The sequence below is a fragment of the Hyphomonas sp. CY54-11-8 genome, assembly GCF_000682735.1.
Lineage (GTDB): Bacteria > Pseudomonadota > Alphaproteobacteria > Caulobacterales > Hyphomonadaceae > Hyphomonas.
Map to the genome: position 1 here is coordinate 327,634 of NZ_AWFD01000012.1, position 43,685 is coordinate 371,318.

The 43,685-nt window shown below is 62.5% G+C and carries 42 protein-coding genes, 1 tRNA gene and 2 pseudogenes (1 of these 45 running past the window's edge); 30 read left to right on the forward strand and 15 right to left on the reverse strand.

What is annotated here, in order from left to right:
• The 3 genes in view from HY17_RS10160 to HY17_RS20620 are tightly spaced (at most 60 nt apart) and all read left to right on the forward strand, a layout consistent with a single transcriptional unit that may run on beyond the window.
• Positions 1 to 241, forward strand: the 3' portion of a protein-coding gene (locus tag HY17_RS10160) for a VOC family protein (RefSeq protein ID WP_034766286.1). Its footprint begins 158 nt before the window's first position; the window shows 241 of its 399 coding nt (coding positions 159-399); its start codon lies off the left edge, out of view; the stop codon is at positions 239 to 241.
• Positions 242 to 301: 60 nt separating this feature from the next.
• Positions 302 to 574 carry a hypothetical protein gene (locus tag HY17_RS10165; protein WP_139068953.1) on the forward strand — a complete coding sequence of 91 codons (273 nt, stop codon included), beginning with the start codon at positions 302 to 304 and terminating at the stop codon, positions 572 to 574.
• 39 nt (positions 575 to 613) lie between these two features.
• Complete coding sequence (locus tag HY17_RS20620; protein ID WP_255342763.1) at positions 614 to 742, forward strand: hypothetical protein; 129 nt, start codon at positions 614 to 616, stop codon at positions 740 to 742.
• A gap of 261 nt (positions 743 to 1,003) precedes the next feature.
• Here HY17_RS20620 and HY17_RS10170 read toward each other — a convergent pair whose 3' ends face one another.
• Positions 1,004 to 1,594 carry a cytochrome c family protein gene (locus HY17_RS10170; RefSeq protein WP_034766410.1) on the reverse strand — a complete coding sequence of 197 codons (591 nt, stop codon included), beginning with the start codon at positions 1,592 to 1,594 and terminating at the stop codon, positions 1,004 to 1,006.
• Between the two features lie 279 nt (positions 1,595 to 1,873).
• Between HY17_RS10170 and mutL the strand changes: the two genes are divergently transcribed.
• Positions 1,874 to 3,754 (forward strand): DNA mismatch repair endonuclease MutL, encoded by a 1,881-nt coding sequence (gene mutL, locus HY17_RS10175; protein WP_034766288.1) that lies wholly within the window; start codon positions 1,874 to 1,876, stop codon positions 3,752 to 3,754.
• A 3-nt stretch (positions 3,755 to 3,757) separates the two neighbouring features.
• Positions 3,758 to 4,429: an HAD family phosphatase gene (locus HY17_RS10180; protein WP_034766289.1), complete on the forward strand. Its 672-nt coding sequence runs from the start codon at positions 3,758 to 3,760 to the stop codon at positions 4,427 to 4,429.
• On the opposite strand, the gene HY17_RS10185 is transcribed toward HY17_RS10180, so the two are convergent.
• Complete coding sequence (locus HY17_RS10185; RefSeq protein ID WP_139068910.1) at positions 4,426 to 4,833, reverse strand: hypothetical protein; 408 nt, start codon at positions 4,831 to 4,833, stop codon at positions 4,426 to 4,428. The genes HY17_RS10180 and HY17_RS10185 overlap by 4 nt on opposite strands.
• On the opposite strand from HY17_RS10185, the gene HY17_RS10190 reads away from it, so the two are divergent.
• On the forward strand, positions 4,832 to 5,977 hold the full coding sequence (locus HY17_RS10190; protein ID WP_034766292.1) for an alpha-hydroxy acid oxidase: 1,146 nt from the start codon (positions 4,832 to 4,834) through the stop codon (positions 5,975 to 5,977). The genes HY17_RS10185 and HY17_RS10190 overlap by 2 nt on opposite strands.
• The gene (locus tag HY17_RS19420; RefSeq protein WP_051599911.1) at positions 5,977 to 7,191 is read left to right on the forward strand and encodes a serine hydrolase; all 1,215 of its coding nucleotides are present in this window, start codon (positions 5,977 to 5,979) and stop codon (positions 7,189 to 7,191) included. The genes HY17_RS10190 and HY17_RS19420 overlap by 1 nt, the downstream gene beginning before the upstream one ends.
• Here HY17_RS19420 and HY17_RS10200 read toward each other — a convergent pair.
• Genes HY17_RS10200 through HY17_RS10220 form a run of 5 tightly spaced genes read right to left on the reverse strand, consistent with a single transcriptional unit; the run spans position 7,181 to position 12,149 of the window.
• Entirely contained in the window at positions 7,181 to 8,587 is a 1,407-nt protein-coding gene (locus HY17_RS10200; RefSeq protein ID WP_034766294.1) for an FAD-binding oxidoreductase, read from the reverse strand. The two genes, HY17_RS19420 and HY17_RS10200, sit on opposite strands and share 11 nt — an antisense overlap.
• The gene (locus HY17_RS10205) at positions 8,584 to 9,219 is read right to left on the reverse strand and encodes an FMN-binding negative transcriptional regulator (RefSeq protein WP_051599914.1); all 636 of its coding nucleotides are present in this window, start codon (positions 9,217 to 9,219) and stop codon (positions 8,584 to 8,586) included. Before HY17_RS10205 ends, HY17_RS10200 begins: the two co-directional genes overlap by 4 nt.
• A 9-nt stretch (positions 9,220 to 9,228) precedes the next feature.
• Positions 9,229 to 10,167: an L-threonylcarbamoyladenylate synthase gene (locus HY17_RS10210; protein WP_034766296.1), complete on the reverse strand. Its 939-nt coding sequence runs from the start codon at positions 10,165 to 10,167 to the stop codon at positions 9,229 to 9,231.
• A gap of 48 nt (positions 10,168 to 10,215) precedes the next feature.
• Positions 10,216 to 11,412, reverse strand: coding sequence for a cytochrome b/b6 domain-containing protein (locus HY17_RS10215; RefSeq protein ID WP_034766297.1), 1,197 nt, complete (start codon positions 11,410 to 11,412; stop codon positions 10,216 to 10,218).
• 11 nt (positions 11,413 to 11,423) lie between these two features.
• A complete protein-coding gene (locus HY17_RS10220; protein WP_034766298.1) occupies positions 11,424 to 12,149 on the reverse strand; it encodes a YceI family protein in 726 nt (241 codons plus the stop codon).
• A 119-nt stretch (positions 12,150 to 12,268) separates the two neighbouring features.
• Here HY17_RS10220 and HY17_RS10225 point away from each other — a divergent pair, with 119 nt between their 5' ends.
• On the forward strand, positions 12,269 to 14,038 hold the full coding sequence (locus HY17_RS10225; RefSeq protein ID WP_034766299.1) for an acyl-CoA dehydrogenase: 1,770 nt from the start codon (positions 12,269 to 12,271) through the stop codon (positions 14,036 to 14,038).
• A 21-nt stretch (positions 14,039 to 14,059) separates the two neighbouring features.
• Here HY17_RS10225 and HY17_RS10230 read toward each other — a convergent pair whose 3' ends face one another.
• Positions 14,060 to 15,589: a cryptochrome/photolyase family protein gene (locus HY17_RS10230; RefSeq protein ID WP_034766300.1), complete on the reverse strand. Its 1,530-nt coding sequence runs from the start codon at positions 15,587 to 15,589 to the stop codon at positions 14,060 to 14,062.
• Between the two features lie 115 nt (positions 15,590 to 15,704).
• Between HY17_RS10230 and HY17_RS10235 the strand changes: the two genes are divergently transcribed.
• Positions 15,705 to 16,244, forward strand: a complete 540-nt coding sequence (locus HY17_RS10235; protein ID WP_034766301.1) for a DUF3833 family protein — start codon at positions 15,705 to 15,707, stop codon at positions 16,242 to 16,244.
• 68 nt (positions 16,245 to 16,312) lie between these two features.
• Here the strand turns inward: HY17_RS10235 and HY17_RS10240 are convergent, their stop codons facing one another.
• Both HY17_RS10240 and HY17_RS10245 read right to left on the reverse strand, forming a co-directional pair.
• Complete coding sequence (locus HY17_RS10240) at positions 16,313 to 16,522, reverse strand: cold-shock protein (protein WP_034766302.1); 210 nt, start codon at positions 16,520 to 16,522, stop codon at positions 16,313 to 16,315.
• Positions 16,523 to 16,745: 223 nt separating this feature from the next.
• Complete coding sequence (locus HY17_RS10245; protein ID WP_034766303.1) at positions 16,746 to 17,918, reverse strand: MFS transporter; 1,173 nt, start codon at positions 17,916 to 17,918, stop codon at positions 16,746 to 16,748.
• Positions 17,919 to 18,141: 223 nt separating this feature from the next.
• On the opposite strand from HY17_RS10245, the pseudogene HY17_RS10250 reads away from it, so the two are divergent.
• The 13 genes and pseudogenes from HY17_RS10250 to HY17_RS10310 all read left to right on the forward strand — a co-directional run.
• Positions 18,142 to 18,897, forward strand: a pseudogene (locus HY17_RS10250) (pseudouridine synthase); the annotation flags it as partial.
• Between the two features lie 313 nt (positions 18,898 to 19,210).
• Positions 19,211 to 20,320: an MBL fold metallo-hydrolase gene (locus tag HY17_RS10255; RefSeq protein ID WP_233348741.1), complete on the forward strand. Its 1,110-nt coding sequence runs from the start codon at positions 19,211 to 19,213 to the stop codon at positions 20,318 to 20,320.
• A 70-nt stretch (positions 20,321 to 20,390) separates the two neighbouring features.
• Positions 20,391 to 21,272 (forward strand): signal peptidase I, encoded by an 882-nt coding sequence (lepB, locus tag HY17_RS10260; RefSeq protein ID WP_233348743.1) that lies wholly within the window; start codon positions 20,391 to 20,393, stop codon positions 21,270 to 21,272.
• A 105-nt stretch (positions 21,273 to 21,377) separates the two neighbouring features.
• On the forward strand, positions 21,378 to 21,980 hold the full coding sequence (locus HY17_RS10265) for a histidine phosphatase family protein (RefSeq protein ID WP_233348745.1): 603 nt from the start codon (positions 21,378 to 21,380) through the stop codon (positions 21,978 to 21,980).
• Positions 21,981 to 22,064: 84 nt separating this feature from the next.
• Positions 22,065 to 22,310, forward strand: coding sequence for an exodeoxyribonuclease VII small subunit (locus tag HY17_RS10270; RefSeq protein WP_034766306.1), 246 nt, complete (start codon positions 22,065 to 22,067; stop codon positions 22,308 to 22,310).
• 7 nt (positions 22,311 to 22,317) lie between these two features.
• A complete protein-coding gene (locus HY17_RS10275) occupies positions 22,318 to 23,214 on the forward strand; it encodes a polyprenyl synthetase family protein (protein WP_034766307.1) in 897 nt (298 codons plus the stop codon).
• 39 nt (positions 23,215 to 23,253) lie between these two features.
• Positions 23,254 to 25,176: a 1-deoxy-D-xylulose-5-phosphate synthase gene (gene dxs / locus HY17_RS10280; RefSeq protein WP_034766308.1), complete on the forward strand. Its 1,923-nt coding sequence runs from the start codon at positions 23,254 to 23,256 to the stop codon at positions 25,174 to 25,176.
• Between the two features lie 81 nt (positions 25,177 to 25,257).
• Positions 25,258 to 25,899, forward strand: a complete 642-nt coding sequence (locus HY17_RS10285; protein WP_034766309.1) for a hypothetical protein — start codon at positions 25,258 to 25,260, stop codon at positions 25,897 to 25,899.
• A 98-nt stretch (positions 25,900 to 25,997) separates the two neighbouring features.
• Complete coding sequence (locus tag HY17_RS10290; RefSeq protein WP_034766310.1) at positions 25,998 to 26,648, forward strand: hypothetical protein; 651 nt, start codon at positions 25,998 to 26,000, stop codon at positions 26,646 to 26,648.
• 176 nt (positions 26,649 to 26,824) lie between these two features.
• Positions 26,825 to 28,576 carry a class I adenylate-forming enzyme family protein gene (locus HY17_RS10295; protein ID WP_034766311.1) on the forward strand — a complete coding sequence of 584 codons (1,752 nt, stop codon included), beginning with the start codon at positions 26,825 to 26,827 and terminating at the stop codon, positions 28,574 to 28,576.
• Between the two features lie 4 nt (positions 28,577 to 28,580).
• A complete protein-coding gene (locus tag HY17_RS10300; RefSeq protein ID WP_034766312.1) occupies positions 28,581 to 29,597 on the forward strand; it encodes an aldo/keto reductase in 1,017 nt (338 codons plus the stop codon).
• Positions 29,590 to 30,240: a DUF938 domain-containing protein gene (locus tag HY17_RS10305; RefSeq protein WP_034766313.1), complete on the forward strand. Its 651-nt coding sequence runs from the start codon at positions 29,590 to 29,592 to the stop codon at positions 30,238 to 30,240. The genes HY17_RS10300 and HY17_RS10305 overlap by 8 nt, the downstream gene beginning before the upstream one ends.
• Before the next feature lie 48 nt (positions 30,241 to 30,288).
• Positions 30,289 to 30,930 (forward strand): hypothetical protein, encoded by a 642-nt coding sequence (locus HY17_RS10310; protein WP_051599916.1) that lies wholly within the window; start codon positions 30,289 to 30,291, stop codon positions 30,928 to 30,930.
• Here HY17_RS10310 and metG read toward each other — a convergent pair.
• Both metG and HY17_RS10320 read right to left on the reverse strand, forming a co-directional pair.
• Entirely contained in the window at positions 30,927 to 32,663 is a 1,737-nt protein-coding gene (metG, locus tag HY17_RS10315) for a methionine--tRNA ligase (protein ID WP_034766314.1), read from the reverse strand. The genes HY17_RS10310 and metG overlap by 4 nt on opposite strands.
• A gap of 252 nt (positions 32,664 to 32,915) precedes the next feature.
• Positions 32,916 to 33,395 carry a hypothetical protein gene (locus tag HY17_RS10320; protein ID WP_155843593.1) on the reverse strand — a complete coding sequence of 160 codons (480 nt, stop codon included), beginning with the start codon at positions 33,393 to 33,395 and terminating at the stop codon, positions 32,916 to 32,918.
• A 369-nt stretch (positions 33,396 to 33,764) separates the two neighbouring features.
• Between HY17_RS10320 and HY17_RS10325 the strand changes: the two genes are divergently transcribed.
• Positions 33,765 to 33,840, forward strand: a tRNA-Thr gene (locus HY17_RS10325).
• 14 nt (positions 33,841 to 33,854) lie between these two features.
• Here HY17_RS10325 and HY17_RS10330 read toward each other — a convergent pair.
• From HY17_RS10330 to trbL, 3 genes and pseudogenes are all read right to left on the reverse strand, one after another.
• Positions 33,855 to 34,982 (reverse strand): tyrosine-type recombinase/integrase, encoded by a 1,128-nt coding sequence (locus HY17_RS10330; RefSeq protein ID WP_081813086.1) that lies wholly within the window; start codon positions 34,980 to 34,982, stop codon positions 33,855 to 33,857.
• Between the two features lie 62 nt (positions 34,983 to 35,044).
• Positions 35,045 to 35,212: pseudogene (locus tag HY17_RS20700) on the reverse strand (helix-turn-helix domain-containing protein); the annotation flags it as partial.
• Between the two features lie 18 nt (positions 35,213 to 35,230).
• On the reverse strand, positions 35,231 to 36,016 hold the full coding sequence (gene trbL / locus HY17_RS10335; RefSeq protein ID WP_197020263.1) for a P-type conjugative transfer protein TrbL: 786 nt from the start codon (positions 36,014 to 36,016) through the stop codon (positions 35,231 to 35,233).
• Here trbL and HY17_RS10340 point away from each other — a divergent pair.
• The 7 genes from HY17_RS10340 to HY17_RS10370 form a co-directional block, all read left to right on the forward strand.
• Entirely contained in the window at positions 35,959 to 38,649 is a 2,691-nt protein-coding gene (locus HY17_RS10340) for a FecR domain-containing protein (RefSeq protein ID WP_051599920.1), read from the forward strand. The genes trbL and HY17_RS10340 overlap by 58 nt on opposite strands.
• A 232-nt stretch (positions 38,650 to 38,881) precedes the next feature.
• Positions 38,882 to 40,696 (forward strand): P-loop NTPase fold protein, encoded by a 1,815-nt coding sequence (locus HY17_RS10345; RefSeq protein ID WP_034766318.1) that lies wholly within the window; start codon positions 38,882 to 38,884, stop codon positions 40,694 to 40,696.
• A gap of 41 nt (positions 40,697 to 40,737) precedes the next feature.
• Entirely contained in the window at positions 40,738 to 41,151 is a 414-nt protein-coding gene (locus HY17_RS10350; protein WP_034766319.1) for a PIN domain-containing protein, read from the forward strand.
• A 15-nt stretch (positions 41,152 to 41,166) separates the two neighbouring features.
• Complete coding sequence (locus HY17_RS10355; RefSeq protein WP_034766321.1) at positions 41,167 to 41,397, forward strand: toxin-antitoxin system HicB family antitoxin; 231 nt, start codon at positions 41,167 to 41,169, stop codon at positions 41,395 to 41,397.
• A 173-nt stretch (positions 41,398 to 41,570) separates the two neighbouring features.
• Positions 41,571 to 42,569, forward strand: a complete 999-nt coding sequence (locus HY17_RS10360; RefSeq protein ID WP_034766322.1) for an AAA family ATPase — start codon at positions 41,571 to 41,573, stop codon at positions 42,567 to 42,569.
• Between the two features lie 12 nt (positions 42,570 to 42,581).
• Complete coding sequence (locus HY17_RS10365) at positions 42,582 to 42,908, forward strand: hypothetical protein (protein ID WP_034766323.1); 327 nt, start codon at positions 42,582 to 42,584, stop codon at positions 42,906 to 42,908.
• Positions 42,909 to 43,100: 192 nt separating this feature from the next.
• On the forward strand, positions 43,101 to 43,685 hold a 585-nt coding region (locus HY17_RS10370; RefSeq protein WP_034766324.1), incomplete at its 3' end, for an STN domain-containing protein.

The window sequence follows — 43,685 nt, forward strand, 5'->3', positions numbered from 1 at the left end:
GTATCATCTGGAGTTCACCGTCGCGCATGGGCACGTCGCGGGCCGGGCGCCGACCGAAGACAATCTGCTCGTTTTTTACCTGCCGGAGCGCAACCGCTTCGACGCGGTCTACCGCCGCCTGCGGGCCACCGGGTTTCATCCCGTGCCTGCTTTCAATGCCTATTGGGACGACAAGGGCGTGACCTTTGAAGATCCGGACGGATATCGCATCGTCCTGCAGAACGCTTCCTGGGATCTGTAGCGCGTCAACCCTCAGGAGATTCTGCTGGGCGCGCCCCTCAATCCCAGCGAGTTCTGTCTCATGCGGGGATTGAGGGGAATATGTCTGAGCGCGCTCGCCATTGCCGGTTCGGCGGAAGCCGGCCCTTGGACGCAGTTGCAGGGCGATATCTATGCGCGCGCCAACGTCTCGGCCGAACGGCTGGACGGCGAGGATGGCTGGCGCGGCGATCTCTATGGCGAATATGGCCTCGGCGGCGGCTGGATGGTCAACGGCAAGGCGGAAAGCGTGCGCTATGACGGCGGGACGCAGGACAGCGATGCCTATCGTATCTCTGCGCGGCGCCAGCTCTAGTCGAACGACAAGGGCTGGGCGATCGGCGCGGAAGGCGCGGTGCTGCACGGCACGACGCTGGTGGGCGTGTTCGGTTGTGAAAGGCTGGGCGGCGAGGCGCGCATCTCGGCCGGACGCAGCGGCGTCTACAAGGATCGCAATTACTATGTCTTCGCCGATGCCGTCTGAATCCATCAGGAAGGCGGTTGCGACCGTCAGCGCTTTGAATTCGGCTACGGCACCGACCTGGGCGGAAACGTCTTCACAACGGAGCAGCTCTGGCCGGAGTATGGCAGCCAGTCAGCGGACTCGATCAAGACCGAGACCCAGATCGGCTACCACTTCCCTGCTGCGGATGTGTCGATAGGGTACAGGGGAGAGTTCAGCGGCGAGTCCGACGAGCAGGCGGTCCTGCTCGCCGTAACCGTGCGCCGTTGAACACTTGAAGGCTTACTCGCCCGTGTAGCCTGTTTCGGTCATCAGGTAGGCGATAACGGCTGTGCGGTCTTCCGGCTTGCGGACACCGGCGAAGGTCATCCGGTTGCCTTTCAGGAAGGTCTGCGGATTTTCCAGCCAGTGATCGACCTTGTCAGGCGTCCAGATGAAGTCTGCATCCTGCAGGGCCTGCGAGTACGCAAAGCCTTCGGATGTGCCGGCTTCGCGGCCGAACAGGCCGTAAAGGTTCGGACCAACCAGCGCACCAGCGCCCTCGGCGGTCGTGTGGCAGGACTGGCAGAGTTTGAACGTGCGGCGGCCGCGCGCATAATCGGCCGTGTTGTACGGCGCAGGCAGGCTTGCAAATTCCAGCGAGCCTTCGCTGGCGGCGGCTTCCTCTGCCGGAGCAGCGGTCGGTTCAGCCGTAGCTTCAGGTGCCGGGGGTTCCGCTTCCGGAGCGGCCTCAGGGGCGGCTTCCGGTGCAGGCGTGGCGGCCGGTGTTTCGGCAGCTGGCGCGGCAGGCGTGGAACTTTCGCCGGAGCCTCCACAGGCAGCGGTCATGCCGGCAAGAACAATAAGTGAAGCGGAAACGAGAGAAAGTCGCATAGAATCAAGGCCCCGGACTGAGTTTTCGTATGCATACTGGTCTTTCTCGCCGGACAATGCAAACACACACAACAGGGGGGTGAATTGAGTGAAAAAGCTTTTGAAAACAGTGTGTAACAACAGTTGAGAGGTATGCTGGAAGGTGGGTTTCCGGCCGAAAAACCTGCAACATCGCACTGATTTCATACAGTTTTTGGCTTATTGCCGCAGGTCTGGGCAGGGCGTTGGGCCTGCCGCGGGCCGGGGGACAAAACTGGCCCGGCGCGATAAGCTGAACACATGGCTGATTCCGTTCGTCCCCGTCCCCAGATCCGCAAATTGCCGCCCGATGTCGTGAACCGGATCGCGGCCGGCGAGGTCGTCGAACGCCCGGCCGCGGCGGTGAAGGAACTTGCCGAGAATGCGCTCGACGCGGGCGCCACACGGATCGCCATCGCCATCGAGGCGGGCGGCCTGAAGCGGATCACGATCGAGGATGACGGTTGCGGCATGAGCGCGGATGATCTCCTGCTCGCGCTCGACCGGCACGCCACGTCGAAACTGACGCCCGGCAATGATGGCCGGGTGGACCTGCTCAACATCCACACGATGGGCTTCCGCGGTGAGGCGCTGCCGTCCATTGCCTCGGTCAGCCGCACGACGATCACGTCGCGCGCGGCAGGCGAAGAGGCCGCCGAAGTCTTCATCGAGGCGGGCCGTATCGAAGGCCCCCGGCCCGCCGCGTTTACCGGGCGCGGCGAGACCGGCACGCGGATCGAAGTGCGGGACCTGTTCCACGCCACGCCTGCGCGCCTAAAATTCATGAAGGGTGAACGGTCTGAAAGCATGGCGGTGACCGATGTCGTCAAACGCCTAGCCATGGCCAATCCGCATGTCTCTTTCAGCCTGGAGAACAATGGCCGCAACGTTCTGCGCTATGCGGCGGAGGCCGAGGGCGAAGCCGGACGCCTTGCCCGTCTCGGTGCCATCATGGGGCGGGATTTCCGCGACAACGCCGTGCCGATCGAAGCAGAGCGCGAAGGCGTGACGCTGAAGGGATTTGCCGGCCTGCCGACGCTGAACCGCGGCAATGCGCAGATGCAGTTCCTGTTCGTCAACGGACGCCCCGTGAAGGACCGGATGCTGAACGGCGTGATCCGCGCGGCCTATCAGGATTTCCTGGCGCGTGACCGGCATCCGCTGGCGGCGCTGTTCGTGGAGCTGGACCCCGAATATGTCGACGTCAACGTGCATCCGGCGAAGACGGAAGTCCGCTTCCGCGATGCCGGGAATGTGCGTGGCCTGATGATCGGCGCGCTGCGGCACTCGCTGGCCGACGCCGGGCACAGGGCGTCGACCACGGTGGCAGGCTTTGCGCTGGGCAAGGTGCGTCCGGAAGGCGCGCCGACCGGGGCGCTGTTTGCCTCGCGCCCGGCGTATAATCCCGCCAGCATTTCACCTGTCCGGCCACCCGCGGCCTATGAGCCCGCGCCGCCACCTGGAGGATGGGCCGAGTCCGCCGAGTCTTACGCGCCAGAGGCCTATAAGCGCGACGTGGCACCAAGCGCCCGCGTGGAACCGGAAGCGCCGGTTACGGATGACTTCCCGCTCGGCGTTGCCCGCGCGCAGTTGCATGAAACCTATGTCATCGCCCAGACACGTGACGGCATCGTCATCGTCGACCAGCACGCCGCGCATGAGCGCCTCGTCTATGAGGACATGAAGCGCCAGATGGCGGCAGGCGGCGTGAAGCGCCAGGCGCTGCTGATCCCGGATATCGTCGAGCTGACGGAAGACGAAGCGGCCCGCGTGGTGGAGCGCGCCGATGAACTGGCAGAGCTGGGCCTCGAGATCGAACCCTTCGGATCCGGCGCGGTCTGCGTGCGCGCCACCCCCGCCTTGTTCGGGGAGATGGATGCCGCGGGCCTCATCCGCGACCTTGCCGACGACTTCGCCGAATATGATGCAGGTCTCGCCCTGAAGGAACGGTTCGAGGAAGTCATGGGCAATATGGCTTGCCGCGGCTCCGTCCGCTCCGGCCGCCGTCTCAATGGCGAGGAAATGAACGCATTGCTGCGCCAGATGGAGGCGACGCCCCATTCCGGCCAGTGCAATCATGGCCGGCCGACCTATGTGGAACTGAAACTCGCCGACATCGAAAAACTGTTCGGACGCCGCTGACCAATGGCAGAGTTCGACGCGCTGATTTTCGACTGCGACGGCGTGTTGGTCGATTCCGAAGTTATTGCGATAGCCTGCGAACGCGAGACCCTGGCTGGCTGGGGCCTGCACTATGGGTTCGAGGAATTCGTCCATCGCTTCGTCGGTCTGCATAACCGGGATTTCCACATCGCGCTGAGCGCGGATGCAAACGCGGCGGGTGTCACCCTGCCGGAAGGTTTCGGCACCCAGCTGCACGCCAATAACTGGAAGAGATACGAGACGGATCTGAAGGCCATTTCCGGCGTGCTGGATGTGGTCGCCGCCTTTCCGGGCCTGCGGGCAGTGGCGTCTTCCTCGGAAGCGGACAAGCTGGTGCGCAAGCTGGAACTGACCGGCCTGCACGAGACGTTCGCCCCGCACGTTTATTCGTCAGATCTCGTCGCAAACGGGAAGCCTGCGCCGGATCTGTTCCTGCTTGCCGCCGAGAAGATCGGCGCCCGGCCGGAAACCTGCCTCGTTATCGAAGACAGCGTTAACGGTGTGACGGCCGCGCGGGCGGCGGGCATGACGGCCTGGGGCTTCACCGGTGGCGGCCATGCTGATGCAGGGCTTGCCGGACGGCTGACCGACGCCGGGGCGCACGGCGTGTTCGCCTCTCACCTTGAGATCGCCAGTCGGCTGACGCGCGCCTAATTCCCGGTTTCCACCACGGAATAGATTTCCGGCGTGCAGGTGCCTTCAGTGATGCGTTCGCGCTGCAGGGTCAGCGTATCGCCGACTTCGGGCAGCGTGCCCAGATACTCGGCTGTCACCCAGAACTCCCCCTCTTCGCCCATCAATAGGGCGCCGTCCTCGTCGACTTCCGTGACGGTGCCTTCGACGATGGAGGTTTCATAACTGCACGGGCCGCCTGCGATCGGGCCGGGGCCGACCAGGTCGCAGGCGGCGAGGCCGGGCAGGATGGCGATGAGGGCGAGGCCGGTGATGAGTCGCATGGAACTGTCTCCTTCCATTTCACGGTAGCCATTGCGGGCAGGCTGGCAAGGCATGGCTTTGGAATTGCCGGTGCCCGCAAAGAGGATTACAGTTCCCGGCATGAGCAGGGCATCCAGGGCAATCAATATCGACGATCTGCGCACGCTGGCGAAGAAGCGCCTGCCGCGCATGGTGTTTGACTATATCGACGGCGGCGCGGAAGACGAGATCACGCTGCGCCGGTCGGTTGATCGGTATGCCGATTATGAATGGCAGTGGAATTCGCTGGTCGATGTCACAAAGCTCGACCTGTCCACGACGCTGTTCGGCCAGAAGAATCCGATGCCGTTCTTCATTTCGCCGACGGCAGCGTCCCGTCTGTTCTATCCGAAGGAAGGTGAACTGGCCGTCGCCCGCGCGGCGCAGAAGGCAGGCATCGCCTATTCCGCCTCCACGCTCGCCAGCCAGACGCTGGAAGATATTGCCGCTGCCGCGCCGGACGTGCCGAAGATCATCCAGATCTATGTCTGGAAAGACCGGGGCGTGGTGAAGGAGTTCCTGGCCCGGGCAAAAGCGGCCGGCTTTGTCGGCTGTGTGCTGACGGTGGATGCGGCTGTGGCCGGTTACCGTGAACGTGACCCGCGCAACGGCTTTTCAATTCCGCCGAAGGTCAATTCCAAGACCGCGACACAGGCGCTGGCAAAGCCTGGCTATCTCTGGGATATCGTGACCGGATCGAAGATCGGTCCGGCAAACTTCGCGCAGCAGGCAGGCGGCGGCGATGTGATGGGGACGATCAACAATCTGTTCGACCGCAGCATGGCCTGGAAGGACGCCGAATGGATGGCCAATGAATGGGGCGGCCCGTTCGCGGTGAAAGGCATCGCTACCGCGGAAGATGCCGTGCGCGCAGTGGAACATGGCGCGAGCGCCGTCTGGCTGTCCAATCATGGCGGGCGCCAGATCGACACGTCCGTGCCGGTGATCGACCTTATCCCAGAGGTTCGCGAGGCGATTGATCCGAAGATTGAACTGATCGCCGATGGCGGCGTGCGCCGGGGCAGTCATGCGCTCAAGCTGATCGCGCGCGGCGCCACCAGCGTGGCCATCGGACGGGCCTATCTCTACGGGCTGGCGGCCGGCGGCGAAGCGGGCGTTGCCCGGGCGATCCAGATTCTGAAGGACGATGTGGAGCGCGGCCTCGGCCTGCTGGGCGTGCCGCGCCTCGCCGATCTTGACGAAACACTTTTGAGATTGCGCCGCTGATGGATCGCCGGAATTTTATCGCCCTCGGCCTGTCCATGCTGGGCGCTTGCGGACGCGCGTCCGGAACAGGAATCGAGGAAGGCATTCCACCCGAAGAAGCCATCGACAGCATCGTCGCGCACGGCATCGCGCCAGCGGCGGGACTCGTCGTTCGCAAGGGAGGCAAGACTGTGTTCGCCCATGGGGCGGGCATTGCGAACGGCCGCCACCTCTTCCGGTCGGATACGAAGATGCGGGTGGCTTCCGTCTCCAAACTGGCAGTCGCGCTGACGGCGCACCGCCTTGCAGAGCGTGGCGAGATCGACCTCGACGCGCCGCTGTCAGACTGGTTTGGCGATGCGATGCGCCATCCGGGCTTTCCGGATGTGGAGATCCCGCTTCGGCACCTGATGAGCCATACGTCCGGCCTGCAGGATCCGGAGGTCTATTGGTATACAGAGACCGGACGAATCGAGGACCTGTTTACGCCGAACATCTGGTTGCCTGGTCCGCCCGGCGGATATTTCACCTATTGCAATTTTGGTTGGAGTATTCTCGCGACAGTGTTGGAGCGGGAGGTTGGCGAACGGTTCGACCTGCTGGCCGACCGTATCACGCTGGGCCCGCTGGGCATCACGGCTGGTTTCAACTGGTCCGGCGTGCCGGAGGAAGAGCGCCGCGCCGGTGCAACGCTCAGCCGAAAGATCGATGACAAATGGACGGTCCAGACGGATGGTCCGGACATGCTGAATGGGATGGGGCCGGCGGTGACGATGCCGCAGGGTCTGGTACTTGAGGACTATGAAGTCGGTACGAACGGAACACTGTTCAGCCCGCAAGGTGGCCTGCGCGCGAGCCTTGAGGAACTCTGCCCGCTTGTCCGCACCATCGCCGTGGATGAGGTCGCCACGCGTCCAGCCTGGGTATTCGATCCGGCTGTGCAGAACGGCGATACTGACGATGGTTATTTCACCGTCTATGGCGAGGGGCCGCAGATTCATCCGGCTTCGGATTCTCCGGTACCCGGCGTGAAGCTGATCGGGCATCACGGCGAGGCCTACGGGCTCTATTCAGGGGCCTGGCATGCACCGGAACTGGACGCCGAGATTGCCTATGCCATCACCGGCATGCCCGCGCCGGAAGACACGGAGGTACCAATTTCGTCAATTCACCGCACCATAAATGCGTGGGACGCACCAGCCGTAAAGGCCGCCGGGGACCTGCTCAGACGCTGACGACGCGATTGGGGTTCATGATGCCCTTCGGGTCCAGCGCCTTCTTGATGGCGCGCATCGTGTCGGTGGCGGCCTGTGGGCGCAGCTTTGCCAGTTCGTCCCGCTTCAGGCGGCCAACGCCATGTTCGGCAGAGATCGACCCGTCGAACTCCATCACCGTATCATAGATAATGCGGGTCAGCGCGTTGAAATTTTCCTTCAGGCCGGTTTTCCCCGGCGCTTCGATCACGGAGTAATGCAGGTTCCCGTCGCCGACATGGCCGAAGATGACGAAGTCCGCTTTCGGCAGCTTGTCGACGATGCGGGCATTGCAGGTTTCCATGAAGGCCGGGATCTTGCTGACCGGCACGGAAATGTCCTGGTTCAGCGAATTGCCATAGGCGCGTTTGGACAGCGGGATTGTCTCACGCACCATCCACATGGCCTTTGCCTGCGCGAGGCTTTCGGCCATGGCGGCGTCCTGGATCAGACCTTTCTCGAAGGCGGTTTCCAGCGCCGTCTCCAGCGTCTTGCGGGCCATGGCTTCATCCGAGAAGGACACTTCCATCAGCACCCGCCAGGCGAGGTTCGAAGGCAGTGGATCGCGCGTGCCTTCGATATCGGCCAGCACCATCTCGACCGCATTGGCCGGGATCATCTCGAAACTGGTGACCGTGTCGCCCGCCATTTCGCGCACATGGGCGAGCAGCGCGATCACGTCCTGCGTGGAGTCGACGGTGACCCATGCGGTGGCGCGCTGCACCTTCGGGAACAGTTTCAGCGTCGCTGCGGTGACGAGGCCCAGCGTGCCTTCAGCTCCGGCGAACAAATGTTTCAGGTCGTAGCCCGTATTGTTCTTGCGCAAGCCCGAAAGCCCGTCCCAGATCTCGCCGGACGGCAGCACGACTTCCATGCCCAGCAAGAGATCGCGCATCATGCCGTAGCGCAGCACGGCGACGCCGCCCGCATTTGTGGAGATCAGGCCGCCAATCGTGGCGGTGCCTTCGGAACCGAGCGACAGCGGGAACAGCCGGTTCACCTCTTCGGCTGCCTGCTGCGCCGTGACCAGCGGGGCGCCGGCTTCGACCACCATCGAATTGTTGAACACGTCCACGCTGCGCACCTTGTTCATGCGGCGCATGGAGACGCAGATCTCGCCATGCGGCACGCCCGCATCGACAAGGCCCGTATTGCCGCCCTGCGGACAGATCGCGACGCCATGCTGGCTGCACAGTTTCACCAGCGCAGCGGCTTCTTCCGTACTGGAGGGCTTGGCGACGATGGGCGTTTCGCCCTGCAGCACGCCGCGCCAGGCCTGCGCGTGTTCGGAGAGGACATCCGGATCTTCGCTCCAGCCTTGCGGTCCGAGCATGTCCTTGAGGGCGGCGAGGAAGTCTGGGGAGAGCGTCTGGGTCATGACTCCAGTTTACGCATTTCCGCGGCGAGCGCGAAGCCGCTTTCTGTCGCGTCCAGCGCCTCGATCACGCCGGCGCGGGCGCTGGCCGGTTTGTCCTGGTTCAGCTTGGCAATGCCTTCGAAGCGTTCCAGGCGGATTTCGAACGCCACCAGGCCGCGATACAGCGCCTCCAGCCGGGCGGGCTTCATCTTGGCCGTCTTCCAGATTGGTTTCGGTGCGAGGCCTGCTTCGAAATGGTCGGAGAGGTCGTCGATCAGCTGGCGCATCGCGTCATCGTCCAGCCGGGTGACCGGGCCAGCAGCTTCTACAGAGATATAGTTCCAAGTCGGCACCTGGTCGTCGATGCCGTACCAGTCCGGGGAGACATAGGCGTGTGCGCCGGTGAAGACGGCCAGAACCGGGCTACCCGCAAGCAGGGCCTTGGTGACCGGATTGGCGACGGACAGGTGAAAGCGCAGTTTAAGGGGCTCCCCTTCCCCGGAGGGGAGGCCCTCTGAATAGGGAAGAATGGGGGCGTGCGCCACAATGGGCTGGCCATCGCTCACCGCACTGATCACCGCGAACGGATGCTCGAGAATGCGCTGGCGCAGGATGGCAGGGTCTGTGACATGGAAACGGCGGGCAGGGTGCATGGCCTTATCCTAATCCCGGTGGGCCGCGCGGGCGAGGCGGTCATTGATTGCTTCGCCGAGGCTTTCGTCCGGGATGCGGGCGACGGCGATCCGGTCATGCTGTGTATCGAGCGCGCGCAGGGCCGCGAAGAGGTTCTTCGCGGCTTCGCGCAGGTCTCCGGCTTCTGACAGATTGAGACCCGGGTAGGGCGTCTTACCAAAGGCGAGCCATCCCTCGCCCGGCTCCGGTGCGTCGGCATTGAGGCGGACGCGGGCGTTCGGGGCGTAGTGGCTTTTCAGCTGTCCGGGGGCGGAGATTCCGTCGGCTTCCTCCCGGGCCACCAGAGACTGGCCAAGCGCAGCCTCCAGCGCGGAGGTTTCCAGCGCACCAGCGCGGAGCAGGACAGGGCGCTCGCCAACGAAAGACACGATGGTCGACTCGATGCCGCGCTCACACGGACCGCCGTCGAGGATCAGGTCGACCTTCCCGTCCAGGTCTTCCTTCACATGCTGCGCCGTTGTCGGGCTGACATGGCCTGACCGGTTGGCCGAGGGCGCGACCAGCGGCTTGCCGAAGGTTTCGATCAGCGCGCGCGCGCCAGGATGGGCCGGCATACGCAGCGCGATCGTGTTGAGGCCCGCGCGGGCGATGTCGCTGACGGTGCCGGTCGGCGCGACGGGCAGGACCATGGTCAGTGGCCCCGGCCAGAACTTCGCGGCGATCTCGCGGGCGGACTCGGAGAAGACAGCCTCCTGCTCCGCCATCTCCATATTGGCGACATGGGCGATCAGCGGATTGAATCGCGGGCGGCCCTTGGCCTCATAGAGGCGCACCACGGCATCCGGGTTCGCGGCATTGCAGGCGAGGCCGTAGACGGTTTCGGTGGGCATGGCGACAAGGCCGCCGCCGCGCAGATGCATGGCGGCGAGGCTGAGCGTTCCCGGCTGGATGGGCACGATGGCGGTCATAGTGCGCGCCTTATCACCCGTCCCGCCTGGCCGGAAGCCGCAGGCGCATTATTCCTTGCGGGTAGCGGTGCCTTTGACGGTAACGGTGACCTCGTCTGCGACCCAGTCACCGCCGGGGTCAGACTGCTGGCCGAGGTTCAGGCCCGCGCGGGAGAGCGTGGTCGTGCCTTCAAAGGTCGCGGTGTCACCTTCGATGATCAGGCTGAAGTCGAACGGTACATTGACGGCCTTCTCCTTCACCAGCAGCGAGGCTTCTGCTCTGTAGCCGCCCTCGGCTGAGGCCGCGAAATTGATCAGGCTGACTTTCACGACCGGGAACGTGTTCGTATCGAACCATTCGCCGCCTTGCAGCGTGTCGTCATATAGCTTGGTGCCCGTGCTGGCCGTGCCAGGATAAACCTCGACCTCGACGGCGGAGCTTTCCAAATTGTCCGGGTCGAACAGGACATTCGCATCCCAGCGGGAGAATGTGCCGGAGAAAGGCTTGCCCTGATACATGCCGGAAAAGGCGATTTCGGAGGTCGCAGGATCGATCTCCCAATTGCCGGCTTCTGCCGGGACGGCGCCGATCGTGCCGGGGCCTGCCGGCGATGACGGCGAAGATTTCATCAGCGGGACCGCCGCGATGACCGCGAACAGGAGCACAGCGGCGCCGAAGGCAGTTACGTAGCCCCTCGCCGGAGCCGGTGAATGTGCCCGGCCGAACAGGCCCGGGATCATACGCTTGAATACGCCTTGTTCCGCGGCAACTTCATGCTTGATGGCGCCAGCAACGTGCAGGCCTAGCAGCACGATCAGAACCCAGGCGCCCTTGGAATGCAGGAACTCGGTCACCTCGTGCACCACCCCGCCCCGCAGGCCTTCTGTAAACGGAAGGTGGGGCCAACTGACGGTGCCGAAAAGGACAGTCGAAACCTGGAATTTCGAGGTGGACACCAGCAACCAGCCAAGCAGCGGCAGGGCGATCATCAGGGCGTAAAAGCCGACATGTACCCCATGGGAGAGTCGTTTCTCCCACGGGGTCATATCGTCCGGCAATGGCGGCGGCGGGTTCAGCCACCGCCACGTCACCCGCGCCACACTGAGGAACAGGATCGCAATCCCGATCGATTTGTGCAGCTGGAAGCGGGCTTCATTGTCTTCCATGTTCCATCCCAGCCAGATCATGAACAGGATCAAGCCCGCGATCGCCCAGTGCAGGAGAATCGCGACGGCGGTGTACCGGTTGGAGGATGGAGCATGCATGGAAGTAGGCCTTATTCAGATTCGCTGGCTTCCGCTGCCTTGGCGAATTCGACTTCGATCAGCAAGTCTACCTCGTCACTGACGCTTGGCACCAGTATGTCCATGCCGAAGTCGGACCGCTTCAGCGAGCTGGTGGCCGAAAAACCGATCTTCGGCTGATCCGGGGCCCATGGGAAGCTTGCGGTGCCATTATACAACACGTCGAGGGTGACCGGCTTGGTCACGCCGCGGAACGTCAGGTCGCCGGTCACGGTTCCAGTGTTGTGGCCGGTCGTGGTGATTTCGGTGGACTTGAACGTGATGGCCGGGAAAGCCGCGGAGTTGAAGTAGGCGTCGCTCTCGGAGATTTCCTGATCGAACGTGTCGAACGGGCTGTCCGGGTGGCTGGCCTTGAAGTCGCCCGGGAAGTCGGTCTCGACCGAGGCCGGATCGACGGTGATATCCAGCACGCTGGCGGACAGGTCTTCCGGGTCGAACTCCAGCGTGCCGGAAATACCGGTGAAGCGGGCGGTGTAGTTCGACAGGCCGAAATGGTTGACCTGCCAGGTCAGCGAGGCGTGGGTCGGGTCGAGGTCATAGGTGCCAGCTGGGCCGAGTTCCGGGGCCGGGGCTTCGGCCGGGCCGGCGGTGGTCTCAGCGGCGCTGGTTTCCGGGGTTGCCGGAGCAGCTTCACTGGCCGTGGGGGCGCCGCAAGCGACGAGAGCAATTGCAGAAACGGAAAGGAGGATTGTGCGCATGGGTGGTTGAGCCTTCTGTTGGTCAGGTTGACGCAGAGTATAGTGCTCCGCTGGACAGTCGCTACAGTCACGCTAAAGCCTGAGCCCAATATCACTTATGCGTAATCGGAGATAAATTGATGGCCTATGAAGCCCCTATCAACGACATGGCTTTCACGCTGCAGGCTGTCGCCGGCCTGCCGAAGCTGGAAGGCCTGCCGGGCTTCGAGGCTTACGATGCCGAGCTGATTGCACCGATTCTGGAAGAAGCCGGCAAGCTGGCCCGGGACGTGCTGGCGCCGCTGAACCAGTCCGGCGACGCAACCGGGGCCGTTCTGACCGATGAGGGCGTGAAGGCCGCGCCGGGCTTTGCCGAGGCCTATGCCCAGTTCCGTGATGGCGGCTGGATGGGGCTTTCCGCGCCGGAGGAATGGGGCGGACAGGGCCTGCCCAAGGCGGTCGCGCTGGCCGTAATGGAGATGATCCACTCGGCCAATATGGCCTTCGGTCTCTGCCCGTTGCTGAGCTTCGGCGCCATCGAGGCGCTGCTGCACCATGGCACCGACGCGCAGAAGCAGACCTACCTGCCCAATCTCATCGCCGGGAACTGGACCGGCACGATGAATCTGACCGAGCCGCAGGCGGGCTCCGATGTCGGCGCGCTGAAAACGAAAGCCGTGCCGCAGGAAGACGGCTCCTACGCGATCAGCGGCCAGAAGATCTTCATCACCTGGGGCGACCATGACATCGCCGAGAACATCATCCACCTCGTGCTCGCGCGCCTGCCGGATGCCCCGGCCGGGTCACGCGGCGTGTCGCTGTTCCTGGTGCCGAAATTCTTCGTCAATGAGGACGGCAGCCTGGGTGAACGCAACAGCCTGAAATGCATCGGTCTTGAAAAGAAGATCGGCATCCACGCCTCCCCCACCTGCGTGATGGAATATGACGGTGCAAAAGGCTGGTTGATCGGCGAGGCGAACAAGGGCCTTGCCTGCATGTTCACCATGATGAACTCGGCGCGGCTGAACGTGGGCCTAGAAGGCGTCGCCGTGGGCGAGGCGGCTTACCAGACCGCGTTCGAATACGCGCAGGAGCGCAAGCAGGGCAAGGCGCCGGGCGTCGACGGCCCCGCCCCGATCCTGCACCACGCCGATGTGCGCCGTACCCTGACGACCATGCGCGCCCGCGTCGCGGCGGCCCGCTCCATCTGTTATGCCTGCGGTGTGGCGGCAGACCTTGCCGAGGCTGCGACCGACGAGCAGGCGCGCCATGCCGCGAAGCTACGCGAAGACCTGCTTACGCCAATTGCCAAGGCCTGGTCGACCGACATGGGCGTCGAGGTCGCAAGCCTCGGCCTGCAAATTCATGGCGGCATGGGTTTCATGAACGAGACGCTGGCCGCGCAGCTTTACCGCGACGCCCGTATCGCGCCGATCTATGAAGGCACCAATGGCATTCAGGCGATCGACCTTGTTGGCCGCAAGCTCTCCGGCACGAACGGTGAGTCCATGCGGCTGATCCTCGGCGATATCGACGCCACCATCCGCGAAGCCCGCGCCACGAACGAGCCGCAGCTCGTCCAGATCGCAGACCGCCTGCGTGCCGGCGCCGATGCGCTGCGCGAAGCGACGGATTGGATGCTGGCCGCCATGAAAGACCGGGATCAGGACAAGGCACTCGCCGGGGCGACGGCCTATCTGGCGCTGGCAGGCGACGTGATTGGCGGCCACTTCCTGACGAAAGCGGCCGTCGCCGCGCGCTCCAGCGATACGGGCACCCGCGCCCGTAACCTCGCGCTCGCAGGCTTCTTTGCGGAGACCGCGCTGGCCGAAGCCCCCGGCCGCGTGCCCGGCATCACCGAAGGCGGCCAGACCTTCCTGGAAGGTAGCGAGGCGCTGTTCGGGATCTGACCGGATAAGGCGCACCTGACCTCATTCGACGTCGAGCGAGGTTAGGAATTTCGCCGCCGTTTCCAGATATTCGGCCTGCCGGTCGTCCTTCATCCGGTCCCAGGTGGAGTAGACGCGCGCCATGCGGGGATTGGTGCGCAGCTTGTCTGCGTTGCGGCTGACGAAATCCCAATAGAGCGAATTGAACGGGCAAGCGTCCGGCCCGGTTTTCTGCTTCACGTCATACCGGCAGCCATCGCAATAATCAGACATCTTGTTGATATAATTGCCCCCGGCCGCATAGGGTTTTGTGCCCAACATGCCACCGTCCGCATACTGACTCATGCCCAGCGTGTTTGGAAGCTCCACCCATTCATAGGCGTCGGCATAGACGGCGAGGTACCATTCATGCACAGCCTTCGGGTCGATGCCCGCCAGCAGGGCGAAATTCCCGGTCAGCATGAGGCGCTGGATGTGATGGGCGTAGGCCTCTTCCTTTGTCTGTGTGATCGCGTCTCGCAGACAGGCCATCTCCGTTTCACCGGTCCAGTAGAATTCCGGCAAGGGCCGGTCGGCGTCGAAGAAATTGAGGTCCAGATAGTCCGGCATCTTCCGCCAGTAGATGCCGCGCACATATTCCCGCCAGCCGATGATCTGTCGGATGAAACCTTCCACCGCATTCAGAGGCGCATCGCCTGCTTTCCAGGCCGTTTCCGCCATCCGGCAGGTCTCCAGCGGGTCCAGCAGGCCGGCATTGATGTAGAAGGAGAGGAGCGAGTGGTAGAGGAATTTCTCCCCGGCCAGCATGGCGTCCTGATAGTCCCCGAAATCGGGCAGCGCCTCTGAGATGAAGTGTGCCCGCGCAGCCTCAGCCTGCTCGCGTGTGACGGCGAACCAGAAGGGCTCAAGGTCTCCGAAGCTATCGGCGAAACGTTCTGTGACGAGGGCGAGCACCTCTTCCGTAATCGGATCAGTTTGCACCCGGTGCGGCTGCGGCATGAAGAGGCTCGCCTTGGCGGGTTTGCGGTTTTCCGCGTCATAGTTCCACTTTCCGCCTGCCGGTTCGCCGTCTTCCATCAACAGGCCCGTCTTGCGGCGCATTTCGCGATAGAAATACTCCATCCGCAATGCCTTGCGCCCCTCGGCCCAGTCGCGGAATTCCTCGTGCGGGCAGAGAAAGCGGTCGTCCTCAAGGATATCGACGGGCAGGCCGGTCTCGTCTGCCCAGGTTTCCATGTCCTGCCGCACACGCCATTCGCCGGGCTCGGTGACGAGGATGCGGTCCGGGCCGTGGCGGTTGATGGCGCGCTTCAGTTCGCCGGTAAAGCTGCCGGAATTGCCGTCATCGTCCAGCCGCACATGATCGACCGTCCAGCCGTCTTCCCGAAGGTTTTCGGCGAAGTGGCGCATGGCGGAAAACAGGAAGGCGATCTTCTTCTTGTGATGCGGCACATAGGACGCCTCTTCCATCACTTCCGCCATCAGGATGCGGGCCGAGTCCCGGCTCGCGGCCTTCAGGGAAGAGATGGATGGCGAAAGCTGGTCGCCCAGGATGAAAACAAGATCGGTAATCGGCTTGGCCTTTCGGCGGTATGCGCAGTGGGTCTGCGCTCTTTACGAAACAGGGCGCACATCGGTTTCCTTAGACGCGGTCATCCGAATGTGGGCGAGGCGCGTACCAAGGGCCATGAAGAAGCAACTCCCAGCCCTCGCCGCCTTCGCCCTCGTCGCTGCTTGTGCCAGCCGGCCGCCCGTGCCGGACGATGCCGCAGGTGATGCCTTTGTGATCGAGCGCGATCTTGCCGGTGCCCATGTGGCGCGCGGCGAGTTCAAGTCCATCACCGGCGTGCACCGGACATTCACTGCAAAACTGACCGGCACATGGGACGGTGAGACATTTACTCTGGTCGAGGACTTCGTCTATGACGACGGCGAAAAAGACCAGAAAACCTGGAAACTCGAACGCATCGCGCCGGGTGAATACGCCGGGACCCGCGAAGACGTGGTCGGCACCGCGCGGGGCTATCAGGACGGACGCGCCTTCCGTCTGGAATATGACGTCGTTCTACCGTCGGAAAACGGTAATGGCCGCAAAGTCCGGTTCCGGGATGTGCTGGTCAAGGACCGCGGCGGGCGAGTGCTGAACACTGCGACGGTTGGCTGGTTCGGCCTACGCGTGGGATCGGTATCTTTGGTGATGGAACCGGCGCAGGAGGATGCGGAATAGGCTGCCGGCAAGAAAAAAGGCCGCCTCCCGAGGGAAGCGGCCTTTCTTAACCTGATAGTCCTGAAGGACTATTCGGCTTCGATCGAGTCGACGGCAGTCTTGCCGTTGCGCTTGTCGACGGCCGTGGTGAAGGAAACCTTCTGGCCTTCGGTCAGGATGCGCATTCCGGCGCGCTCAAGCGCGGTTGCGTGGACGAACACATCGGTGCTGCCATCGTCCGGAGCGATAAAGCCGAAGCCTTTTTGATCGTTGTAGAATTTTACGGTGCCACTGGTCATGGGACACTCCTGTATAAATGCGTGCCTGCAACATGCGGGCTCGCGGAAGTTCGAGTTTTGTTTGGGAGGTCTCTGATAAAGTGGCAGGGCAGGCCCTGACATTCGATGCCTGATTGTCCGGCGAAAAGTCGAAACACTCATCTAAGGGGTTTCGGCAGCATTGCAAGGCAAAGCCTGCTTTTATCTGCAACTAAATATTCAGAATGCTGAAAATTTCATGGAACTACCGGGGCTGCAGTCTTGGTAAAGCCAGCAATAACAGGACCGAAAGGCAGGATCCGCTCGCTGCCACGGCCGCCAGCGGGGCGAGACCTGCCGTCACGAACGGGGCGGCAATCGCCGTGCCAGTCGCGGTGGTCGACAGGATGAACAGGATCACCAGCGCGGCGCCGCGGGCGTCATCTCCGTCAGATGCGAGAATGGCCCGGAAGAAGCCCGGCGGGCCGCGCAGGCCGAGGCCGAGGTTCACGGGCACGAAGAGGGCGGTGATGACCCATGCATCCGTTCCGCCGCGCAGGCCATAGAGGACCAGCCCGATCAGCCCGAGGGCCGAGACAGCGGAGCCGGTAAGGATCATCCGCTCCGGCCCGAACATGTCGGCCAGCCGCCCGGCGATGTTGGACGCCAGGATGAAGAAAGCGATGCCGGTCACCTGCATGATGATGAACGCATTGAGGGTAAGGCCCAGCGCCTTGGTCATCATGGCGGGGGCGCCGAACACGAAGATCAGCAGGCCGCCCAGCGTGCAGGCCTGGCTGAGGGCATAGCGCAGATAGGTTCCATTGCTCAGCAGGCGGATATAGCTGCCCTGGCCGCGTGTCGGCGGCGGCACTGGCATGCTGGAACCAAGGGCGCGGACGAGCGCCGCGACGATCAGGCTGAGGCCGGCGATCATGTAGAAGGAACTCGTCCAGCCGAACGCGGCCAGCAGCCAGACTCCAGCGACCGGGGCGAGGGCGGGCACGAGGGACTCGACGCTGCCCATCACCCCCAGCGCACGAACGGCGCCTGCCTCGCTGAACATGGCGCGGATCATGCCCGGCGCGAACACGGCCGCCGCCGCGCCCGACAGTCCGTGCAGAAAGCGCAGGCCGACAAGTGCGGGCAGGGACGGCGCCAGCGCGCAGGCGAGCGAAACGAGGGCATAGGCAATCAGGCTGCCGACCAGAAGGCTGCGCTGGTCCGCTCGCGCGCCGAGTTCGCCGAACAGGATCAGGCCCACGCAGCCGCCCGCGACGAAGGCAGCGAGCACCAGCTGCGCCATGGCCGCACTCCCGCCCAGTACCTCCGGCAGGCCCGGCACGGCAGGCAGCACAAGGTCTGTTCCGGCAAGACCGAGGGTCGTGCCGAGCAGCAGCAACGCAAAGGCGAGCGAGGGGGAGGCGGTGGTTTTCATGGAGGCGGGCTTATCCGCGAAACCGCCTGGCCTGTCGACCGTATCTTTGTGACAAAGGCGGCTTCCGGGCCGTGCGGGGGCGTTTATTCATGTCCATACACGGTGTATTCATGGTGTTCTTCATTGCCTGAGAGGCGCCTTATCCAACAGTGAGCGCGCTGGTTGCGGGCCTGCGGCGGGACCGATATGACGGGCACCGGAAGCGGCAGGAAACCGACACATCATGGCCTGGACCAAGACATATGAAGGCGCCGAGCCGCTGCGCATCAACAAATGGCTGGCCGAGGAAGGCGTCTGCTCGCGCCGCGAGGCCGACGCGCTGATCCTGAAAGGCCTGATCAAGGTCGATGGCGAAGCTGCTGTCGCCGGCCAGAAGATCGAAGCCGGCCAGACGCTGACCCTGCTGCAGAAGGCGACCCGACAGCTGGACAACAAGCTGTCGCTGATCTTCCACAAGCCTGAAGGCATCGTTTCCGGCACGCCCGAACCGGGCGAGATCCCTGCTGTGCGCTTGATTACGGAGAAGACGCTGTCCGGAAAAGCACACGCGATTCCCGGCCGCTACAACAAGCTCGCCCCGCTCGGCCGGCTCGACAAGGACAGCCGAGGCCTGCTGGTCCTGTCGGAGGACGGCGTGCTGGCAAAGGCGCTGATCGGGCCGGAAAGCCAGGTCGACAAGGAATATGTGGTCAAGGTGAAGGGGGATGTGACGCCTGAGAAGCTCGCCCTGCTGCGCCACGGCCTGGAGCTGGACGGACGCAAGCTGAAACCGGCGGAGGTGGAGCAGGTGAAGGCGCACGAGCTGCGCTTCATCCTGCACGAGGGCCGCAACCGCCAGATCCGTCGCATGTGCCAGCTGGTGGACCTGCGCGTCGTGGACCTGATGCGCGTGCGTATCGGATCGCTGGAACTTGCAGGCCTGCCGGAAGGCAAGTGGCGCCCGATCAGTGCGCGTGAGCGCGAAGCGCTGCTCAGTGGTGCGGCACCCCGGCCCCGCAAGCCGCGGGAAGAAAGGGGCCGCCCGCCGCGCGAAGCGCAGGACAGGCCCCAGCAGGAGAGGCCCCAGCGTGGCGAACGCCCGGCACGTGGCGAACGGCCCGACCGTCCGCCGCGTTCGGGAAAGCCTTCCGGAAGACCTGGCGGGAAGCCAGCCGGAAAAGGCGGTCCGCCGCGCGGGGACCGCAAGCCGGACAGCCGGGAAGAAAAGCCGGTCAATCCGATGCGCGGCGCCAAGTTCAAGCGTACCAAACTTGGCCCCCGCAAGCGGACGCCGATCAAATAGCTGACCCTGCGTGACGGCTCGACGCGCTGCACGCCCGGCCTATTCTGGCGGCATGGACGGTTTCACGACAAAGACACCCAAGCGCCCCGGGCTGAACTACCTGCACGGTGATGCTGCACCCGATCACGGGCAGATGATGGAGATCACGCCGCGCATCCAGTGGATCCGCATGTCGCTGCCTTTCTCCCTGAAATTCATCAATGTCTGGCTGATCGATGACGGCGACGGGTGGACGATCGTCGACACCGGCATGCCGCTGAAAGAGACGCGGGACGCCTGGAAGGCGATTCTCGAACCGCGGGTAACGGCAGACAAGCCGCTGAAGCGCGTGATCGTCACACACATGCATCCGGATCATGTCGGCTGTGCGGGCTGGCTCTGCTACAAGTACGGGGCGGAGCTGTGGATGAGCCGGCTGGAATACACGACCTGCCGCATGCTCATCTCGGACACGGGCCGCGATGCGCCGGAGGCGGGGATCAGCTTCTACCGCAAGGCCGGCTGGGACGAGGCGGCGCTCCAAAACTACCGCGACCGCTTTGGCGGTTTCGGGCGCGGCGTTTCGAAGATGCCGGACAGTTTCTTCCGCCTCAGCGACGGCGACACGTTCGAAATGGGCGGCGAGACCTGGGAAGTGATCACGGGCAACGGCCACTCGCCGGAACATGTCTGCCTGTTCTGCCCATCGGAAAACATCGTGATTTCAGGCGACCAGCTGTTGCCGCGCATCTCTTCCAACGTGTCAGTGCACCCGACCGAACCGGCGGCCAATCCGCTGCTGGACTGGATGTCGAGCTGCGAGAAACTGCTGGAGCGTCTGCCGGAAGACGTGCTGGCGCTGCCGGCCCACAATGAGCCGTTCCGGGGCGCCCACAAACGGTTGCGCCACCTGATCGACGGACATGAGATTGCCCTGACGCGCCTGAAGCAGCGCCTGGCAGAGCGGCCACGTAATGTGCTGGACACGTTCGCCGCCATCTTCGGACGGAAAATTGCGCTGGACGAACAAGGCATGGCGACCGGCGAAGCACTGGCGCACCTGAACTGCCTGATCTATCGCGGCGAGGTGAAGGCCGAACCTGGCCCGGACGGCGTGACGCTCTACAGTTTGGCCAGCTGACCCGTTTTACAGCCCATTGGCAGTTTTCGGCTTCGCAATCAGCCGGGCTTTCGTCTAAGAAAGGCCCCTGTTGAAAGACGATAGCGAGGCCTTGATGGCACGAGATGGCGAAAAGGCCGCGCAGGGCAGTGACAATGCGCCCACCACTCTCGCCGATAAGGTGAAGCAGGAACTGAAGGAATGGGGCGCCACGCTTGCGGTTTTCGTTCCGCTGTTCATGCTGTTCTCAGGCCTTGTCTACGAGCAGCGCGTTATCCCGTCCGAAAGCATGGTGCCGACGCTGCAGGTGTCTGACCGCGTTGCCGTGGCCAAGTTCGCCTATGGCTATGACCGTTACTCCCTGCCGTTCAGCATGGGCCGCTACCTGCCGCTGCCGAAAGGCCGCATCTTTGCGCGCGATCCGAAGCGCGGCGATGTCGTTGTTTTCGAGCATCCGCATGCCGGCAAGGTGATGATCAAGCGCGTGATTGGCCTCCCGGGCGATCAGGTACAGATGATCGACGAGCAGGTCTACATCAATGGCGAGCCGCTCCCGAGTGAGTATGTCCGCTCCGTCCGCTATGTCCCGCACGGCACCAACTGGGTGGCGACCGCCTATGAGTGGCGTGAGACGGCCGAGGACGGCAAAAGCTGGATCACCGACCGCCAGGAAGCGGGAGACAGAGGCGACAACACGGTGCTCTTCATTGTGCCCAAGGGCCATGTCTTCATGATGGGCGACAATCGTGACAACTCCCTCGATAGCCGTTTCCTATCCGGCCACTGCCCGCCGGTTGGCAATGTTGTGGATCGCGTCGGCTGCCCGCTGGCCGTGGATCCGAAGGAAGCCTCGGTTGGCTTCGTTCCCATGGATCACCTGATGGGACGGGCCGATACGGTGTTGATGAGCTTCTATCGCTGCAAGCTGCTGGACGGCGAGAAGTGCCCGAAACGCGTGTGGAAGGGCCTGTAGGGATCCAAAAGCCGGGATTCCTGCCTTGTCGCTTCCGGCCAACCTCGCTAGTGGCTGGAAGTTCGCGGGGCATCTGACCCTATCGGACTAGAATGAACGGACCGGATGGCGATGCCAGAAACGACATCGACAGCAAACCGGCGCGGACCCATCGTGGTGTCGCGTCATGGCAAGCCGGCGCTGGACCGTACGGCCGGGCCGCGGCTCGACTGGCGCCAGTACAAGGACTGGTGGGCCCGGTACGAAGAAAGCCCGCTGGCCGAAGGCCAGGTCGCGCCGCCGGACCTGATGGGAGCGGTGAAGGATGCTGACCTCGTCTTCGCGTCCGGCCGCATCCGCGCGCAGGAAACCGCTGCCCGCGCCGCGCCGCACATGACAGCGGAACACGACCCGGTCTTCAACGAAGCGCCGCTGCCACCGCCGATGTTGCCGCGGGTGCGCTACCTGCCGAAGACATGGAACATCCTCGCCCGCGCCGCCTGGCTGAATGGCCATGCGCTGGATGGGGAAAGCGTCGTTCAGGCCCGCCTGCGGGCGATGGACGCTGCGCAGAAGCTGCACGAGGCATCTGAGGATGCGAAGGTCTACCTGGCCGCGCATGGATGGTTCAATCGCATGCTGCGGCCGGAGCTCAAGAAGCTCGGCTGGAGATGCGTGCGCGACGGCGGAGATTCCTATTGGAGTTTCCGCGTCTACGAATACCGGTGATTCCGGGGTCAAAATCGAATTGGAAAAGGTTGTGATGGGTCGGGCACCGCTCTAGTGTTCGGTCGATCCGAAACGTGAGGCGACATGGCAGACCCGAAGGAAAAACCCGTCGACAAGATGAGCTTCGAAGAAGCGCTTGCCGAACTGGAAGGCATCGTGCGCCAGCTGGAAGCCGGTGAGGTCGAGCTGGAAAAGTCGATCGCCATCTACGAACGCGGCGCAGCGCTGAAAGCGCATTGCGAAGCGCGCCTCAAGGCGGCGGAACTGAAGGTCGAGCAGATCGTACAAGGCGCCGGAGGCCCGTCCACCGAACCCGCAAGCTTCGACTAGGACTGCCATGGGGGAGGTGATCGACTTCGACCTGCGCCTGAAGGAAGTTGCCGACAAGGTGACCGTGGCGCTGGACCAGCTGATCCCGCCGGCGTCCGGGCCGGAGGCGGACCTGATGCGCGCGATGCGCCATGCCGCCCTCGCCAATGGAAAACGCATGCGGCCCTTCTTCCTGCTGGAAGCGGGTGCCATGTTCGACGCGCCGGAGAAATCGCTCCTGCGAGCCGCTGCCGCGCTGGAATGCGTGCACTGCTACTCACTGGTGCACGACGACCTGCCATGCATGGACGACGATGACTTTCGCCGCGGCCAGCCGACGGTTCACAAGGCTTTTGATGAGGCAACGGCTGTGCTGGCGGGCGATGCGCTACTGACGCTGGCCTTCAAGATTCTCGCCTCACGGGAGACCCACCCGGATGCCGAAGTGCGGGCCATGCTGATCGAGCGGCTGGCGGATTCTTCCGGCGCGCGCGGCATGGTGGGCGGCCAGATGATCGACATGCTGGAGAGCGACAGCCCCCGCGACCTGAACACGATCACCCGTATGCAGCGCCTGAAAACCGGGGCGCTGATCTCCTACGCCACGGAGGCGGCGGGAATCATCGGCCACGCGCGCGAGCATGAACGCAGCGCCCTTGCAGGCTTTTCGAACGATCTCGGACTTGCCTACCAGATCGCCGATGACCTGCTGGATGCAACCGGTGATGAAGAAACGGTCGGCAAGGCCCTGGCCAAGGATGAAGACGCCGGAAAGGCTAATTTCGTTACGATTCTGGGCATAGATGGGGCACGTCAGCGGGTGCAACTATTGGCGGAGCAGGCGAAGGAACACCTCGCTATTTTCCGCGAAAAGGCCAATATACTGCTGCAATCAGTCGATTTTGTTCTTGATAGAACACACTAGACAGACAGAAAGCCGTCACCCAGAAGGTCCGATAGAACGATGACCGACACCCGACCCAACCGCCTGCTCGACGCGATCAACTCGCCCGAGGACCTCAAAGGTCGCTCGCGTGCCGAGTTGAAACAGATCGCCAATGAGGTGCGCGAAGAGGTCATCGATGTGGTGTCGGTGACCGGCGGGCACCTTGGTTCCGGTCTCGGTGTGGTTGAGCTGACCGTGGCGATCCATTCGATCTTCGATACGCCGAAGGACAAGCTGATCTGGGATGTCGGCCACCAGTGTTATCCCCACAAGATCCTGACCGGCCGCCGCGACCGCATGCGCACGCTGCGCCAGGGCGGCGGTCTCTCCGGTTTCACCAAGCGGTCCGAGAGCGAATACGACCCGTTCGGCGCCGCCCACGCCTCGACCTCGATCTCCGCCGGGCTCGGCTTTGCCAAGGCGCGAGACATCCAGGGTGAGAACTCGAATGTCATCGCAGTGATCGGTGACGGCTCCATGTCTGCCGGCATGGCCTATGAGGCAATGAATAATGCCGGCGCCGATAAGTCGCGCCTGATCGTCATCCTCAACGACAACGACATGTCCATCGCGCCGCCGGTCGGTGCAATGAGCAACCATCTCTCGCAGCTTGTCTCCTCGCGGCCTTATCGCGGCCTGCGCCGGATCGCGAAGAAAGTCGTTGCGCCGATGGGCCTCGAAAGCCCGGCCCGGCGTGCCGAGGAGTTCCTGCGCGGCTTCGCCATGGGCGGCACGCTGTTCGAGGAGCTGGGCTTTTATTATGTTGGCCCGATCGATGGGCATGACCTCGACGTGCTGATCCCGATCCTCGAGAATGTGAAGGCGATGCGCGACGGGCCGATCCTGATCCATGTCGTCACGCAGAAGGGCAAGGGCTACGCTCCGGCCGAAAACTCCGCCGACAAGTATCACGGCGTCTCGAAATTCTCCGTCATAACGGGCGAGCAGGCCAAGCCGAAACCGAAGGCGCCAGCCTATCAGAAGGTCTTCGGCCAGACGCTGACGCAGCTGGCAGAGAAAGACGACAAGATCTGCGCGATCACGGCAGCCATGCCGTCCGGCACCTCAACCGATATTTTCGCCGCAAAGTTCCCGGACCGTCACTTCGATGTCGGCATCGCGGAGCAGCATGGCGTAACTTTCGCCGCGGGCCTCGCAGCAGATGGCATGAAGCCATTCTGTGCGATCTACTCGACCTTCCTGCAGCGCGGCTATGATCAGGTTGTCCACGATGTGGCCATCCAGAAACTGCCCGTGCGTTTCGCCATCGACCGGGCTGGCCTCGTCGGGGCCGATGGGGCGACCCATGCCGGCAGTTTCGACATCGGCTATCTCGGCGCGTTGCCGGGCATGATCTGCATGGCCGCAGGCGATGAGGCAGAGCTCGCCCGCATGGTGCTGACTTCGCTGGAAATCGACGACCGGCCGAGCGCATTCCGCTATCCGCGCGGCGAAGGCGTTGGAGTCGATATGCCGGAAGTCCTGACGCCGCTGGAAATCGGCAAGGGCCGGGTGATCCGTGAGGGCACAGCCGTCGCGATCCTCTCCTATGGCACACGCCTTGGCGAAGCGATGAAGGCGGCTGACATGCTGGCCGCACAGGGCCTGTCGGCCACGGTCGCCGATGCCCGGTTCGCCAAGCCGCTGGATACAGACCTGGTCGACCGCCTTGCGAAAGAGCACGAAGTCCTGATCACGATCGAGGAGGGCGCCATGGGCGGCTTCGGCAGTTTCGTGCTGGAGTACCTCGCGCGCAGCGGCGGGCTCGACAGTGGACTGAAGATTCGGCCGATGGCCCTGCCGGACGAGTTCCAGGATCAGGACACGCCCTACAACATGTATGAGGCTGCCGGCCTCAATGCCCGGCACATCGCGGCCCGTGCAATCGAAGCACTCGGCCGGGGTGATATCGCAGAGATCGAGCGCCTCGCCAGAGCCTAGCGAAGGCCTGAAATTCGCCAGAGTCATTGCCTAACTGAAATGCAATTTGCGAGGCCGGTCGAAGCCCGGTTAGGTGCTCTCATGCGTTCTTACCGTTCCTGTCTGGCGGCCCTGATGCTGGCCGCCGCTGCCGCCTGCGCCACGGCGCCACAGCCGGCCCTGCCTTTTGCAGACCGCCTCGCCGCCGCTGAAGCGGCAGGCAATCCCTATGAAGTGGATGCGGCCCTGACAGCGCTGCTCGCCGATCCGAAGCTGAAGACTGAGGAGCGGGCCGAGGCGCTCTACCAGCGAGGCAGTTTGCGGCGCCTTGCCGGGGATGACCGGCGCGGAGCGGTTGCGGACCTCGAGGCGATGTTGGCGCTCGCGCCGGAGCATCAGCGCGCCGGGCAGGCAGAAATCGAATTGGACCTTGCGCGCTCAGACCTGGAAGCGCTGGAGCCGCGCCTCAGCTACATGCTGACCCTGCCGCAATGGTTCGATGTCTCATGGACGCTCGGCGAGCGTGATGCGCCGGCGCGCCGATACCAGAAAGCCGGAATCAGTCCCGATGAAACGCAAACCCAAAAGCTGAAGGATGCGGGCTTCGTCTGTGGACCGGACGGGGCAGGTGGACCGGTACAGGGCGCTGGCGACGCGCGCGACTGGCTGGACGGCCTCACCTGGTGCAATCCGCTCCCTGAAACGGTCGAAGCGGAGGCAGAGCCGCAAGACACCGGGACGTAAAGACCACACAAAATTCACAATCCGGCCCTGCCGCCGTACGTGTTGCACGTCTAACAACAGGGTCATTGCCTCAATATGCCTGTACGGAGCTTCCGATCATGATTCGCCTCAGCCTTGCCGCCGCCGCATCCGCCCTTGTCCTGGCCGCCTGTAGTTCGACACCTGTACCGGAAGCCGAAACGGCTGCCGCGGTGTCCACGACGACGGTCATGTCGCCTTACGAACTGGCGATGCAGACTGTCGAAGAACTGGTGACGGCAGGCAACACGCAGGCGGCGATTGACCGGCTGACCCAGCTGACCGGCGACCCGTCACTGGACCGCGACCAGCTGGCAGAGGTGCTTTATCGCCGGGGTGAGCTGCGCCTTGGTGAGCATGGCTATGACACGATGGGCGCAATCGAGGACTTCGAGGAGATCCTGGCGGACTACAGCGATACCGAGTGGAGCACCGCGGCCGCTTCCATGCTGGACAGCGCACGCGGCAAGGCGACGTCTCTGAACGCTCTCCTCGCCCAGCCGGAAACGACCCGGATGCAGAAGTACAATATCCTCATGGAACTCGGCCGCCATGACGACGCAATCGACCTGATGCTGGCGAACGACCTGACCCCGGACAATGAAGCCCTGCTGGCCATGTATCAGATCGGCTACCTCTGCGAGGGCGACTCCCTGACCGGCCGGGCTTATGACGTCACCGAGCCGGACGGCACCTATCACGAACTCCGTTTCTGCGATTTCGGGAAGTAAAGCCTTTCAGGCTGTAACATTTATTGCAGCGCGCGAGCGCGGTTCAGGAAGATTTCTGCAGTTCTTTCCGCTAGGTAAAGTGCCGGAATCCCTGATCCGCGGCCTCGCGGCCTCTTCAAACCTGGGCTTCGGCGTGGTTGTGTGGCGCGAACCATATAACCTTCCCGAGGAAACCCATGTCATCAGAGCTGCTTCCCCCAAATTGGCCCGCCATGTCCATCGCCGAGGCCAACGCCGCATTGGCCGCTGCCGGGTCTCCGGTTGAGGTGGAAGATACGGTCATCGATGGCATTCCGTCGAAGGGCTACACGAACGCGCCGCCGAACATCCACTCGATCCTTTTCCTGGCCGCGATGACCCACCCGGACCGGGACTACATCGTCTATCAGGATGAGCGGGTGACCTATAAGGCGATGTTGCGGGCGGTGGAGAACTTCGCTGCCACGCTGCGCGACAAGTACGGCATCGCCAAGGGCGACCGCGTCGCCGTGATCATGCGCAACTATCCGCAATGGCCGGTGGCCTTCTATGCGGCCCTCAGCCTCGGCGCGATCGCCACGCCCATGAACTCCTGGTGGACCGGCGAGGAACTGGAATACGGCCTGTCCTTCGCGGGCGTGAAGGCTGCCGTCGTCGATCCGCAGATCTACGAGCGCATCCATGAGCATATGGAAGACCTGCCGGACCTGAAACACGTCATCATCGCGCGCGAGCCCGGCGACGAACATAACCATCCGTGCGTCTCTTCCATGGAAGATGCCATCGGCCCGGCGAATTCCTGGGCTGACCTCCCGGAACTCGGCATGCCGGCGGTGGATGTCGGCCCGGATGACGACGCAACGATCATGTATACGTCCGGTACGACGGGAAAGCCGAAAGGCGCGCTGGCGACCCACCGCGCCGTGATCGCGAACATGTTCAATTCGCTGACCTGCACGGCCCGGATGTATCTGCGGAAGGGCGAGGCGGTACCGGAACCCGATCCGAACGTGTCGCGGGCGACACTGATGTCGATCCCGTTCTTCCATGCGACCGGTTCCTTCGCGATCCTGATCCCGACCGCCCTGCGCGGCGACAAGATCGTCACCATGTACAAATGGGACGCAGGCCAGGCCCTGCCGATCATCGAGCGTGAACGGATTACCAGTGTCGGCGGTGTGCCGGCGATTGCCTGGCAGGTGCTGGAACATCCGGACCGCGAAAAGTACGATCTCTCCTCGATCGAAGTGGTTTCCTATGGCGGTGCGCCGTCTGCGCCCGAACTCGTATCCACCATCAAGCGCCGCCTGCCCAACGCCGCCCCTGGTAATGGCTGGGGCATGACGGAAACCTGCGCGACCGTCACGCTGAACATTGGCGAAGACTATGTGAACCGGCCGACCAGCGCCGGAGCGCCGCCGGCAGCCGTGGAGCTGAAGATCTGCGATCCGGACGGAAACGAGATGCCCGCTGGTGAAGTCGGCGAGCTGTGGTGCAAGAGCCCGTCGAACTGCAAGCTCTACTGGAACCGCCCGGATGCCACGGCTGAGACGTTCCGCAATGGCTGGGTCGTTACGGGCGACCTTGCGCGCCTCGACGAGGAAGGTTTCCTCTACCTGGTTGATCGGGCCAAGGACATGCTGATCCGCGGCGGCGAGAACATCTACAGCATCGAAGTGGAAAGCGCGCTGTACGACCACCCGGCCGTCATGGACGCCGCTGTTGTCGGCATCCCGCACAAGGTGCTGGGTGAGGAGGTCGGCGCTGTCGTGCAGCTGAAGCCCGGCATGAGTGTGACGGAGGATGAGCTGCGTGCCCACGTCGCCAACCAGCTGGCCGCGTTCAAGGTGCCGGTCGAGATCCAGTTCCTGGACGAGCCCCTGCCGCGCAACGCCAACGGCAAGATCCTGAAAAACGAGCTGCGGGAGCGGTTCACACCACGGGGATAATCGAATGAGCGTACAACGTCGCAAGATCGGAGACCGGGAAGTTTACCCAGTCGGCCTTGGCTGCATGAACATCTGCCATGCCTATGGCCCGCCGCTGCCGGAGGACGAAGCCAAAGCGCTGCTGGTGAAGGCTTTCGATCTCGGGTGCGATTTCTTCGACACGGCGACGCTGTACGGCTTCGGCCGGAGCGAGGAACTGATCGGTGAGGCCCTTGGGTCTCACCGGCAGGATTTCTTCCTCGCCAGCAAGTGCGTGCTGGGCTTCCGGGATGGCAAGCGCATCCTGGATGGCCGGCCGGAGGTGATCAAGGCGGCCTGCGAGGCGAGCCTGAAACGTCTGAAGACGGACGTTATCGACCTCTACTACTTGCACCGGCCTGACCCGATGGTACCGATCGAGGATTCCGTCGGTGCGTTGGCGGACCTTGTCTCCGAAGGCAAGATCCGGTTCGCGGGCCTCTCGGAAATGGGCGCTGAGCAGTTGCGGCGAGGGGCAGCAGTGCATCCCATCGCGGCGATGCAGTCGGAATATTCCCTCTGGGTGCGCAATCCGGAAATCGCGGTGATGCAGGCCTGTGAGGAGTTGGGCACGGCGCTCGTGGCGTTCTCGCCGGTTGGCCGTGGCTTCCTTGCCGATCCGCCGGCAGACCCGGCCAAGTTCCATGAATCGGACATGCGCCTCAGCATCTTCCCGCGCTTCAACGCTGAGAATTATGCCGGCAACCTGCCTCTGCTCGAGGAAGCAAAGGCGGTAGCGAAGGAGGCGGATTGTTCCGTCGCCCAACTCGCCATCGCCTGGACGCTGGCCAAGGGTCTGAATGTGCTGCCTATTCCTGGTACGACGAACCTGAAGCATCTGGAAGAAAACCACCGCGCCGCGGAGGTGACCCTGACGCTAGAACAGGTCGCGCGTCTCGATGCGCACTTCGCACCGGAGCGGGCCGTGGGACCGCGCTATAATGCGATGGGCCAGGCATCGGTCACAACCGAGATGTACGATTTCGAGCAGGCGAATGGCTGAGAAGCCGGTCGCGCTCGAAGACCGGTCGGACGGCGGCGACGGGCGCCGCTACGCGCCCTCAACCGCGCGCAACCGTGAACCCATCCGCGATGTTTTCACAGCGCATGGCCTGACCGCTGGGGATGTGCTGGAAATTGCGTCCGGTACGGGGGAGCACGGCGCGTTCCTGACGGATGCATTCCCTGGCCTGCGCTGGACCTATTCCGACATCGATGCCGCCGGCCGTGCCAGCCAGCAGGCCTGGCGACAAGCAGCCGAGCATGAGCGGCTGTCAGGTCCGTTGATCATCGACGCCTCGTCCGATGACTGGGGCGAAGTGGAAAGCAGGGCGTGGGACCTGATCGTATCCGTCAACATGGTCCACATCTCGCCCTTCGCGGCGACGGAAGGCCTGTTGCGAGGCGCCGGGCGACTGTTGAAGCCGGGCGGGCATCTGTTCCTCTACGGGCCCTATGCCCGCAATGGCGAGATCGCCCCGTCAAATGCCGCGTTCGGCGAAAACCTTCAGTCGCGTGACCCGGCCTGGGGCGTGCGTGATCTCGACATGCAGATCGTGCCTTTGGCAAAAGCGTCAGGGCTGAGGCTTGAGTCGGTTGTCGAGATGCCGGCAAATAATCTGTCGGTCCTGTTCAGGCGGTCGTGACCGGTCCGGTCCCGATCCAACACCAGCAACTGGGAGCATCGGGAAAACATGTCTGATTACACAGACCGCATACTTGGCAAGATTCATGAGCTTGAGCTGGAACTAGAAGCGGAATTTGCCAAGAAGCGGGCGGGCTTCCGTTATGGGTTGGAACGCGGCCGTGTCCTGTTCGATCAGGAAGTGATCCGCAGGCACCATGAGCTGCGCAAGGCCCTGATACCCTACCTGTTGAGCGCACGGTTCTGGGTCGTGGTGACGGCGCCGGTGATCTATTCCCTGATCGTGGCCTTTGTGGTCCTGGACCTATGGGTGTCGCTTTACCAAGCCATTTGTTTCCGGGTGTACGGCATCCCGCAGGTCAGGCGCCGGGACTATCTGGTGTTCGATCGCAAGAGCCTCGCTTACCTGAATGCGATGGAGAAGCTGAACTGCGCCTATTGTTCCTATGCGAACGGTGTCATCGCTTATGTGCGGGAAGTGGCCGCGCGTACCGAACAATATTGGTGTCCGATCAAGCAGGCACGCCGCGTGATCGGAACGCATGCGCGCTATGCCGGGTTCTCGGAATATGGCGATGCCGAACACTACCGGGAACGGCTGCGCGCCCTGAGGGAAGACTTAAAGGATGAGGCCGGACCGGAAGAAGCGTCCGGCGGCCAGGCCGAAGACGTTTCCTCTGGGGAGTCCTAGCCAGCGTTCCCGCCGCCGAAGCGTTCGGTCCACTCGGCGACGTGGGTATCCTCGATCTTCTGGAACAGGACCTCCGGCGGAGAGATCGCCATGCCGTGCGGCAGGGCGTCCAGCAGGCCGGCAAAGTCAGCATCCGCTGCCGGGAAGTTCCGGCGCTCTTCCGGGATGTTTAGCGCATCGAGGATCTTCTTCGCGGCGCCCGGAATGATCGGCTGGGCGATGATGCCGAACAGGGCGGCAAGGTTCAGGCCCGCGCGCACGCCGACGGCGGCTGCATCCACATCCGTCTTGTACTTCACCCAAGGCTCGGCCTTGGTGAGATACTCGTTCCCGGCAGCCCAGATCGCGCGGGTTTCGGCAGCTGCCTTGCGGAACTCCATTGCCTCATAATGCTCGATCAGGCGGGGCAGGCGTTCTTTCAGCTCCGCCACCATCCATGCCTCGGCTTCGCCCGGTGTGCCGGCATCCGGCACCTGTCCGTCAAATTTGGACGCGGTGTACTTGGTGATGCGGTTCACGAAATTGCCAAGCACGTTCGCAAGGTCGGAATTCACCGCTGCCTGGAAACCTTCCCACGTGAAAGCGGCGTCGGAGCCCTCAGGCGCGTTTGAGATCAGGTACCAGCGCCAGTAGTCTGCTGGCAGCAGTTCCAGCGCCTGATCCATGAACACGCCGCGCTTCATGGAGGTGGAGAACTTGCCGCCATACCAGGTGACCCAGTTGAAGGCTTTCAGCTTGTCGACCGTCTTCCACGGCTCGCCGCAGCCGAGCAGCGTGACCGGGAAGGACACGGTGTGGAAGGCGACATTGTCCTTGCCCATGAACTGGACGTATTCGACCTCATCGGCGCCTTTGTCGGTCTTCCAGAGGCGCTCCCAGTCATTGCCCGTGGCTTCGGCCCATTCCTGCGTGGCGGAGATGTAGCCGATCGGCGCATCGAACCAGACATAGAAGACCTTGTTCTCATAGCCCGGGCGCGGGTTCCCGTCCTTATCCGTCACTTTGACGCCCCAGCTGAGGTCGCGCGTAATGGAGCGGGCAATCAGGCCCTCATCCAGCCATTTGTTGGCAATGGAGACAGCGAGGCTCGGCCACTGGGCGCCCTTGCTCTTCACCCATTCGCGGATGCGGTCCTGCATCTGGCCTTGCAGCAGGTAGAGATGGTTCGTGTCGCGGATCTCGATGTTCCGGCTGCCGGAAACCGCCGAATACGGATCGATCAGGTCTACCGGGTCGAGCAGGCGCCCGCAATTGTCGCACTGGTCGCCGCGCGCCTTTTCAAAGCCGCAGGTCGGGCAGGTGCCCTCGACATAACGGTCCGGCAGGAAACGGCCATCATCGACGGAATAGACCTGTTTGGACGTCCGCTCCTCGATCAGGCCCTGCTTTTCCAGTGCCTGGGCAAGATGCTGGGTCACGGCGTGGTTCGCCGGACGCGAGGTGCGGCCGAACCAGTCGAACGCCAGGCTGAAGCCTTCGCCGGCCTTGCGCTGGATCTCATACTGCTCGTCGCAATATTCCTGAACGCTGACGCCTGCGGCCTGCGCGGCGAGCTCCGCGGGCGTGCCGTGCTCGTCCGTGGCGCAGATATAGGTTACGTCATGGCCCAGCAGGCGCATCACGCGGGAATACACGTCAGCCGGGAGCATCGAGCCGGCCAGGTTGCCGAGATGCTTGACGCCGTTGATGTACGGCAGGGCAGAGGTGACGAGGATGCGCCGGGATTGCGTCATTGGGTGTCAGTCTTTTCCGTTTTGAGCCTTCAGGGCCGCGATTCAGGCCTTCCAGCCCTGCGGAGCCTGTCTTTTAACGCGGACTGCTGGAAATGAAAGAAATGGAGCAGACAAAAACCTGCGTCAGGACAGTGGCTTGGCGTCCTGGAACATAAGAAAAGCCCCGGAACGGCAGGGCCGGTCCGGGGCAGTCAACGGTGCAGGCGCGGTGATCTGACCTGCACCGGTTTGGAGGTAGGAAGGAAATGGGTCTCAGAGGCCGTAAACCGGCTTTACGTCAAGGCTGACATCGACACGGCGGGCCATTGGTTCCACCGGAACTTCTGCCGAGGCTGCGTTGGCGTTGACTTCGTGAAAGCTCGTCTCGATGCGCGGGGCGAAGACGCCGCGGTCCGACAAGGCCTGCAGGACGGCGGCAGCGCGCGCTTCAGACAGCTGCGCCAGTTCCGCATCGGTGTGGGCTTCTTCGGACACGACGGCCACGTCGATATCGGTGACGGCACAGCCTTCGAGGCTGTTCGTCGCCGCGTTCAGTGCGCGGACGGAATAGGACGACAGCATCGTCTCGTAGGCGGGGAAATAAATGGACAGTTTCATGTCCTCGCAAACTGGCTTGCGCGCGACATAGACAGGCTCTGCCGGTGGCGGTTTGGGGGCATCGGAAACAGCCGGCAGCGCAGCGAGGGCGCCTATCAGGCCGAGGCCTGCGGCAGCGAACAGCGTGCGTTTCATAATGGTCTCCTTCATGCTCATCTCTTGCTCCATCAATCCCTGGGAACTCTTCCGGTTCCTGTGCCCTTGCATGAACAAAGGGATAGGCCTGGTTTGCGGCTGAAATGTGCGCCCACCGGGGCGAATGAGGCGGAGCCAAGGAATTTGAAAGGAATCCACGAATAGCGCGTAAATTCCTTTGAAATCATCGGTGTGAGTCTCTTGGGTCTGCTATGATCTCGCGCCTCAGGTGAATTTTGGCGGCAAATAAGGCAGGTCCGGGGCGGAGGACGGCCATCGCCTCTCGGGAATCACAGCCTTCGATGATTGGGTGTGGAGCACTTGCTTGCATCCGGCCGCACTTCCCATTAGTGACGGGTTTCCTCATGGGCCGGCTTAGCTCAGCTGGTAGAGCATCTGATTTGTAATCAGAGGGTCGCGGGTTCGAGTCCTGCAGCCGGCACCATAGGAAACAAGGCCTTACGCCGATTTCAGCAGGAATTCAGAGATCGTACTGGCGCGCAATTGGCGCGCAACTTGGCACAAGAATAGGTCGATCGCCTCAGTCGCCTTCGTCAGGTATGCAGGATCGAATGGCGCGTAGATCTCCGTCGTCGAGTATTCAGCTGCCTTGTGGCCGAGTTGGGCGGCCACTTCCCATGCCGGAACACTTTGCATTCTGAGCCAGCGTGCAATCGTGTGCCTGAAGGAATAGGTCTGCACGTTTCCCGGGAGGTCGGCCGCTGTCCTCGCCGTCGCCCAACTCCGCTTAACGCAGCTGACCGGAAAGCCATCGTATTGGATTAGCGCGCCTGTTTTTGATGCCTGCATGCGGGCTTCGACATAAGGCGCGAGTTGATCAGGGAGTTTCACGGTTGGACGGTATTTCTTCGTCTGCGCCCGGCCCGTTGGGTTCAGGTTTATCAGCCTGTGTTCCAGATCAATCTGGGTCAGGCTTAGGTCCAGGATAGCGCCCGTGCGGGCAGCAGTCCCGACCATAAACGCAATCAGGACGCGTATGTGCTGTTCGCTGGCAGCATCAAGCAGCCTGGCGACTTCCTCGACTTCAAGCGGACGCCCCTTGGGTTCGGGTTTTGGTGGATTGACCAGCTGCACATAAGGCACCGAAGCGATGTCGCCCCGCTTCCAGGCCCAGTTGAGCGCGGATTTTCCGATCATCAGGGCATTGCGGACCGAACTTTGCGAAAGCTTCTTTTCGTTGCTCAACCAGCTACGGAATTTCAGCTGCTGATCCTGGTGGAGCGCCTGCTTGATCGTCGCCTCACCGTGGAATTCGAGCCAATAGCGAAGAGTGCGGCGGATATCGACAGCGGATCGGAGGTGTTGACCATGGTGTTCGTAAAACCGAGCGAAGACTTCTGCCAGCGTGGTTTCGTCCGGTGCTTCCTGCGTCTTTGACTGGTTGAGGACGAACCAATCGTTCAGGATGGCCTTTGCCTCTTCAAAATCCGTTGTGCCGAGGCTAGCGCGGCTGGTCCTGCGAGTTTTGGGGTCGATCCACATCCTGTACCAGGCCGGGCTCCCCGAGCGCTGGCCGAGCCAGTACTCGCCGACCTGGTATCGGTCTCTGTCGACGTATCTTGCCATGTCGTTTCCTCAATTGCGTTCAACAGATACTCGGCCAGCTGAAATCCGAAGAATGAGAGCTTGCGTTTCGAAACCCGCACGAAGCCGATCCGGCCTGCATCCCGCAGCCTTTTCAGAGTCTGCTTTGACATGCCGAGGTGGTGGGCAGCCTCTTCCTCCGAATAGCGCTGATAGACAGGCAACCCGATTTCACTGGACATCTGCCGGACGGTTTCATCGACTTCGTGCATGGCCTGGTGTCCCGCTGATCAGCCCTTCTGGCTGGCCTTCAGGGCCTTGCGCGCCTTTCGGAACCCTGCGTCGCTCGCCAGGAAAGCTTCGAGCATACCGGCGGCAACGCCCGCGGCTGTGCCGATGGCGGCGCCTGCGCCCAGCTGCGGGGCACCTGAGACCAGCCCCGTCGCAATGCCAGGCCCGAACAGGCCAAGCGCCAGCATGGCGAGCGAACCAAGGATGACGGAGGCGGCCTGTTCGAGTGTCACCTCGTCCGGCTGGAAGGTGGACGTGATGGAGGAGAAGATGGTCGAGCCGATGCCGACAATGATCGCCAGCACCATGAGCTTGATGCCGGAGGCGATGACATTGCCGAGAACTTTTTCGGCGAGGAACGAGGTCTTGTTCCAGAGCGCGAACGGGATCAGCACGAAGCCGGCGAGCGTCGTCAGCTTGAACTCGATGATGGTGACGAAGAGCTGGATTGCGAGGAAGAAGAACGCCAGCAGCGTAATGATCCAGGCAAGGAACAGGACCGCAATGATCACGAAGTTCTCGAAAAAGGCGAGCGGGCCGGTGAGTTTCTCGATTTCGTCGAGCAGGGGCAGGGCCGCATCGAAGCCGGTCGCGGCGACGAAGCCCGGCTTCATGATGTCCTCGGCTGTTATCGTGCCGCCGGTGGCATTGAGGCCCAGCTGAGCGAAGCTCGTGAACACAATGTCCGACAGGAGCGCGAAGTTGCCGAGAATAAGTGAGCAAAGCGATGACGGACAAAAGGGGTGAGGCGGCGCGGCGGGAGACCGCCGCCCTCTGGTTTGCAGAGCTGCAGGCGGCGGACGTCAGTCAGGCGATCTGGGAACGTTTTCTCGAATGGGAAAGGGACCCGGCCAATGCCGCCGCCTATCGCGAGATCGAAACAACGCTCGGCATCCTCGACCAGACAAGTCTTTCCCAGGCGGAGACCGGAAGCGAAACCAGGCCGGGCAGGGGCCGCAAGTCGGCGCTGCTGGCCCTTGCCGCTGCGGCCGCCGTCATCCTCCTCTCCGCCACGGCCCTGATGACCCTTCGCAAGCCCGGCGCAGGGCCCAGCCCGCTCACCTATGCCACCGCCATCGGAGAACAGCAGGCGGTCACCCTCGAAGACGGATCCGTCATCACGCTCAACACGAACACCAGGCTGACCGTCCTCTATTCGAAAACCGAACGCCTCATCCGCCTCACACAAGGCGAAGCCCTGTTCGAGGTCGAACATGCTGACCGTCCTTTTCTCGTGGAGGCCGCCGGCACGCGCACGCGGGCGCTTGGCACCGAGTTCGATATTCATGCCAAAGAAAGCTCCGTCTCGGTCACCCTGATCAGGGGCTCGGTCCGCGTCACCGGATCCCGGCCGGAAGAAGGCAAATCCCCGCCGGGCGAGATGCCCGGAGAGAGCCTGCAGGATGCCGTCGCGGCCCTTGCGAGCCAGGTCTGGGGCACGAACAGCGGTGGCATTGCGGATGAGCGCGCAAAGGCTGCCGGGCTCGACCTTGCCGACCGGCGGCTCCAACAGACGCTCGCGCTGACAAAGGAGATCATCGGGTTCCCGCGCCACCTTTCCCAGCATGTCGGCGGGTTCGTCATCACCCGCGGCCGGCTCGACGAGCTCTGCCCGGTTGAGAATGCCGCAATGGCCGACCGGACCATTATCGAGTGGGACAAGGACGACATCGATGTCATCGGCATGCTGAAGGTGGATGTCCTCGCGCTCGGCATGCTGAGCTGCATCCGCAAGGCGTTCGACCTGCTGCGGACATGGAAGGGAATGAGCTATTCTCTGGCCACGCTGCCGCCGGAAGACCCTGCGGTCTATGACATGCTCTGCGTGGCTGACACGATCGGTGTGTTCCAGGTCGAGAGCCGGGCGCAGATGAGTTTCCTGCCGCGCATGCGGCCACGCTGTTTCTACGATCTCGTCATCGAGGTTGCGATCATCCGTCCCGGTCCGATCCAGGGTGATATGGTGCACCCCTACATCAAGCGCCGGCGCAAGGAGGAAGCAATCGTCTATCCGTCCGAGGCGCTGGAACCGGTCCTCGGCAAGACGCTCGGCGTGCCCCTGTTTCAGGAACAGGCCATGCAGATCGCGATTGTCGCGGCCGGGTTCACGGCGACCGAGGCGGACCAGCTCCGCCGGGCGTTGGGAAGCTTCAGGGGCCCAGGGTCGGTCGAGACGTTCCGCGAGCGTTTCATCGCCGGCTGTCTCCGCAATGGCTATGATCTCACATTCGCTGAGACCTGTTTCCGGCAGCTTGAGGGTTTTTCCGGTTACGGTTTCCCGGAAAGCCATGCCGCCAGCTTTGCACTGCTTGTCTATGCCTCCTCATGGATCAAGTGCCACCATCCGGAAGTGTTCTGCTGTGCGCTCCTGAACGCCCAGCCCATGGGATTCTATGCGCCTGCCCAGATTATCCGAGATGCACGCGCCCATGGCGTCAAAGTGCTGCCCGTCTGCGCAGAACGCAGCTATTGGGACAATGTGCTTGAACCGGCAGGAGATGGATCGCTCGCCGTGCGGCTCGGCTTTCGCCAGATCAAGGGGATTTCCGAAGAAGACGGACACTGGCTCGCCGCCGCGCGCGGCAATGGCTACCGTTCCATCGATGCCGTCTGGCGGAGGGCGGGCGTTGGGCGCGGCGTTCTCTCGCGGCTGGCAGGCGCTGATGGGTTTGCGGAATATGGCCTCAGCCGCCGGGATGCCGTCTGGGAGGTCAAAGGTCTTGGCGGTGACAAGCCCTTGCCGCTGTTCGAACGGGAGGGTGAGGGGCTGCCCGCCATAGCTTCTGATCTCCCGGCCATGTCCGAACGGGAAGAAGTGTTCGAGGATTATGTCGCCACACGGCTGACGCTCCGGGATCATCCCGTCAGGCTGCTCCGTCCGGAGATTGGCAGGTTCACCGAAGCTGCCGCCATCCGCAATGCGCCGGACCGGCAATGGATCACTGTCACAGGGCTGGTCATCACGCGACAGCGGCCGGGCACGGCAAGCGGCGTGATCTTCCTCACCCTCGAAGACGATACCGGCGTCTCGAACGTCATCGTCTGGCCTGGCACGTTCGAAAAATACCGCAAGCAGGTGATGGCGGGACGCCTTGTCCGTGTGACGGGCCGGTTGCAGCGGGAAGGCATCGTTACGCATGTGGTTTCGTCCCGTATCGAGGATCTCTCCTGCCTGCTCGATACGCTGGGGGATGCAAGCAGCGCCGGAACCCTGATCGATCCGACCCATGACAATGCCGACGACGTTAAACGCCCCACGCCTTCCGGAGAATACGGGCCGCGGCGTCCGGAACGAAAACCTCTCTCCGAAGAGATCACCGCCGAACTCCAGAGGGCACAGCAGTTGCGGTACGGGACTGGTGGCCGCCATCCTCGCGAGCAGGCGAAGAAGCTCTTTTACAGCCGGGATTTTCATTGAGCGCAGAGGCTCAGGCCAGTACGTGAAACGTGTGCCAACCGGAATTTGTCTGTCCGGCGATAAACGCCAGTGAGGACGACGCTGAATACATGCAGCCGCAGCTGGCATGGCCGGGACGCATGTCTGGTTTTAAATAGGAAACGATCGTCGGGCCAACACAATCCGGAAATCACTGGGAATCCAACCAGGGGGTGATATAGGTACCAGCCTGCCGGATCGCAGCGGGGGGTAAATGACTGACGCAAACGCAGGCCTGAAAGCTGCGCTCGTGGACTATGTCCGGCTAGAGCACGCCCCTCATTATGCCGTCCTTGTCACTGGGCCGTGGGGGATCGGCAAGACCTACGTCGTGCGCCGGTGCCTCGACGAGGCCAAACTCGAGAACGGCTACTATTATGTGAGCCTGTTCGGAGCCGAAACGAAATCCGATATTGACGCAGCCATCTTCAAGGCCGTGCATCCCGCCATGACGGGAAAGGCGGCCAGGGTGGGCGGTGCTGTCCTGAAAAGTGTCCTGAAATTCGGGGGCGTCGAAAGCGACCTCTCGCTGGAAAAGATACTCGATGGCATCAAGGGCGGTCTTTATGTGTTCGACGACCTTGAACGCGCCGAACTCTCGATCGGCGCGATTCTTGGCTATATCAATGAGTTCGTTGAGCATGACGATTGCCGTATCGTCCTGATCGCCAATACAGATCACAAGATGGACGAGGACGAAGTCTTCCGGACCCAGCGGGAGAAGCTCGTCGGGCGCACCCTGAAAGTCCAGTCCGCCCTCGCGGACGCCTATAATTTCTTCCTTACAAAGATCACCGATCCGGATGCGCGGGCTGTTCTCGAGCGTTCAACGGAGACCGTTCTCGGAATCTATGAGGGGTCTCAGGCAGAGAATCTGCGGGTCCTGCAACAAAGTCTCTGGGACTTCGAACGGCTCTATCGGCTGCTTGCGCCGGAACACAAGGCAGAGGCGGACATTGTGGACCGCCTGCTGAGGCTGATGCTTGGCTTCGGGATCGAAACCAAAATGGGGCGTCTTGGCCGCGAGGGCATTATGCAGCGCTCGACGCGCTTTGCCTCCATGTTTTCAGGCCTCGGCGGCAAGGACAAGGCGTCCAGCCCGATTGTGGAAGCAGACGGACGGTACGCGATGGTCGATCTGTTCGATCCGCTTCTGTCCAATGAAATATTGGTTGCAACATTGCTGGATGGTGTCTTCGACGCAAAGCAGGTGCAGGCCTCCATCAATCTGCAGCCGCCCTTCCGGAAAGACGGGCCACCGCCTGCCTGGCAGGTGCTCGCCTTCGGGGCCTTTCAGGAGGACGAAGTCCTCAGCGCGGCGCTCGAAACCCATAAATCCGAATTCGCGGGCCACGCCTATGACACGCCGGAAATTGTCCTTCACCTGTTCTCGATCCGCCGCCGTCTGGCACGTCTTGGCCTGATCGATACGATGGAAGACGCGGTCGCGGACGAATTGATAGCCTATGTCGATGCCATCCAAGCGAAGGGTGAGCTTGCCCCCATTGATCCGCTGGATGTCAGCCAGCGCCTGGACCATGGCGGCACCAGTGGTGTCGTCTATTCAGAGCCCGATCATCCGGACTTCAGGCGCCTGAAATCCTATCTCGAAGGCCGGTGCCACGAGGTCTTTCATGCCAGTCTGGCCGGCGATGCGCCTCAGCTGCTGGACCTGATGGAAGAAGGCTCCGATGCGTATCTGAAGGCCATCGCTCACGGTTCTGGCGGTGGCGGCAAATTTGCTGACTCCCCGGTCTTTGCGGCCATCCGGCCTGCGGACTGGGTTGACCGGTTCGTGGCGCTTGACCCTCGAAGCCAGCAGGGTGCCGCCTCAGCGATGTTTGCGAGATACCGGTATGGAGCGTTGAACATGGCACTTTCCGGTGAACGGGATTTTGTGAGGTCGGTCGTTGCGGAGCTGGCGGCTCGAGAGGCGGAGGAAAGCGGATTTGGAAAAGAACGCCTTACTGCCTGCAAACGCTACTTTGAGCTGGCTCAGGCGACTATAGAGGAGGGAATACCAGAATGACATCATATTTGACATCATATACGACATCATCTATATAGATCATGTCAATCGTACTGGATATCGACGTGGTTGTGGATGGTTGCCGGCCGGACGGCGGAGCGAGCTATGAACTCATGGTCAGGATCGCGAGTGGCAAGCTGAAAACCTATTGTTCGCCGGAACTCCATGCAGATTACGGTGTTGCCCTGCAGGGTGCCGTGCAGCGCCGCGAAGTCAGGCTGAGCTCTGCCAAGGCCAGTCAGCTCCTGGATTCCTTCAGCCATTTTGTCACGAGCGTTGACATCGAAATGGCGCATATCGCCGAAATTATTGCGGAAGCGCCTGACCTCGTGAATGTGATCGCAACCGCCAGGAGTGGGAAGGCCGAGATGATTGTCACCAACCGGCCGGATGAGGTCAAAGCGGTCCTGAAGTCCAGGACCATCAAAATTGTCCGGCCTGAGGATATGATTTGAGAGAGGAGATGTGACATGGCTGCGAGTGCGAGCCAAAGATTTGCCCTGAGTATGCCGAAATCACTCAAGACTGAGGTCGCGCGCCTCGCGGAAGCGGATGGTGTGTCGATCAATGCCTGGATCAATGCAGCGATTGCCTATCGCGTCGGAGGCGAAGCCACGGCCGAGGCCTTCTTCCAGCATCTGCGTGAGAGCAGCGATCCTGCGGCGATGCTGGCCCTGCTCAAGGAATCCCAGCAGGGTTGATCATCAAGCTGGCTGCCGCGCCGGGATCGGGATGCGGAAGGGTCGGCATCCTGACATCCTCCGGTCTGGCCATCCCGGACGGCTTCATCCGGAAGATCCCACGGGATGACCATGATGGCCTCGCAGGGCAATTAACTAAACGTTGCCCTAGAGGCGAGCGATACGGAACCGGGATGTCCAACACGAAACAAATTCTGGCGATGCTGAAGAGCAAGGCGGCAGGGGATGATGAGCAGTTCTACTCCATCGCCCTGCAAGTCGCCGCTGCAGAAGCGCGCCGCGGACATCGAACCACAGCTGAAGAGCTGCGCAGTGCGGTTGATCTGGCGCGAAGCACGAAGTCGCGCGGGGCTGCTGTGCCGATACAGTTTTCACAGCCGCGGGGCGAGCTGGAGTCCCTGATCGATCTTCGGGAACCGAAGCTGAAACTCAAGGACGTCGTGCTGTATGAGGGCTTGCGGGAGAAACTCGAGGACCTCATTCGTCAACAAAGGAAGCGCGAATGGCTGCGGGAGCATGGGAAAACGCCGAACCGTTGCGTGCTGTTCATCGGCCCTCCCGGATCCGGAAAGACGATGTCGGCCGAAGCACTTGCGGGCGAACTTCACCTTCCCCTGTTCGTGATCCGCCTGGAGTCCCTCATTACCCGATTCATGGGTGAAACGGCCGCCAAGCTCCGCCTGGTTTTCGATGAAACCCTGAAGCGCCGCGGCGTCTACCTGTTCGACGAATTCGACGCCATCGGCGGTCAACGATCAGCCGCCAACGACGTCGCCGAAATGCGCCGTGTGCTGAATTCCTTCCTGCAGTTCATGGAAGAGCCCAACGCCACGGACAGCGTGCTTCTCGGCGCGACGAACCATCCGGAAATCCTGGATCGCGCCCTGTTGCGGCGGTTCGACCTCGTCCTGCAATTTTATCCACCTTCCGAGGCGCAGATCAGGGATCTGATCTCAAAGAATTTGCGCCCCCTGAAGTTTCCGAGGCTTGGCTGGAAAAAAATCATCGAGGCTGCCCATGGTCTCAGCCAGTCTGAAATCGTGAGGGCTGCGGAAGATGCGGTAAAATGCGCAATTCTGGATGAACGGGATACGCTGAAGACCGATGATGTCCTTCGCTACCTGAACGGCCGAAGAGAAATGCGGGAAGCTTTTTCGCAAACAGCGAAGTAGGGTTGATCCGCAATGCCTGAATTCGACAAGCCGCATATCGACATCAGCCGGCGTGTAAACAGAACCCAGTACCAGGCCCCAAGACAGAACATCGGAGGCGGCGGAGCGCCTCGCATTCGCGCCGAACATGGCGCACTGGTCGCCGCGCAATTCGAGGCAGCTTTCCGGGATGCCGATGCGCACCGCACCGAGGATGAGCGGGTTGACGCTGCCGAAAGTGTCTATATCGAAGTCAATCTCAGAAGGGGAAGCAGTCCCGATAAGGTATTGCTGCGAAATCGTAACAGACGCGGCCCGGCCGCCATATTGACGCTGTTCAGGATGCCCCGGAAGAATTGAGATGAGCCCGATGAACCGCCGGACAAGGCCGGACACAGGCGCAGAATGGCCTGCCTGTCAAAAACTATTCCGGCAGATGGCTGTACGTAAGAAACATTTTTCCGTCTGATCTGCCAACTGATCTGTTGACCCCTTTGAGCAACGCAGCCTGCAGGGCTGCGCCCGGGCTCAGGGTCAATTCCAGAGGGGATCATGCAAATCACCAATTCGTTCAAACGCGCGCTGCTCAGCGCTGCGGCGCTCTCGCTCGTGCCGGCTTTTACTCCGTATACCGCAATTGCGGATCCGCAATCGGAAGGGCAGGCGATCCGGTTCTCCATCCCGCCGCAGGCCCTCGGAGACGCATTGCGCGTCTTCAGTGAGCAATCGGGAACCCCGGTCCTGTTTTCCGAAGACATTGTCTCCGGGAAGACAGCCCCCGGTCTTGAGGGCGCATTCAGTCCCGATGAGGGCCTCCGGACCCTTCTCGGTGGGAGCGGGCTGGAGGCGGTCACCGCGCCGGGCGGCACGCGCATCATCCGCGAAATAGCCGAAAAATCCGCAAGGCGGGACGCACGCCCCCAGCCTGTCAAACAGGAGGAAGCGGCTGCGCCCGTGCGGATCGAACCTGAGACGGAAGAGGAGCCCAGCGGCGTGTTGCGCGCCGACAAGGTAACCGTGACCGGGACGAGCCTCCGGGGACTGGCGCCGGAAAGTTCGCCCCTGCAGATCTATGGGCGCGATGAGGTGTCCCCCGTCAGCGACCATGAGACAGATCGGGAAAATTGCTTAAGGAGG

Excerpts from the sequence above, each read along its gene's own strand:
- HY17_RS10330 (WP_081813086.1), bottom strand. The coding sequence starts at position 34,982 with ATGGCAAGATACGTCGACAGAGACCGATACCAGGTCGGCGAGTACTGG.
- HY17_RS10290 (WP_034766310.1), top strand. The coding sequence starts at position 25,998 with ATGATTCGCCTCAGCCTTGCCGCCGCCGCATCCGCCCTTGTCCTGGCC.
- HY17_RS10245 (WP_034766303.1), bottom strand. The coding sequence starts at position 17,918 with ATGAAAACCACCGCCTCCCCCTCGCTCGCCTTTGCGTTGCTGCTGCTC.
- HY17_RS10305 (WP_034766313.1), top strand. The coding sequence starts at position 29,590 with ATGGCTGAGAAGCCGGTCGCGCTCGAAGACCGGTCGGACGGCGGCGAC.
- HY17_RS10350 (WP_034766319.1), top strand. The coding sequence starts at position 40,738 with ATGTCAATCGTACTGGATATCGACGTGGTTGTGGATGGTTGCCGGCCG.
- mutL (WP_034766288.1), top strand. The coding sequence starts at position 1,874 with ATGGCTGATTCCGTTCGTCCCCGTCCCCAGATCCGCAAATTGCCGCCC.
- HY17_RS10220 (WP_034766298.1), bottom strand. The coding sequence starts at position 12,149 with ATGCGCACAATCCTCCTTTCCGTTTCTGCAATTGCTCTCGTCGCTTGC.
- HY17_RS10200 (WP_034766294.1), bottom strand. The coding sequence starts at position 8,587 with ATGACCCAGACGCTCTCCCCAGACTTCCTCGCCGCCCTCAAGGACATG.
- HY17_RS19420 (WP_051599911.1), top strand. The coding sequence starts at position 5,977 with ATGGATCGCCGGAATTTTATCGCCCTCGGCCTGTCCATGCTGGGCGCT.
- HY17_RS10215 (WP_034766297.1), bottom strand. The coding sequence starts at position 11,412 with ATGCATGCTCCATCCTCCAACCGGTACACCGCCGTCGCGATTCTCCTG.
- HY17_RS10240 (WP_034766302.1), bottom strand. The coding sequence starts at position 16,522 with ATGACCAGTGGCACCGTAAAATTCTACAACGATCAAAAAGGCTTCGGC.
- HY17_RS10310 (WP_051599916.1), top strand. The coding sequence starts at position 30,289 with ATGTCTGATTACACAGACCGCATACTTGGCAAGATTCATGAGCTTGAG.
- HY17_RS10275 (WP_034766307.1), top strand. The coding sequence starts at position 22,318 with ATGGGGGAGGTGATCGACTTCGACCTGCGCCTGAAGGAAGTTGCCGAC.
- metG (WP_034766314.1), bottom strand. The coding sequence starts at position 32,663 with ATGACGCAATCCCGGCGCATCCTCGTCACCTCTGCCCTGCCGTACATC.
- HY17_RS10235 (WP_034766301.1), top strand. The coding sequence starts at position 15,705 with ATGAAGAAGCAACTCCCAGCCCTCGCCGCCTTCGCCCTCGTCGCTGCT.
- HY17_RS10165 (WP_139068953.1), top strand. The coding sequence starts at position 302 with ATGCGGGGATTGAGGGGAATATGTCTGAGCGCGCTCGCCATTGCCGGT.
- HY17_RS10365 (WP_034766323.1), top strand. The coding sequence starts at position 42,582 with ATGCCTGAATTCGACAAGCCGCATATCGACATCAGCCGGCGTGTAAAC.
- dxs (WP_034766308.1), top strand. The coding sequence starts at position 23,254 with ATGACCGACACCCGACCCAACCGCCTGCTCGACGCGATCAACTCGCCC.
- HY17_RS10340 (WP_051599920.1), top strand. The coding sequence starts at position 35,959 with ATGACGGACAAAAGGGGTGAGGCGGCGCGGCGGGAGACCGCCGCCCTC.
- HY17_RS10270 (WP_034766306.1), top strand. The coding sequence starts at position 22,065 with ATGGCAGACCCGAAGGAAAAACCCGTCGACAAGATGAGCTTCGAAGAA.
- HY17_RS10320 (WP_155843593.1), bottom strand. The coding sequence starts at position 33,395 with ATGAAACGCACGCTGTTCGCTGCCGCAGGCCTCGGCCTGATAGGCGCC.
- HY17_RS10180 (WP_034766289.1), top strand. The coding sequence starts at position 3,758 with ATGGCAGAGTTCGACGCGCTGATTTTCGACTGCGACGGCGTGTTGGTC.
- HY17_RS10285 (WP_034766309.1), top strand. The coding sequence starts at position 25,258 with ATGCGTTCTTACCGTTCCTGTCTGGCGGCCCTGATGCTGGCCGCCGCT.
- HY17_RS10355 (WP_034766321.1), top strand. The coding sequence starts at position 41,167 with ATGGCTGCGAGTGCGAGCCAAAGATTTGCCCTGAGTATGCCGAAATCA.
- HY17_RS10295 (WP_034766311.1), top strand. The coding sequence starts at position 26,825 with ATGTCATCAGAGCTGCTTCCCCCAAATTGGCCCGCCATGTCCATCGCC.
- HY17_RS10360 (WP_034766322.1), top strand. The coding sequence starts at position 41,571 with ATGTCCAACACGAAACAAATTCTGGCGATGCTGAAGAGCAAGGCGGCA.
- HY17_RS10210 (WP_034766296.1), bottom strand. The coding sequence starts at position 10,167 with ATGACCGCCATCGTGCCCATCCAGCCGGGAACGCTCAGCCTCGCCGCC.
- HY17_RS10265 (WP_233348745.1), top strand. The coding sequence starts at position 21,378 with ATGGCGATGCCAGAAACGACATCGACAGCAAACCGGCGCGGACCCATC.
- HY17_RS10190 (WP_034766292.1), top strand. The coding sequence starts at position 4,832 with ATGAGCAGGGCATCCAGGGCAATCAATATCGACGATCTGCGCACGCTG.
- HY17_RS10170 (WP_034766410.1), bottom strand. The coding sequence starts at position 1,594 with ATGCGACTTTCTCTCGTTTCCGCTTCACTTATTGTTCTTGCCGGCATG.
- HY17_RS10225 (WP_034766299.1), top strand. The coding sequence starts at position 12,269 with ATGGCCTATGAAGCCCCTATCAACGACATGGCTTTCACGCTGCAGGCT.
- HY17_RS10300 (WP_034766312.1), top strand. The coding sequence starts at position 28,581 with ATGAGCGTACAACGTCGCAAGATCGGAGACCGGGAAGTTTACCCAGTC.
- HY17_RS10205 (WP_051599914.1), bottom strand. The coding sequence starts at position 9,219 with ATGCACCCTGCCCGCCGTTTCCATGTCACAGACCCTGCCATCCTGCGC.
- HY17_RS10185 (WP_139068910.1), bottom strand. The coding sequence starts at position 4,833 with ATGCCGGGAACTGTAATCCTCTTTGCGGGCACCGGCAATTCCAAAGCC.
- HY17_RS10345 (WP_034766318.1), top strand. The coding sequence starts at position 38,882 with ATGACTGACGCAAACGCAGGCCTGAAAGCTGCGCTCGTGGACTATGTC.